We start from the raw sequence: 57,671 nt of genomic DNA on the forward strand, positions 1-57,671 counted from the left end.
TGAGGCCCCAAATAACACAAAATCACTATCTTGCATATAAAACATGTAAGGGCTTGGATTATTGTTTTTTAATACCTGATAAGCCGATAATGGCTCAGGGCAAGGTAATTTAAAACGCCGTGAAGGTACTGCTTGAAAAATTTCCCCCTGCTCAATTGCATCTTGCATTTTTTTGATAATTGTATTGAAATCATCATCACTTTTATTACATGTCACATCGATATTAGTAAGGGACTGAGTATGAATGGCTTTCATTGGGCTATTTAATGTTGCTTGTAAATTAGTTAACCGTTGCGTTAAGCGCTCAGTTTCTTTTGAATCAGAAGTGAAAACCGTCGTTTTTAAAATGGATTTATGATCTTTATGATTTATTTCTAATATTGTTTCAGCTAAATAAAAACAGAAATCTTGACAACGCTGCTCTGTAGGTAAATTAGGTAAGTTTTCAAATCCAGCGACAAGGTCGTAACAAAATAGCCCACCAACAAAAATCGCATCTTGACCACATTGTTCAGGGATATTCACAATAGTCAATAATGTGCGTAATGCATCAAAGACTGATAGCGACTTTAATCTTGAATCTTCATCTTGCATACTATCAATAGTGGGAAATACCAATTTAAGTGTTTGTTCATCCACTTGTACATTATCTAACTTGTCTGTAAAAGCCTGTTGTAATAAAGGTAATAGCTTTTCACCATTTGTGGTCAATGCCTTAAAAGTCACTTCATTATTTATTGCCGAAATACGTAATGCACTATCGACAATCATGACACTTTTAATTCCTTGCTTATTATCAATTTCGGCTGATTCTAGTAACAACGTTGCCGGTTTACTATCGCACAATTGATAAAACACTTGAGTTGGATCTTGATAATAACCGATGGTTTGGGTTATTTGTGTTAATGTCGGCTTATTCATTGTTGGCTCTCTACATTTAAATTTTTATTTAGCTGATTCGTTTAACATCCAAAAACTAAAAAACCCGCATAAAGCGGGTTGTGTAAAAAAGACAATACATCATTACATCACCCGCAAAAGGTAACGCACCACCAACCAAAGCGGGTGAATTGACGAGTAATAAGATGTAAATATTGTGCTTTCATAATTTTTATCGATTAAAAATAAATTTTGTACTATTAAACTAGTTTACTAGCACACTGTCAAGAGATTATTTATTTTTAAAAACAAACTTCTCATTTATAACTAGGCAAAAAATTTAATAATCTATAAAATGGTTGACTCATTTTTATTATAAAAAATTATAAGGATTTTTGAACTATGCCTGTATTTTATATCGTCATTGGTGTTATTGTTTTGCTTGCGTTAATTACTGTCTTAAAGGCAATTACAATTGTTCCCCAAGGTTATCAATATACTATTGAACGTTTTGGTAAATATACCCATACACTTGAACCCGGTTTAAATATCATTATTCCGTTTATGGATGGTGTTGGTCGTAAAATTAATATGATGGAGCAAGTACTCGATATTCCATCACAAGAAGTCATTTCAAAAGATAATGCTAATGTGCAAATTGATGCTGTTTGCTTTATCCAAGTACAAGAAGCGGCAAGGGCTGCATATCAAGTAAATCAATTAGAGCGTGCTGTCATTAATTTAATGATGACTAATATTCGTACTGTTTTAGGCAGCATGGAATTGGATGAAATGTTATCACAACGTGATCATATTAACTCTAAGTTACTAAGTATTGTCGATGAGGCAACAAGTCCATGGGGAATCAAAATTACCCGTATCGAAATTCGAGATGTTCGCCCACCAGCAGAATTGATTGCTGCGATGAATGCGCAAATGAAAGCAGAACGTAATAAACGTGCCGAAATTCTTGAAGCAGAAGGTGTTCGTCAAGCAGCGATTTTACGCTCTGAAGGTGAAAAACAATCTGAAATATTAAAAGCAGAAGGTGAAAAACAATCTGAAATATTAAAAGCAGAAGCGCGTGAACGTGCAGCCGAGGCAGAAGCAAGAGCAACTCAAATGGTATCCGATGCTATTGCTGCAGGTAATATTAATGCTATTAACTACTTTGTTGCCCAAAAATATACTGAAGCATTACAACAAATTGGTTCATCGGATAATAGTAAAGTGATTATGATGCCACTTGATGCGTCAAGTTTAATGGGTAGTATTGGTGGTATTGCTGAATTGATTAAAAACACGAAATAAAAAATCAATTTTTATACTTAAACATAGTGTTTCCTGAAACTTTTCAACAAAATCGTAAACTCTATATTTAGAAATTTCACTGAATGAATCTTAGAGGTGATTGATAATGAATGGTTTTTTGATGGTTTTCTATAATCCGCCTTATTGGGGATTTATTGTTCTAGGTGGTATTTTGCTAGTTATAAAATTACTCAATACTGGCAAATATGGTTTTTGGAGTGGGATCGCTACTTTTATTATTGTTTTAATTGCTTGGATTTTACCGTTTTCTTGGCCAATTTTGTGGATCATGGATAGCATTGGAGGCATTAACGAAATGATTAAAAATACTAAATAAAAATCAAATTTTATACTTAAACATAGTGTTTCCTGAAACTTTTTAACAAAATCTATAAACGCTATGTTTAAGATTTTTACTGAATGTATTATAAAGGTAATCAACAATGACTGATTTTTTTATGGTTTTCTATAGTTCGCCCCATTGGGTATTTATTGCTTTAGGCGGTATTTTGCTGATTATAGAATTACTTGGTACTGGTGGATACGGGCTTTGGAGTGGGATAGCTGCTATTATTGTTGGTTTAATTGCTTGGATTTTACCTCTTTCTTGGCCAATTTTATGGATTTTATTTGCAATTCTAACGCTTGTATCTGCTTATCTTTGGTGGCTTTGGCTCAAAAAGCAAGGTAAAGATAAATCAAGTAAAGGCGAAATCAATCAGCCACAACAAGATTTAATTGGTATTAAAACAGTTGTCACAGATGCTATTGTTAATGGCTCAGGTCGGGTAAAAATCAAAGATGGAACATGGTCGGCAAGATGCGTTGAAGATCTTAATGTTGGGCAGCGTGTTGAAATTATTGCTGTGGATGGTTTAATTTTAGATGTGCTACCTATAAATCAATAGTTTTTTGCTAGTTATAAAAATAAATAGGGCGCATTAACAATGCGTCTTTTTTATTATAAGAGCGAAAAATGAATTACAAAAAAATGATTTTCATTGGGGTATATGTCAGAAATTACTTTTTTCAAATCACTCAAAGTCATATTCTCTTGTTGGGCATGGTTTTCGGTAAGTTGATCAAATGTAATTTGTGTAATGTTAACTATTTTAATTGTACAAAAATACTCATCAGTTTCAAAAGTTCCAACACGAAGCTTATCACCAACTTTAAAATGTGATTCACTCTTATCTCGAATGGTAATGACTTTTAAACCAGCTAAAATATCAGACTTAAAACGTTGATAAAAAGTAATATCATTTTGCACAGCATTATCCTATGTGAAAATTACCCAAATTACTTAACAAGTATTAATCAAGCAAAGTAAATGTTTGCTTGTCCTGAGTTGTCGAATCACTACCGATATACACATTAAATTTTCCTGGTTCGGCAACATATTGCATTTTATTGTTCCAGAATTTCAGCATATCATATTTAATCACAAATTTTACTTGACCCTTAGTGTGCGGTTTTAAAGTAATATTATCAAAACCAATTAACTCTTTCACTGGGCGGCTAACCGACGCTGTCACATCTTGCAAATAAAGCTGGACGGTCTGCATACCTTCTCTATTTCCTGTATTTTCAACATTAACGGTGACAATAATTTCACCATCTCGATTCATTTTAGTACTTGATAACGAAAAGTCCATCGCAAAATTGGTATAACTCAAACCAAATCCGAAGGGGAATAACGGCTCATTAGGACTATCAAAATACGAGGTTGTATATTTGCCCATATTTTCCGTACCACGAGGACGGCCTGTATTCAAATGGCTATAATAGACTGGGATCTGCCCAACATTATAAGGAAAAGACATGGGCAATTTGCCCGAAGGGTTATAGTCACCAAATAGCACATCGGCAATAGCATTACCACCTTCGGTTCCTAAAAACCAAGTTTCAAGCATAGCATCTGCTTGAGCATACTCTTCAGATAATGTTAAAGGACGACCATTCATTAAGACAATGACCAAAGGTTTACCTGTTTTTTTCATTGCTTTAATTAATTGTTTTTGAGTTGCTTGCAAAGATAGATCTGTTCGACTTGATGACTCATGAGCCATACCTTCTGCCTCACCAACAAAGGCAATAACAATATCAGCTTTTTTAGCTATTTTCACCGCTTCTGCAATCATTTTATCGGCTGGTCGATTATCAAATTTAGTTGTTTCTCCGTATAAATTTAAAAACCGATATAAATTTTCATCATCAGAAAGATTGGCACCAAATGCATAGCTAATTGATTCAGGATTTTTAACTGCATTTTTAATACCTTCTAATGGAGTTACCGCTAAATTAGCACGCCCAGCTCCCGACCAACTCCCCAAAATATCACGTTTTGAATCAGCTAATGGACCAATCACCGCAATTTTCTTATTTTTAGCTAGCGGTAATATCTCATTCTCATTTTTTAATAACACAATACTGCGGCGTGCCACATCACGAGCTTCTTCACGATGTAATCGATTATCAGCAAACATTGTATCGATATCTAATTTTGGATCTAAATTACGATTAGGATCACTAAATAACCCCATATCATATTTAAGTTCAAGTACATGACGACAAGCTTGATTTATTTCATCTTCTGTAATGGCACCTTCTTCGACTAATTCAGGTAAAAATTGTAAGAAATATTCATCATTCATACTTATATCAATGCCAGCTTTAATCGCAACACGTACAGCATCTTTCGGATCACTAGCTACGCCATGATTAATAAGTTCACGAATAGCCCCATGATCACTGACAACAACACCATCAAAATGCCACTGATTCCGTAGCACTTCGGTTAACAACCAATGATTCCCCGTTGCTGGAATACCATTAACGCTCACTAACGAAACCATAACTGCCCTGCTACCTGCATCAATTGCTGCTTTATAAGGCACAAGATATTCTTGGAACATTTTGCGTTCGCTCATATCCGTACTGTTATACTCACGCCCTGCTTCAACTGCGCCATAAAGTGCAAAATGTTTTACTGATGTCACCAATGATTTTTTATCGGCAAGCGATTGCTTTTGCATCTTTTCAACAAAAATCCGCCCAGCTTCTGAGGTTAAATAAGGATCTTCTCCAAACCCTTCAGACACACGCCCCCATCTAGGATCACGTGTAATATCAACCATTGGCGCCCAAGTTATATTTAATCCATCCGAGGTAGCTTCGTCAGCTGATACTTCAGCAGCTTTTGCAATTGCACTACGATCCCAAGTGGATGCAATACCTAAATTAATTGGGAAGATAGTTCTATGTCCATGAATTATATCAAAACCAAAAAATAGAGGAATTTTATTGCGAGATTTTAGAGCACGCTCCTGCATTTGAGAAAGGTCAGGTTCGACAACAGTATTAAAAATGCCACCAATTTCACCTGCTTCAATTTTATCAAGTACTTTATCTAACGTTAGATCACCACCAACACTAATTAGGCGCAATTGTCCCGCTTTTTCTTGAAGCGTCATTTTTGATAATAGATTATCAATAAAAACTTTCTTTATTTCCTTTACTTCGCTATTAGGTTCTTGTGCAAACAAATGCCCAGAAAAGATAAGAAAAAATAAATATATAGCTACTTTTTTCATCATAATAAATATTGTTATAATTAAGAGGATAGACAAGCAGACAGCATAACGTATTTACAAAAAATCTCGTTTTTTTATCTACTTACATTCAGGTTTAAAACATCATAATAGTTATTGCATCCCCTTATTCAAACACTGTCTTTTCTGAAATTTTTTACAAAGTTTAAGGGATAATATTGCCGACAATTGTTGGCAATATCAACTCAATAACACATTAATCTCTAAAATTGGTAAATTGAAACGGTTGACCAAATTCGCTATTTTTAACCAATGCCATAGTAGCTTGTAAATCATCACGTGATTTACCTGTAACACGGACTTGTTCACCTTGTACTTGAGCTTGTACTTTAATTTTGCTGTCTTTGATCGCTTTTACAATCTTTTTAGATAGCTCTTTATCAATACCCTGCTTAAGCTTAACCGTAATGCTATAAAGTTTACCGCTGTGCTCCATTTCTTCAGGAATTTCAAGTGCACCACCATCAATACCTCGTTTAGCTAGCTTATCGCGCAGGATATCGAGCAGTTGCTGTACTTGAAAATCAGATTGGCTTGTTGCTTTAATCGTTTCATTTTTTTCATTTAATTCAAACGATGCTTCAACATTTTTAAAGTCCCAACGAGTAGCTAACTCACGAGTGGCATTTTCAACACCATTTTTAACTTCTGGCATTTGAATTTCTGAAACGATATCAAAAGAAGGCATAAATTCTCCTCTTCTAATGGTTATAAAACTAAAATTATCTAGTTAATAAATAGAATAATCGTCGCCTAACAATAATTTAGACGACTTTAAAATATAAGCGTGAATTAATCGATAGTACGAAGCAATTCATTGATACCTACTTTACCTAAAGTTTTAGCATCAACTTTTTTCACAATAACTGCACAATAAAGACTATATTTGCCATCTTTTGTCGGTAAGTTGCCAGAAACAACTACTGAACCAGCTGGTACACGTCCATAGTGAATTTCACCAGTTGCACGGTCATATATTTTAGTACTTTGACCAATAAATACACCCATTGAAATTACGCTACCTTCTTCAACAATAACGCCTTCAACAATTTCGCTACGTGCACCAATAAAACAGTTATCTTCAATAATGGTTGGGTTAGCTTGTAACGGTTCTAAAACACCACCAATACCAACACCACCCGATAAATGAACATTTTTACCAATTTGCGCACAAGAACCAACTGTCACCCATGTATCAACCATCGTACCTTCATCGACATAAGCACCAATATTGACATAAGATGGCATTAATACAGTATTTCGAGCAACATAGGCACCTTTACGAGCAATAGCAGATGGAACAACACGGAAACCTTCTTGTTGGAATCTTGCTTGATCATATTCAGCAAATTTTAATGGCACTTTGTCATAATAGTTAGTCGGACCGCCATCAATCAGTTGGTTTTCGTTAATACGGAAAGAGAGCAAAACCGCTTTTTTTAACCATTGATGAGTTACCCAATCACCATTGATTTTTTCTGCGACACGCATTTTACCACTGTCTAATAAAGCAATGCATTGGTTAATCGCATCACGTGTAACTGTATCAACATTTGACGGTGTAATCTCAGCACGACGTTCAAATGCTGCTTCAATAATAGTTTGTAATTGTTGCATCTCAAGTTTCCTTTAATTTATAGTCCGTTAGCAAATAATAATTAGATGGACAGTATAATATAATCTTTCTTGCTTTTTAAGTGGTTTAATCAAAACACCACAATCAATATCCAAGCAATCAAAAACAATCGAAATCTTAGTAAAGTCATAGGAAATCACAAAAAAACAGAAAAATAAAAGCTTTAATAAAAATCAATACTTTTTCTGATCACTTTTGGGATGTAATTGCACTGCTTTTTAACACAAAACAACTCACAAAAACCACCTAAGGCTATGTTATTTGTCTTATTCTCGCGTCAGACAAATTTGTCTGGAACAAATTTGAACATCTGAGCACAGAGAAGATGGCCTCGAAAAGGCGAGTATCAGGATGATACGAGAAGCGCCGTAGACACATTATGCGCTAAAGCGTGGGATTGCAAAAGGAGTTCACTCTAATTCCCCTTGCTAGGACATATTCAAGATAGCTATTTTATTCCCCAAAGGTCAATACGTCCGAAACCTTGCCGAACTAAAATAGACCACAGCTTTAAACCGCCACAGCGTAATACTGGACTACCTGCCACGCTTTCTGCGTCGGCGGCGGGGGGCGGCGCTATTGTGGCTTTGCCACAACGGCGCAACCCTAAGGGAAACGCCCCAACTTACGCTGGGGCTTTATTCTTTTTTATATTTTCCTCTCTGGCACCATAAACACTTTCCGCGCCCTAAGGATCAAGAACTAAACGCTAAAAACTAAGGTGCGGTGCAAGCAGCAGAGAAGCTGTAACTGTTACCGTTGCCGTCAACGCCGCCACTAGTAGAGAGAACATGGAAATTACGGATACTTGTGGCATCACTCGTCCAGTAGTTGTTGCTGATGAAACCCGTATCAGCATAGCTGTTCATATTACCCCACTCCGTGAAAAAACCTGCTCCTACATGACGTCTATAATAAAAAGTACCTGACGACGGCATCGCACCATCTATGTTATTTATACATGGGAACCTACTACTATTTACATCACACTTCGCATTGGTTAAATCACTTACCCGTGACAAACGATAACCCAAACTATTACACCATGTGGTTTGATTAGAAACGCTAGTTCTTTGAGCCCCCCGATTGACGAACCACTGCTTTAAGACAAAGCCATATCTCACCCCATTACCACTTCTATCACTTCCCACCAACTCAAATGTCTGTGGCAAAGATGGCACGGTAATTTGACTAGGATTAGAATTGCTCCACAAGCTTCTTGCCTCTGGACCATTCAACGTTACCCGTGTTACATTCTTGGATTTATCTCTAATCCAATTATCATATTGTACAGTACTTCCCCATGGGTCTATAAATGAACCTGAACGCGGCCTAACCCAACTCACCGTTGCCGTTATATCACCACGTGTGGTAACTGTCCAACTAAACTGACTTGCATCTATTCCACCTATATCCAAATCAAAATACAATCCATCTGCACCTGTTGTTGGAAAATTTAAACCGTAAGATGATGGATTAGTAGACTGAACTAAAAAGCCCTTAGCTGGATTCCATATGTTAGCAGGACCTGAGAAGCTGTCTGTGCCATAAGTTAGATTCGGCCTGACTGCACAAATAACGGGCTGTGATGGCGTGATATAATACTCCGCTGTTCCTCCACTAAAAGTACTACTATCTGGCAAACCATATTGTGTAGTTAAACTACCTCCTGTACTACTTAAGGTTACCTTATAAGGCGCTTTACATATATCTAATGCATCACTACGATTAATGGTATTGCCATCTTTATCCGTTATTGCTAACGATATACTTCCTAATGCAGTAACTCCACCTGCTCCCTGTCCATCTCCATCATCGTCTCTCCATTTACCTTGTGCCACTAAGTCATTTATATTTATTGAGTTGCTTGATGGCGGGACTATCATTTCAACATCAGCCAAAGTATCCCCTACATTCGGTAACTTGATTGGCGCTGTCGGTGATGAAGAATTATTTTGCGATGTGAATGTTCGACCATCTGATAACTTAATACCTAATAAGTCCTCTGTTTTAGTCACTTTAGTAACACCGCCATCAAAGGTTAAATAAGGTGCAGTACCCTGAATGTAATTAAAAGTAGTAGCCGATAATGCCTGCGATTCTAAGGAGTACGGCAATAACAACAACGGCACTAATGCCAATGGGATTTTTGAAAATAATTTTGTGAATAATTTCGATAACAATTCGAGAGATAATTTCGATGATATAAATGAGTTTCGTGCAAAAACTCTTCGAATAGGATTATTTAATAAATTTAAGGCATAGGTTTGCCAGTGCTGGTGGCTAAAATGATAATGCATCATGGTTCACCTGTCAAGTAATTATTTGTTTTATTATTTGTTTTATTATTTGTTTTATTATTTGTTTTATTTATATTTTTATAATTATTTGCTTATTTAATAAGCTTGTTTTCCTATAGCGATAAAAGTATAACCATTTTAAAAATTGTTGGCTAGTTTTTTGGCGGACTTTTTTGTAAAGAAATGTAAAAATAAAAACGATTTGTCTTTATAGAATAGATGGGTTAATTTTCTAATTAAAATAAGGTGTTAGTTTTGTAAGTTTTTGTATTTTGCGGAATGATTAATATTGCTGATAACATCTAAAACACAAACACGCCCAACAACCTAGTTTAGCGTACTAGCTTTACTTCGTTATCGGCACATTTTGACGCTCTAATAAGGCAAGCATATTAGCCTTGTAGTGCTATAAGTGTGTTTCTTGCTTTAAAAGCGTTCAAATGGACTATTGATTTTATTTAAGTTTTTTGTTAATTTCCTTGATTGCACCATGAAGTGTAATTCGTCTTAACGCTTAGAATAAAAAGCGACAGGGCTTTTAAACTTATGCCGTTTTCTTGTGTGTAAGTTCAATAGATATTGTGTATAGTTATAAATACAAAAATCTAGTATCTTTCCTTCCTAGAAAGGTGATTATAATACATAACAATCTCCAAACTGTGATGGTGCGAAGGTGCTAGTATAAATCACCTTTCTACTTTCTTCACTCCACCGTGTTTAAAATTGCACTTCATGTTTGAATCCAGGAAAAACAAAATAAAAAACTTAGTAAAATCAATATACTTGCCAACCGCTTTTTGACGTAATTTTTAAATAAACTTTTCATCAAAACAAAAAGCAAAGTATTAACGAAAAAAGCACAATTTATTTGAGCAATGTATCACAAATCTAGAATGTCAAATAACCAATTGTTTAATTAAAATGTACTCTGCAACTATCGTGATAGTTACCAAGACAATATTATGCAAAATTGGGGATTTTCATTACTAGAATTGTTAATAACTATTTGTATTAGTGCTATTTTAGTCACAATAGGCGTTGAGCATTGGAAAGAGCAACAGCTGCGTAATGAATTAGCTTATACAACCAAACAGTTAGCTTATTTTTTGTATGAAGTTCAAATAAAAGCGTCGATTAAAAATGAGAATTACATTATTCACCAATTTACTTCACCTTGGTGCATTGCAATCACTAACGATGAAAAACCTACATCATGCAGTGAAGGAGTACTTTATTTTATCAAACCTGATAATTCTGTTGAAATTAGTGAATTATTAAACAATAAAAATGCTTTGATCTTAGGTCGTCGCAACTTAGCACAAACAATGTCTTTCCAATTAAAAAATAAGATAGGTACTAGCAGGATTTTTATTTCTTTATTTGGACGCATTCGATTCTGTGCAGAAAATAGCTATATAACAGGGTTACCTCGATGTTAAAAGCATCTGGATATTCCTTATTTGAAATGCTTATTAGCTTAATATTATCAAGTCTAATTTTTATGGGTATAACCTCGTTTTACATTCAATTACAAACAAGTATTATGCAATATTATCAAAAAATACGTTTACAACAGGCAATTGAACTTGGATTAGCTGGTATGAAAAAAGACATAAGACGAGCTGGTTTTATTGCTAATGACCCCAAAAAAATAACAGCTAAAGCTATTAAAATCGATAAACAAGGAAAATGTATTGTTCTTCGATACGATAGCGAAATTCGCAATTCTTGGGTTTGGGACAAATTTACCCCTATAAAGTCAGATGTTTTTACCTATCGCTATAAAGAAAACAATATAGCCTATAAAACAGGAGCAATAGATTGTTTTGGAACTAAATGGGAAAACTTATTTGATTCAAACGAAATCAAAGTAACCGATTTTACAATAAAACAGCTACCCGATGCCATTAGTCTATCTGTTACTGCTGAATTAAGAAAAAACAAGCAGATTAATTATCACATAACTGAAATAATCAAAAATGAAAACCTATTTTAAACAAATTTATACTTCGTCTGGGTTTAGCACTATTTTAATGGTAGTTATTTTGATGGTTGTGGGATTGGTGCTATTAATTGGTTTTAATGTCCTTATTGCCTCGTGGCAAAAAACTATCTTAATGGAAAGTCAATACTATCAACAATTTAATCAAGCTAGTTCATCTTTAACTTGGGCAATAACCCAAAATTGGCAAACTCCTAAAACAAATTGGTATTGTATGACTGAACCCACTTATCAATTAAAAGCATGTATAAAAAAGTCTTTATTAAAAATTGATAAGTATGTGTTAGTAAGAGGCGAAGCTAAAGATTTTTATTTATATACACTCGCACATTTTGATAACAATCGATTGATTGTTGAAAAAGGTCATTGGCTCGATTATTGCCCAGAAAAAAGAGCTATTTATTGTGAATAACAAAAAGAAAAAAATAGCTGGCTTTAGTTTAATTGAAGTTATGATAGCAACGCTATTATTTTCAATTATTATGTTAGGATTTGTTAATTACCAACAAGCATTGTTTTATAAACATCATTACTTTACAAACTACTTACGTGCCAACAAAATTGCTTTTCAGCTACTTGATAGCTACCCTTATACCACAAACCAAATTATTCCTTCTGGTTGGCACTATAAGCTCACCAGTAAAACTTATAATGCTCAGTGTAAAATGGTTGTTATAACGGTTAATGCACCTAACAAACAAGTTACCAAGCAGCAACGATTATTTTGTAATTCACTCTAAATGTTTGCAAGTTAAATACCATTCATCCCTCTATCCAGTTATGTAGAAGTTGCAAAACTTGTGACGTTTTTTCAGCGTGAACATTATGCCCTGCACCTTCAACTACTTCAATTTTTGCATTAGGAAATTGTTCGAAAATCGCTGGATAAGCTTCATTTGTAATATAAGTAGAGTTACCTCCCCGAATAAATAACGTGGGTTTTAAGCAAGGAGAGATATTTTGCCAATCGCATATATGAGCATATTGTGAATTAATTGCTTCAATATTAAACAACCATTTATCATTCTTAAACGATTTTAGTAAAAAAAGAATGGTTGGCATGTTAATACCTACTTGTTCCATTAAATTGATGATCTGCTTTTTATCGGTAATTTTGTTACTAAGGCAATACATTAACACTCTTAAAATAGTGGCATTGGCCGAACGGTGATATTTTATAGGCGCAATATCGATAGCAACAATTTTTTGGATAGAATCTGAAAGCATTTGCGATAATTGCAAAGCAATCTTCCCCCCCATTGAGTGACCAACTAATATTATATCTTTTAATTGTAAATCATAACAAAGTTCAGCTACATCTTCAGCCATAGTTTGATAAGTTATCTTATTAGACCAAGGGGAATGCCCATGATTCCGCAGATCAACTTGCACGGTTTGATTATGTTGCACAAAATCCTTCGCTAGCATATTTAAATTATCTAAACTCCCAAATACCCCATGTAAAAACACTATCGGCTGTCCATCACCCTGTAATTTATAGTTTAATTTCATACTTTAATTCGACCAATTATTTTAAGTGGCATTATTATACTTCTATTTTCAATACCATCACCGATTAATTCAATAACCACAATTTGCATAAATATGATAGAATTTAATACCAACTTTTTAACTAGTGTTAGGCCATATGTTTCAAAATAACCCTCTACTTGCACAATTAAAACAAGAACTCCATGAGCAAACACCACGCGTTGAAGGCACTATTAGAGCTCATGAAAAAGGATTTGGTTTTTTAGATGTTGATAATAAAAAAAGTTATTTCATCCCTATTGCTAAAATGAAAAGAGTTTGCAATGGTGATAAGGTATTAGGGACAGTAATAAGTAATAACGATAAAGAGTCTTTTGAACCTGAATCATTAATTGAAAGTGCATTGCAAAAATTTATTGGCAAAATAGGCTTTCAAGATCGTGCAATGGTTATTTATCCTGAAAATATGTCAACTAATCTAGCCATTCGTTGCAAAATAAACAAGCAAGTTAGCGAAAAACTAAAAGAAGGCGATTGGGTTGTGGCAACGCTTGTTTCTCACCCTTTGCAAGAAGAACGGAATCAATTTCTTGCCGAAATTGTTCGTTTTGTTGCTGAAAGCAATTCACCTTATCAACTTTGGCTAAAAACGTTAGCGCGCTACGATTTAGAAACTCACGCCCCACAGTTCGATTCATTATCAATTAACGGTACTGAACTTGATAACCGTCAAGATTTAACCGATGTTAACTTTTTCACCATCGATAACGAAGATACAGAAGATATGGATGATGCTATTGCGATATCAAAAGGTGAACAAGGAGATTATCAATTGACGGTTGCCATTGCCGATCCTACCGCTTATGTATTACAAGATAGCGAACTTGATCGTATTGCCAAAATCAGAAATTTTACCACTTATTTACCTGATTTTAATATCCCTATGCTACCCAAAGAGCTTGCCAATGATTTATGTTCATTAAAAGCAAATCAAAAACGTCCAGCAATGATATGTAAAATGGGTATTGACGAAACGGGCAATATTAATAGCGATGAGATCACTTTTATACCAGCTTGGATTGAATCAAAAGCTAAATTAACTTATAACAATGTTTCTAATTTTTTAGAAAATAATGAAGATTTAGAAACTAACAATCCAATTATTAAACAGCAACTTAAACATTTAGCTGACTTAGCAAAAATTCGTATGACATGGCGGCAAAATCATGCATTAGTTTTTAAAGATAATGGAGATTATCGTTTTGAACTTGATGAAAATCGCCAAGTTAAATCAATAATTAAAGAGTCTCGTCGGATTGCAAATCAAATAGTAGAAGAAGTCATGGTTTTAGCAAACCAAGTTTTAACATTGCAATTAAAAAATAAAATTGGTTTTGGAATTTTTAATATTCATTCAGGTTTTGATAATAAATATATTGAACAAGTAGTGACTTTTTTAAATGACAACGGAATCACTGAATTTGATAAAGAATCATTATTATCTTTCGATGGTTACGTAAAGTTGCGTCGTATAATCGACAACACTCCATTTTTGTCCACAAAACTTCGTAAGTTCCAAAGCCCTGCTGATTTTTCAACTGAACCTAAACCACATTTTGGTTTGGGATTTGATGCCTATGCAACATGGACTTCACCAATACGTAAATATGGTGATATGGTCAACCATCGATTAATCAAAGCATTTATCCGATCACAAGAATTAGTCGCACCCGATAAAGATCAATTAAAAAACATGAATGAAAGACGCAAAACATTACGCTATGCAGAACGTGATATGGCTGAAAACCTTTATGCTCAATACTTATCAAATAAAGTAGGTGAAAGTTTTTCTGCTGAAATTATCGATATCAATCGTGGTGGTGCTCGAGTTCGTTTATGTGATATAGGCGCTTTTGCATTTATGCCACTTTCAATGATTCACTCAGTCAAGGAAGAAATTATCTCGTTACCTGAGGAAGGAATCATCAAAATTAAAGATGAGGTTTGCTACAAACTTGCTGATTCTATATCTGTTGTTATTCTCCAGGTTAAAAGCGAAAATCAATCAATCATTACAAAATTAACCAACAATTAAAAAATAAAAGAAAGATTATTCTTGCTTGAATTTACAGCTTTTTTGCTGTTATTTCTTCCCCCGATGTAAATCAGGGGGAATAATTAAAACTTTATTATATTTTTAATATCAAACCTCTTTTTCTTATTAAAAATATCTGTTATCTTTCGGGACTAAAAATAATGAATTAATCATTAAAATGAACAATAATTCAGGGAGGCTATAATGTCAATTCATGGACACGAAGTATTGCATATGATGAATGGAAACAATTATACCGAATCTTCTTTACTTGATGCTATCAAAAGTAAGTTTGGAGAAGATGCCATATTTCATACTTGTTCAAAATCCAACATGAATGCCGAGCAACTAATCGCTTTTTTAAAAGCAAAGGGGAAATTTAAACCCTCAGTTGATCATGAAACTAAATTTACGGTCGATAATAAAAAAATATGCAAACATTAGAGAGAAATGACCGTATATAAAGTACAATTTTTATAAATTTAATTTAATCTGCTAGTGTTTTTTAAATTAATAAGAGTATATAATTTCGCGCTATAACAATAATCGTTATAAGTGGCTGTTGTTACTAATAACGTGACTAAATTAGTGGCAAAGTTGCTCGCTTTAAAATTAACCTAAAGAATATGCTCATGGAATTTGATAAATGAAAGTAAGTAATATCCTTATATGCACCTTTGTCGCTATTCTTGTCACAAGTTGTGCAAAAAAAAATTTACCTTTAAAAAATAATGAACCAATTTCCGAAACAGAGCAACTATCTCTATTAAAACAACAAACTGAAACTAACGACCCTTATGTTGTTGATGCTAAAAATCAGCTAATTCGGTTTGTTGGTGATAAAAACTTCGATAACTACATTATTAAACAAGGTATTCTAAATTGTAAAGGCAATAATAATCTCTCCTCTTGCGTATTGAATTTTTATTTAAATGAACTATATAAATTAAAGTATCATGTGCAACTCAAAAAAGTAGTTGAGGAAAACCAAGCCGAACATAATATGGAACTAAGTAAAATAAAAGCAACTGAAAACAATATAAAAAGTTATTGCCAATATTCAGCTGATTTCGTTGCAGCAATTTATACAAAAGATAATGCAAAAATAACACAATATTTTCGACCACAATTTAGAATGTCAGAACAAGATATCTCATCCTTAAAAGCAAAGATTACTAAAGATGACTATTCTTACTTCCTAATAAACGAAAACCCAAGCATTCTTCAAGAAATGAAAGTGGATTACGTTGAGAAATGCTTAGATGATCCAAAAAACAATATTATCAATTATTTCAATATTTTTAGATAATACTAACGCGAGTCTTTTATGTGCAATTTATTTCCAATTCATAAGTTTAATAAAACTTTAATTTGCAAGGTGCTTTGCTTAGCTTCAGCTACTTGTATTAGTTTTTCTGCATGGGCTTTTTCGCTTGATGATGTAGTTGAAAAAGCTGAAAAACTATCTAAAAAGGCTTATGTTCAACCATCTAAAAATATTCCTAATGAATTAGCATCTTTACAATTTGCTGATTACCAAAAAATTCTATTTAATCATAAAAAAGCTTACTGGGGTGATCAAAAAAGTCGTTTTAAACTTGAGTTTTATCACGAAGGAATGTACTTTGATGTTCCAATAAAGATTAATGAAATTGTTAATAACCAAATAACTCCAATACAATATGATCCTAGCTATTTTGATTTAAGCCAGATTAATCTTGATAAACTAGATACTAAAAATTTGGGTTTTGCTGGTTTTAAAGTCCATTACCCAATTAATAATCCAACAAAAACCGACGATGAAATATTTTCAGCTCTTGGTGGCAGTTATTTTCGTGCGGTAGGTAAAGATCAACGCTATGGTCTTTCGGCAAGAGGGCTTGCCATTAACACTGGAGAAATGTCTGGTGAAGAATTTCCACGTTTCAAAGAGTACTGGATTGAAAGACCAGAACCAAATCAAAAACATTTAGTTATCTATGCATTACTTGACTCACCAAGCGTAACTGGTGCTTATAAAATTACATTGATTCCAAGTATTGATACTACTGTTACAGTTCAAGCTAAGGTCTTTTTCCGCGATTCTGTAAAAAAACTTGGCATTGCCCCACTCACCAGTATGTTTTTATTTGGGCCTAATCAACCATCACCATTGTTAAATTATCGACCTGCAATGCATGACTCTAATGGTCTGTCAATTTTAGCTAATAATAACGAATGGATATGGCGTCCATTAAATAACCCTAAACGTCTATCGTTTTCATCGTATAGTTTAGAAAACCCAAAAGCTTTTGGCTTAATTCAGCGTGATAAAGGTTTTGATGATTATCAAGATCTCGATGATCACTATGAAAAACGACCAAGCGTTTGGACTGAAATTTTAGGCGATTGGCAAAAAGGACGAGTCGAATTAGTTGAAATCCCAACAGCAGACGAAACTAACGATAATATTGTCACTTTTTGGGTGCCAGAAAAACAATATAAAGCTGGCGACGTGCTTGATATAAAATATCGATTACATTATTCATTACATGAATTACAGCGTTATCCTAATAATATCGCAAAAGCTATTAGTACCCGATTATCACTCGGCGATATAAAACAAGCTAATTTAATTCGTAAACTTGATGGCTCTAATGCGTACGTGATTGACTTCGCTGGTCCTTCATTATCAGAAAATGACCCAGTCAAAGTAATTTCAAGTATTACTAACGGCTCTATTGTAAGCTGTGATTCACAGTACAATCCAATAATAAAAGGATGGCGTGTAATTGTTAGATTCAACGTCCAAGATAGTAAAAAGGCAACGGATATTCGTGTACAACTCGCTTCACAAGCAACCAATGAAGTGATTTCTGAAACTTGGAGCGGGCAATACCCAGCACAATAGTAATGTAATAGTCATTATTATTATAAGATAAAAATATGAAAAAAGATTACTTTACAAATCTACCTGATGCTGAAGCTTGGCGTCAAAAATATGAAAATAATACAACATCACCTGATGATGTTGAGTTCTTAAAATATCGCTTAAATCAGATTGGCGATACTAGTTCTTTTATTGATGACCGAAAACAACAACCAAGTTATCCTGAAGTTGAACGCGTTCCAATTCAACCTCAAATCTGGAACCAGCGCTATATTGCCAAGTCAAAACATAACTTTAATATTTTAGCTATAATTCGACGCTTTATTATGTTTGCGCTGATTGTAGTACAAACATATTATGGAACCACTTATCTATCTTCTTTATTACCATACCAAAGTTGGCAAAAAATCAATTTTATGACTAATTGGGATATCAATCCTGAATTAGCCATCTACAGCATAATACCTTATATCATACAAGGGGCGATTATTATCCTGTTTGCTATTTTGTTTTGTTGGATCTCCATTGGATTTTGGACCAGCATTATGGGCCTAATTTTAGCCGTCATGGGTAAAGACCGTTACACTATTCCTATTCCCAAGGACCCAGCATCACATATCGACGCAAAGCATCGAACCGCTCTTGTTATGCCAATTTGTAATGAAGATGTTGCTCGAGTATTTGCTGGGTTACAAGCAACTTATCAATCTTTAGCTGAAACAGGCCACGCAGCTTGTTGTGATTTTTATATATTAAGTGATACTAACGATCCCGATCTATATGTGAACGAACTTAAAGCTTGGGCTGAATTTAATGCAGCAAAACAAAACAATGGTTGCAACGTTTTTTATCGCCATCGCAAACGCCGAGTAAAACGTAAAAGTGGTAATATTGATGATTTTTGCCGTCGTTGGGGGCACCAATATGAATACATGATGATCCTTGATGCCGATAGTATCATGACAGGTGATTGTATTTTAAAAATGATCGCCATGATGGAAATGACCCCTAAAGCCGGTATTTTACAATCACCACCAAAATCAGTAAGAATGACCACGCTTTATGGACGTATTCAACAATTTGCCAATCAGATTTATAGTGATATATTTTGCTCTGGCACACACTTTTGGCAACTAAGCGAAGCACAATATTGGGGTCACAATGCAATGATTCGCTTAAAACCTTTTATTGAGCATTGCATATTATCTCCATTGCAAAAACGTAAGGGTCCAATTCATATCTTATCGCATGATTTAGTTGAGGCGACGCTTATGCGTCGTGCTGGTTATGGCGTCTGGATCGCTTATAATATGAATGGAAGTTATGAAGAGCTTCCTGGTAATATGATTGAAGATTTAAAACGTGATAATCGCTGGTGTATGGGTAACTTAATTAATTTAAGGCTAATCTTCAAAAGCGGTATTAAATTGACCCATCGTTTAATGTTTGCAACTAGTGGCATGGCTTATATTTCTTCATTATTGTGGCTAGTATTTTTAATATTTTCGACACTATTATTATTGGTGTTTAATATTTCTGAGCCTCAATATTTCTTCCAACCTAACCAATTTTATCCGACTTGGCCAAGGTGGGATGAACAATTAGCCATTCAACTATTATCAACCACAATGGTTTTACTGTTTGCACCTAAATTCTTCAGCTACGGTATTATTATAGCCAGAACTGGGGCAAAAGATGTTGGCGGTATATTTAAATTAACTTTATCAATACTGATTGAAATGATTTGGTCAATGATTTTAGCGCCAATACGCATGATCTTTCATAGTAAATTTGTACTTAAAGCATGGATGGGCAGTAAAATTCAATGGAAGTCACCATCCCGAAGTGACGACGCTCTAACATGGGGGGAGTCATTTTATTTTTGTTGGCCACTGTCATTATTAGGTATTATCTGGTTAGGAGTAATTATCTGGTTAAATCCACAATTTACTTATTGGTATATAGCCATATTAATACCTTTAACCATTTCACCTTTAGTAATTAGAGTATCTGGGCTTTCAAGTATCGGCATGAAGGCAAAAAAAGCAGGACTATTTTTAACCCCTGAAGAAACGCATCCTACAAGAGCTGTTACTCTTACAGGCGAATATTTAATTAAAACTGAAACTGCATTTGTTGAGCATGGTTTTGTTATGGCGTTGGTCGATCCTATATATAATGCGCTAACTTGCGCTTTATCGACTTCAAGACATAGAGTTAATAATAAAAACCAACAAAAACGCAATGAGCTTATTGAACAATATCAACACATAGACTTAGAAAAAATGAGTAAAGAAAAGCAGTTAGCGATTTTAGAAGACCCAATTATTCTTTCCGCATTACATCGTCATATTTGGCAACAACAAGAAAAATACGACAATTTGTTCTCAATATGGCAAAATGAACGCCAGCAATAAGAAATAGGGCTTTTGCCCTATTTCACTTCTTTTAGTAACTAATCAAAATCCATGGATATTTTTATGACTTGGCAACCTTCTGCACCTATAAATAATTTACTTAAGCGCGCGAAAATTGTTTCTCTAATTCGTCAATTTTTTGCTGATCGCTGTATTTTAGAGGTCGAAACACCTACCTTAAGCCAATATGCAGTAACAGACGTACATTTAAGCTCTTTTCACACTAAATTTTTAAAGCCTGGTGAAATCGATGAGCAACAAGGGCGAAACATGTCATTAATTACTAGCCCTGAATATCATATGAAACGCTTACTAGCTGCTGGTAGTGGTCCAATTTATCAAATGTGTAAATGTTTTCGTAATCATGAAGAATTCAGCCGTTATCATAACCCTGAGTTTACCATGTTAGAATGGTATCGCATCCAATTTGATATGATGCAAATGATTAATGAAGTCGATGATCTATTACAAACCATTTTAGATTGTGAACCTGCTGAACGTATTTCTTATCAAAAAGCGTTTCAAAGGCATCTTAATATTGATCCTTTGGAAGCCGATCACGCAACCTTAGTCAATGCAGCAAATCAGCTTGATATCGGACTTAACACAGATAATTATGATAAAGATGGATTGTTACAATGCTTATTCACTTTCGGTGTTGAACCACATATTGGTCAAGACAAGCCTATTGCTGTATTTAACTTTCCAGCATCACAAGCTGCATTAGCCGCTATTAGCCCAGAAGATCATCGTGTAGCTAGCCGTTTTGAGTTCTATTACAAAGGTGTTGAACTTGCTAATGGCTTTAAAGAATTGACTAATGCACAAGAACAACGAATGCGTTTTGAACAAAATAATTTAGATCGTACTAATCAAAACTTACCAGCTCAGAATATTGACATTGAATTACTGGCCGCTATGGAAGCTGGGCTACCAGACTGTGCTGGAGTCGCTGTCGGATTAGACCGTTTAATTATGCTTGCCTTAAATTGCAATAGCTTGAATGATGTGATGTCATTTACTTTTGAAAGGGCTTAATTATGTTCAATGCTTTAGGATTAACCGAATGGATTGCCATTATTATTGGGATTGTTGCCTTAATGTTATTTGTATTTGCTATAAAATCTCAATCAACAATTAATAATTTACAGCAACTATTCGATCTACAACTAATTCAAAAAAAGGAAGAAAACCAAACTTTAGTAATTCAAGTAAAACAACTTGAGCATGAATTAGAGCAGTATCGACAACAAAATCTAGCGCAGAATGTTAAAATTAGTGAACTCAAAACGCGTTTAGAAGAAACGTTAAGTGCAACACATGAACGACAAACCATACTAGAACAAAGCGAACAACGGCTTACGACTCAGTTTGAAAACCTAGCCAATCGTATTTTTGAACAGAGTGGTAAAAAGATTGAACAACAAAATAAACAGAGCCTTGATTTTTTACTTTCACCACTTAAAGAACAGTTAGAAGGCTTCAAAAAGCAAGTTCAAGATAGTTTTGGGCAAGAGGCTAAAGAGCGCCACACACTGACGCATGAAATCCGTAACTTGCAACTACTTAATGAACAAATGAGTAAAGAAGCAACCAATCTAACTAATGCGTTAAAAGGTAATAACAAAACCCAAGGAAACTGGGGAGAATTTATCTTAAGTCAAATTTTAGATAATTCAGGATTACGTTCAGGTTATGAGTACGAAACACAAGTTAATCTAACCAACGAAAACAATCAACGATTACAACCCGATGTCATTGTTCACTTACCGCAAGGGGGTGATGTAGTTATTGATTCAAAAGTGACCTTGGTTGCCTACGAACGCCATTTTAATAGTGATGACGAAAACGTTAAAGCAAAAGCAATGGCCGAACATTTAACGGCTGTGCGTAACCATTTAAAACAACTTAGTCAAAAAGATTATCATAAACTTATTGGCATTAATTCATTAGATTATATTTTGATGTTTATTCCTGTCGAGCCAGCATTTTTAAGTGCAATAGATAATGACCCAACATTAATTAACGATGCGCTGAAAAGTAATATTATGATAGTAAGCCCCACTACTTTATTAGTTGCATTACGAACTATCCATAATTTATGGCGATTTGAATATCAAAATCGTAATGCTGAACTTATTGCCGATAGAGCAAGCAAATTATATGACAAAATGCGTGGCTTTGTTGAAGATATGGAAAATCTGGGCAGTTGTTTAGACAAAGCTCAACAAACCTATCAAAATTCCATGAACAAATTATGTAAAGGTCGTGGCAATGTAATTGGACAAATTGAACGATTTCGTGAAATGGGTATCGAAGTTAAAAAACCGATTAATCCAGATATTACCTTATTATCAATGGATGAATTGAATAACGAAAATGAGAGTAAATAAACAAAACCTAGATTCACGATTATGGGAAATAAGTGTATACTCATCGCACGCAAAGAGGAATTGAATATGGCAAAAAAGCAAGACAAAGAAGTAAGTTTCGAAGAGACACTTAAACAGCTCGAAACCATTGTAGCTCAATTAGAAAACGGCGATCTACCATTAGACGAAGCACTAAATGAGTTTGAAAAAGGGATCAAATTAGCAAAAGCAGGACAAAAACAGTTACAGAAAGCTGAGCAACGCATTCAGATTTTATTATCTGAAAATAGTGACGCCGAACTGTCAGAATTCTCAAATGATGATAATGAATAGTTTAAAGCCATTACAAGAACGAATTGATTCGTTTTTAACCACCTATATTTCACAAATTGAACCATCTCAACTTCAACAAGCAATGAGTTATAGTTTGTTGGCTGGTGGAAAACGAATTCGACCTATTTTAGTCTATTTAACTGGACAAATGTTTAATTGCCCCCTTTCTAAGTTAGATGAAGCCGCTGCTGCGATTGAAGCAATTCATACTTATTCATTAATTCATGATGACTTACCTGCAATGGATAATGATGACTTACGCCGAGGAAAACCGACCTGCCATATCCAATTTGGTGAAGCTCAAGCAATACTTGCTGGTGACGCCTTACAAAGTTTAGCCTTTTCAATACTAGCAAAAAGTAAATTAATCGATGCTGAAACTAAAATTAATATGATAACTGAACTTGCCCATGCCAGTGGCGTTAATGGCATGTGCCTTGGTCAATCACTTGATTTACAGGCCACACATCAATCAATTAGTCTTGAACATTTGCAAAAAATACATTGTTATAAAACAGGAGCATTGATCAAAACGGCAATCCGTTTGGGTGCTTTTGCATGCGTTGAAATAGCTAAACCTTATCAGCTAATGCTCGATCGCTATGCTGAGGCTATTGGGCTAGCATTTCAAATTCAAGACGATATTTTAGATATCATTGGCGAGCAATCTATTATGGGTAAACCACAAGGTTCAGACCTTACTCATGAAAAAAGTACATACCCTGCATTAATTGGGCTAGATAGCGCAGTAAAACTAACCCAGCAACTCTATCAGCAAGCTATCGATAGTCTAAAACAAATACCTTATAATAATCAGCCATTACAGGAACTTGCTGGTTATATTATTAATCGCAATAGTTAATAACTAGCTAAAATACAGCATTACATAATGAATTTAGATAATTACCCTTTGTTAAAACAAATAAACTCGCCTGAGGATCTAAGACGTATTCCTCAGTCACAGTTATCGTCTATTTGTCACGAGCTTAGACAATATTTACTCGCATGCGTAAGTCAATCAAGTGGTCATTTAGCATCGGGACTAGGTGTTGTTGAATTAACAACAGCCTTGCATTATGTTTATCACACACCTTTTGATAAAATTATTTGGGATGTTGGTCATCAAGCTTACCCTCACAAAATTTTAACTGGTCGACGAGACCAAATGCTCACTATTCGTCAAAAAGGGGGACTTCATCCATTTCCTCATCGTAATGAGAGTGAATATGATGTGCTAACCACAGGTCATTCTTCAACTTCAATTAGTGCAGCACTTGGTATTGCAATTAGCGAACAAAAAAAACAATCAGGTAAAAAAGTAGCTGCCATTATTGGTGATGGAGCATTAACTGCTGGTATGGCATTTGAAGCAATGAATCACGCTGGTCATGTTAAGCCAGATATGCTAGTGATTGTCAACGATAATGATATGTCAATTTCTGCAAATACTGGAGCACTTAACCAACATCTAACTCAAATATTATCAAGTAAAGCCTATACATCTTTTAGGGAAAATAGCAAACGAATATTAGCTAATATTCCACCATTAAAAGAACTTGTTAAAAAAACTGAAGAACACTTAAAAGGATTAGTCACACCAGCTATCTTATTTGAAGAACTTGGATTTAATTATATAGGTCCTGTTGATGGACATGATATTAATGGATTGGTCGCAACTTTACAAAAAGTTCGCCAATTAAAGGGTCCACAACTGCTTCATGTAATAACACAAAAAGGCAAAGGCTACGCACCAGCTGAAAAAGATCCGACTTTATGGCATGGCGTACCAAAATTTAATCCAAATGATGGTATATTACCTACTACTCAAAAAGTTGCGCCAACATATTCGCAAGTATTCGGCGATTGGTTATGCGAAATGGCGCAAAATGATAAACGTTTAATGGCAATAACCCCAGCAATGGGAGAAGGTTCAGGTATGACAAAATTTGCAAATAATTATCCTGACCAATTTTTTGATGTTGCAATAGCCGAACAACATGCGGTAACCCTTGCTGCTGGGTTTGCAATTAGTGAATTAAAACCTGTTGTAGCTATTTACTCAACTTTTTTGCAACGCGCTTATGATCAAGTAATTCATGATATTGCTATTCAAAACTTACCTGTATTGTTTGCTATCGATCGTGCAGGAATTGTCGGCGCCGACGGTGAAACTCACCAAGGTGCATTTGACTTAAGTTATCTACGCTGCATACCCAATATGGTCATTATGACACCGAGTGACGAAAACGAATGTCGACAAATGCTCTACACAGGCTATTTACATAATGGTCCTGCAGCAGTACGTTACCCCCGTGGTGAAGGCACTGGAACACCATTAATCCCATTAACAGCAATTCCTTTGGGACAATCTAAATTTTGCCGGCAAGGTGAAAATATTGCTTTACTAAATTTTGGCGCTTTACTTACCGAAGTTTTACAAGCTGCAGAACAAATCAATGCTACAGTTATCGATATGCGTTTTGTTAAACCATTAGATGAAAAAGTCCTTTTGCACATTAGCCAAACTCATAATATACTTGTCACCATCGAAGAAAACAGTATCAAAGGCGGAGCAGGTAGCGCCGTCTGTGAATATTTATTATCGAAAAAAATAAAATGTGATATTTTAAATATTGGACTCCCTGATAAGTTTATTTCTCAAGGCTCTCAAAGCGAAATAAGGCAAGAAATAGGACTAGATAAAAAACACATTATCGATAAAATTAATCGTTTTATGAATCAATAGGTTAAATATGGAAACTCAAGCTGTCACTATTCAAATTTTTGGACGAACATTAAAATTTAATTGTCCTGTTGATGAAGTCGACGCACTTAACAATGCCGCAAAAGATTTAGATGCGCGCTTAACAAATTTACGAGAAAAGTCTCCACATGTTGGCAGTGATCAACTTATTATGACTGCCGCTCTAAACATTTCTTACGAACTCTCAAAAGAAAAAGAAAAAAGCAGTGAATTTGGCGATCGGTTAAAAATGTTACAACAATTACTCGATTCTGCCCTAAATCCTAATAATTAACTACTTGAATTGTAAATTTAATACAAATAGTATTGTATGATCCGTCAAATTTTGTATTATAGCATACGACTCTGAGATGATCGCCATATGGGTTAGTCCCCTGAGCCGATATTCTAAACTTAAGAACGGAGTGACTTTTAATTGGTGTGTATGCCTTACTTGTAAGGAAACCTAAAAATTAAAACACAATGTTCACCTTGAACCTTGGGTTCAAGGGTTACGACCCTAACGACATCTTGGAGCGCTCTTTTACTTTTAAACAACAGTGAAAACTGATGAATATAAGGCAAATCATTCGTCAAAAACGGCGACAATTATCTCCCGATGAACGTGAGATTGCACAACACGCTATATATCAAAAAATTGCCTGTCACCAAGCGATTAATAAAGCAAGAAATATCGCCATATTTTTATCATTTGATGGCGAAGTCGAAACCCAACCTATAATTAACTATTTATGGCAACAAAATAAATCCGTCTATTTACCTGTTATCCACCCTTTTGCAACCAAAAACTTACTCTTTTTAAAATATACCAGTCAAACTCAACTCATAAAAAATAACTTTGGTATATTAGAACCAAAGTTAAGTGTATTAAATGTACTTCCTTACCATCAACTCGACATTGTTTTTACGCCACTAGTTGCTTTTGATCAACGAGGTTATCGTATGGGAATGGGAGGAGGATTTTATGACCGATTACTAGCAGATTATCAAAACCAACAAATTTTACCAATTGGGCTTGCTTTTGCTTGCCAAAAAGTCCAACATATTGAGAACAAACCTTGGGATATTCGATTGCCCGAAATTATTTACGCTTGAATTTATTGATAACAATTTAAAAAATTGTCAAAATTTTCATAATTATCAAAAAATAAATGATTTAGTGTATTATTCCATTGAGAACCTTAAATTTAGAAATACACAAATTTATAGATATAAATTAGATGTTGTGAGTTTAAATATATTTTAACGTATTGAAAACCCACAATATCCAGCTTTTTACTATGCACTACCGTCCCATATATATGTTTTAGTAATTTTAAATTCAAAAATTAATTAATTGATTATTTTAATTTACAAAAGCGCTTTAATATACTAGAAAGGAGTGTTGCAATGTCAGACAAAAAAGTACTAACCACTAATAACGGCGCACCAATAGCCGATAACCAAAATTCCCGAACTGCAGGTCCCCAAGGTCCAATATTGATAGATGATTTTCAACTTATCGAAAAACTCGCCCATTTTAACCGTGAAAATATTCCTGAAAGACGAGTCCACGCCAAAGGCTCCGGCGCACACGGCACCTTTACAGTCACCAACGATATCTCCAAATATTCTTACGCTAGCCTATTTGCCAATGTTGGTAAACAAACTCCAATTTTTGCTCGTTTTTCGTTAGTAGGAGGCGAGCGAGGCTCATCAGATACGGCACGTGATCCCCGTGGATTTTCAGTAAAATTTTACACAGACCAAGGCAACTGGGATATAGTAGGCAATAATACACCTGTATTTTTTATTCGTGATCCACTCAAATTTCCTGATTTTATTCACACTCAAAAGCGTGACCCTAAAACTAATTTAAAAGATCCACAAATGATGTGGGATTTTTGGTCTTTATCACCAGAATCACTTCATCAAGTTACTATTTTATTTTCTGATCGCGGAATCCCTGATGGTTACCGCCATATGCACGGCTATGGTAGCCATACTTATAGCTTAATCAATAAAGATGGCGTTCGCACTTGGGTTAAATGGCATTTCAGAACTGAGCAAGGAATAAAAAACATTCATCCTAAAAAAGCAGCAGAAATGGATGGAACTAATCCAGATTCAGCACAAGAAGATTTGTTCAAAGCCATTGAGCGAGGAGATTATCCAAAATGGCGACTTTACATACAAGTAATGACAGAAGAACAAGCTAACAACCATCCTGAAAACCCATTTGATGTTACTAAAGTTTGGTCACAAAAACAGTTCCCATTAATCGAAGTCGGCGTAATGGAACTGAATCGTAATCCAGAAAACTATTTTGCTGAAGTTGAACAAGCAGCATTTGAACCAAGTAATGTAGTGCTAGGAACGGGTTTATCACCAGATAAAATGCTTCAAGGTCGAATTTTTGCTTATGCCGATGCACATCGTTATCGTATAGGAACTAATTATCAACAACTACCGATCAATGCTCCAAAATGCCCTGTTCATAATTATCAACGCGATGGCGCAATGCGCTTTTATAGTCCAGATAATGCTCCTAACTATGAGCCTAATAGCGTCGATAGCGCACCAAAACAACAACCACAATATGCCGAACCGCCAATGCATGTACCAGCTGGCACAATGGACAGGCACGATCATCGTGTTGATGACGACTATTACTCACAACCACGCGCATTATTTAATTTAATGCAGCCTGAGCAAAAACAACTGCTTATTGATAATATCGTTGGCTCTATGAAAAACGTGAATCGAGACATTCAAATCAGACAGCTCAAACACTTCTATAAAGTGCACCCTGACTATGGAACTGGAATTGCCAAAGGATTAGGCATTGATATTGACCTAATAAAAAGCTAGTACTTAAAATAAAATGCCGACAATTTTAGTCGGCATTTTTAATTATTGGCTGTAACTAAATACACAAATATAAATTGATCACGTTATAAAATTTATAAAAACACTTCATTAATTTAGCAAAGTCACATATTATTAGCATAAATTACAGTAAAATCATATAACTTATTGAAGTTAAAAGGATTATCCGATGAAAATCATTAATCTAATTGTTATATTGTTGTTTAATTGTGTCGGAGGATTGCTAAGTTATCAATGGTGTTATCGTTTTATCAAAAAACAATACCATACACCTGAATATTATTATTTAATGTATTATGGATTGTGTTATTTGTGTTATTTCTGTTTTATTCTTATTTCAATCTTCATTTTAAACAAAATAAAAAAACCGTCAGGTTTAGTCTTTTGTGGTTTACTTATTGGCATTTTAATTAGCCTTATTTTTATGATTATCCCTCGGTTAATTCGATATCCTTATTTATATCAGCGTTATTTAATCAATTCGATTGGTATTGATTTGCTGATATCAGCATGGATCACGCTTAATTTTATAATATACCCAGCTATTTTATTGTGCTGTCACTACTCAATTTTTTGGATTGAAAAAATATATAAGAAATGTATTTTCAAGCAATAATAGATGTTTCCCCATAGATAAAATATTAGGCAGTACGCACGAGTATAAATAAAAATAAGATCGCAACTTGTTAAAAAGCATTTAACGATCTAAAAAACAATATTTTTTACTGAAACGTAGGGTTACCTGAAACTTTTTGACAAAATTATACTCACTTGTTTATTTAATTTTTTAAAGACAAATGAAAAATTCATGCTAATAAAAAAGATGTTTGCTAATATATTTTTACGATTGTTTTAATTAACCGTATTGAAGTTCAACTAATCTATTGATTTCGTATGAAACTTAATCAGTTAGGTAACCAATACGGTTATAACCATCTAAATTAGGTTCTGATAGCTGATTTTTGCCGAACAATTTCAAATAAACAAACACCAGTTGCAACCGATACATTTAGTGATGACACAATACCTGCCATTGGAATGCTCACCAATTCATCACAGTGTTCTTTGGTTAAACGACGCATACCTTCACCTTCAGCACCCATTACCAATGCAAGTGCGGTCTGTGTTGATGTTTTATAGAAGTCTGTTTGATAAAGCGTTCTATCAGCTTCTCCAGCGGTGCCCACAATCCAAACTTGGTACTCATCTTGCAGCATTCGCATTGTACGAGCCAAATTGGTCACCCTAACCACAGGCACGCTTTCAGCTGCACCACAAGCAACTTTTTGTGCCGTTGAATTGAGCGGTGCGGAGCGATCCTTTGGTACAATAATAAAATCGACACCAGCAGCATCAGCAGTTCTTATACATGCACCTAAATTATGCGGATCAGTTACACCATCTAAAATTAAAATAACTGGATTTGACTGTTGTTCCATGAGCAAAGGTATATCATTTTCTTGATAACCTCGATTCGGCGTAACCATGGCTAAAATACCTTGGTGCACGCCGTTTTTTGACTTTTCATCTAACCATTGACGATTAGCCATTTTTACAGGCAAGCCAAGTTGTTCTAATTGACGCACAACGGCAAGAAGTCGTTTATCTTCACGCCCTTTAATAATAAATACTTCAATAATTCTTTCTGGCGAACGTGCTAATAATGCTTCAATGGCGTGCAGGCCATAAACTGTTTCACTCATTTATTTGTTACTCTTTTATTTTATTAACTATTTAGTTTTATTGGTTGATTTAGATTTACTACGTTTTTTACTTTTGGCTTTCACTTCAACTTTAGCACTTGCTTTCATGCTTGATTTAGCGTTCGATTTTGCCTTTTTTGGGGTACTTGATTTAGTACTTGGTTTAGTATTTTGCTTAGTATTTGGCTTCGCGCTACTTTTTTTACTGGTTGATTTTTTGCCTTTTCGTTTTATTGGTAAATCGGCAATTTGATCGTTTTTGACTTGTTTGGACTTATCTTTTGCCGTTTTACCCTGACGTTTTGGCTTATTATTACTGCCAACCAATGAAAAATCAATTTTACGTTCTTCTGGATTAACATTATCGACTTTCACTTGCACTTTATCGCCTAAACGATAAGTAAAACGTGTATTTTCACCAACTAGGCGATTGTGCGAGGCATCAAAAAAATAGTAATCATTTTCAAGCGATGACACATGCACTAAACCATCGATAAATAGATCGTCCAACCGCACAAAGAAACCAAAATTAACCACGCTTGAAATAGAGCCGTTAAATACTTCACCTACATGATCTTGCATGTAATCACACTTAAGCCAATCCACCACATCACGTACTGCCTCATCAGCTCGTCGTTCGGTCATTGAACAGTGTTCACCAAAGTAAAGCATTTCATTTGTATCATAACGATACCCCCCTGTTTTACTGGTTTTATGTTTTTCATCAGCTAAAATCCATTTGATAGCACGATGCAAAAGCAAATCAGGATAACGGCGAATTGGCGAAGTAAAATGTGCATACTCCTCAAGTGCCAAACCAAAATGTCCTCGATTTTCTGGATCATAAATAGCTTGTTTCATAGAGCGTAAAATCACGGTTTGCAACATATCATGATCAGGGCGTGTTTCAACCACTTTCATTAATTCAGCAATATCTTTAGGTTTAGGACTTGCACCACCACCAAGTGATAAACCAAGTTCACTTAATACACTGCGCAAGTTACTCATTCGATCTTCATCAGGTCTGTCATGTACACGGAATAATGATGGCACTTGGGCACCAATCACTAATTTTGCCGCTGAAACATTGGCTAAAATCATGCACTCCTCAATGATTTTATGTGCCACGTTACGCTGTGCTAGCTCGACACTTTCAATACGCTTATCAGCATTAAAGATGAATTTAGGCTCTTCTGATTCAAATCCTATTGCACCACGGGTAACCCGTGCTTTATCAAGCACATTATAAAGTCCATAAAGATTTTCAAGATGAGGGACTAATTCATGATAGTGTTCACGAAGTTCTTCATCACCATCTAAAATCTTAGCCACTTTAGTATACGTTAACCGAGCATGCGAGTTCATTACCGCTTCATAAAACTCAAACCCCGTCAACCGCCCACGATTAGACACCGTCATTTCGCAAACTAAACATAAGCGATCAACTTGCGGATTTAACGAACAAAGCCCATTAGATAATGCTTCTGGAAGCATTGGTACAACTCGTGAAGGAAAGTAAACCGATGTACCTCGTAAACAAGCCTCTTTATCTAACGCCTTACCTGGTCTAACATAATAACTCACATCTGCAATAGCCACCCATAACCGATAGCCACCACCACGATTTTTTTGGCAATAAACCGCATCATCAAAATCACGGGCATCTTCACCATCAATTGTTACCAAAGGTAATTGTCGCAAATCTCTTCGCCCTTTTTTAGCGCTTTCTGGCACTTGTTCGGTGAACTTGCTTACCTCTTTTTCAACAGCCTTTGGCAATTCATAAGGGATTTCGTGATTCCGCAGAGCAATATCAATCGCCAAATTAGTCCCCATCATTTCACCGAGCACTTCTTTTATAATGCCAACAGCTTTTTGACGGCGTTCAGGGCGTTGTTGTAACTCAACCACCACCACCGTTCCCATACGAACCGTGCGGCTAGGTTTACCCGCAATTAAAATATCAAAGTTTAAACGGCTATCATCAGGGACAACAAAACCAACACCTTGCTCAATAAAATACCGCCCAACAATTTGATTATTGCGTGGCTCTAAAATTCGCACAACACGAGCTTCCATTTTTCCGCGATATTTAGTTCCCATTGGCTGAGCTAAGATTACATCGCCTTGTAAAACTTTTTTCATTTGCTCCGGTGATAAAAAATAGTCTTCAGGACTTCCTTCAACGCGTAAAAAACCGAATCCATCACGATGCGCAATCACACTGCCTTTAACCATATCAAATTTTTCAGGCAAGGCATAACATTTACGGCGTGTAAAAACTACTTGTCCATCACGCTCCATTGCGCGCAAACGACGATGCAATGCCACTTTTTGCTCTTCATTTTTAATATCAACAGCTTGAGCAATTTTTTCTAAACTAGCAGGCTTTGCTTCTTGTTTAAGGTAATCTAAAATAAGCTCTCGACTGGCAATTGGGGAATCATACTTCTCGGCTTCGCGGTCAAAAAAAGGATCTTTTATCATAAGGAATATCCTGTGACTAATATTAACTGTAGCATAACACAGAGTCGTATAACTTAAAATGAAGATTCAATTTATAACCAAGAATCAAAATCTATAAAATAATTTATAAAAACATAAAAAACATCTAAATCTGCATCAAAATAACGTATTGAGCCTTAATGGCACTGCTAAAGAATCATAATTCAGTAGATAATTGTTTTACAATACTACATAAATCGTATTATGTTGATTTATATTAATGATAATTTTTAAATCAATATTATGAAAATAGTTATAGAGATGTTTGGTTTAGGGCATTTTGTTTTTGCCAAATAAAACGTCCTAAACCTCACTAGGTTAGAATAAGTCATAACTCTCAGTTATTTACACCATAAGCTCCCTTTCGTCTCAAGATCTAAAGATTAAGTACCAAACGCTAAAAACTAAGGTGCGGTGCAAAGGCCATAGCGGAAGTAGCTGGCACTGAGGCTGCCGACGTTGCCGTCGTACGAGTAGACATCGAACCGGTTGCTACCTGTCGCGTCGCTCGTCCAGTAGTAGCCGTCGACGAAGCCCGCATCAGTGTAGTTGTACATGCGGCCCCACTCCGTGAAAAAGCCAGCGCCTATGTGACGCATGTAAGAATTACCTGATGAACTAGGTGTTGCACCTAAATTATTATAGTTTGAATTGGTTAAATCTCTTACCCGTGGCATTCGATAACCCAAACTATTACACCATGTGGTTTGATTAGAATGGTTATCTATCTTACCTCCCCGATTGACGAACCACTGCCTTAATACAAATCCATATTTTACTACCTCACCGCCATATATATCTCTACCCACTAACTCAAACGTCTGCGGTAACTGTGGCTTAGTAATTAGGTTAGGATGAGGATTGTACCATTGATTTCTTGCCTCTGGACCTGTTAGCTTAACGCGTGCTACAACTTGTCCCCTATCTTCATAAGGAATCCAGTGATCATTGGGTACAACATTTATCACGCTTGCAGTAATTCCCTCATGCCTGACAGGTGCCCATGTCAATTCTCTTACATCTATTCCTGTAATGAGTAAATCAAAATATAAATTATCCGCACCTGTAGTTGGAAAATTGAGGTTATATGATCCAGGATTGGTTGATTGAACTAAGAAGCCCTTCTTAGGATTCCATATGTTAGCAGGGCCTGCGTGTTTGCCGTCATCCATTTGTAGATTCGGTCTTGCATACTTGATAACTGGCTCCGCTGGTAATGGTTCGGATAGTAATATTATTGCATCACTACGATTACCCGCTCGATACTTTTTGTCATTCGCCTGTACATTCCATGACAATGACAATAATAACAGTGCTGATACTAGCAGAGCTGTTTTAGGTGATTTAGGTGATTTGAGCGATAATTTCGATAATTCGTTGAGAAATAATTTGGAAGATATAAATAAGTTTTGTGTAAAAACTCGTCGAATAGGATTATTTGATAAATTTAAGACATAGGTTTGCCAGTGCTGGTGTCTGGTGTCTGGTGTCTAAAATGATAATGCATTATGGTTCACCTGTCAAGTAATGATTTGTTTTATTTAAATTTTTATAATTATTCGCTTATTTAATAAGCTTGTTTTCCTATAGCGATAAAAGTATAACCATTTAAAAAATAGTTGGCTAGTTTTTTAGCGGATTTTTTGTAAAGAAATGTAAAGATAAAACAATTCGACTTTATAGATAGGTTAATTTTATAATTAAAATATGGTGTTAGCTTTATAGCTTTTGAATTTTGTCGGAATAACTGATATTGGTGGTAACGTTTAATTTAAGAATTTTGAGCGTAACATCTTACAACTCACATGAGATACAAAATATGAACTACGGTACCCAACGCTCTCGCTCTTAACCATCGGTATGATTTACTCGAATCATTATGATATTCGCCTTTTTTAAGCCTATTTGCTTTGCTAAAAAGTGCCAAGTTGTTCCTGATAAATTGGCATCCCTAACAAAGCACAAACTCACCAAACAGTCCTATTTGGCGTGCTGCCCTCAGTCTATCAGCAAAGCACTCCGACACAGTTAAAAGATAGGTAGATTAACCTTGCCGTGTTGTGTGTTTTCTCTAAAATAGCTCAGGTAGACTATTGATTTTATTGAAGTTTTTTTATTTTACTTAATTTAAGTAATTATTAGCTAATTTCTGTTTTTATTACAATGTTTTTGCTGTGTTTTTGTGCCTTGCACACAACTAATCACTTTCGTTAGTTAACACCGTATGGGATATAAATTTACTTTTATACTAAATAGATATTTTATTGGAGCGGGAAACGAGGTTCGAACTCGCGACCCCGACCTTGGCAAGGTCGTGCTCTACCAACTGAGCTATTCCCGCTTATTGAGGTGCTTCGTAAGAAGTGGTGAGCATTATACAAAAATTTTTGTATCTCGCAACCTCTTTTTATTATTATTTTTTGTCTTTCAAACTATCTTTCCAACTAAGTGATTCAAAAACACCAAATAAAAATAGCCGTAACACTTTAAATTTGTCTTGTTGTTTTTCTTGTTTGGTCATGGTTGAGTTTAACATCCATGCTTGTAAACCATGAGTAACAGTAAAGGCGATTAAGCCAATATTGGCAACAACATTTGCCGGTTTTGGATATGGATGGATTAAGTTAAATAATAAAAATAACCACATTAATGAGTATAAAGTTTTACCAATAAAGATGAACATTAATTATCTTCTCGTATAAATAGATAGCTGTGAACTTGCCCTGCAATTTTTTCACGATGTAGGCGCCAATTAGTTGGAATATAAGTTGTTAGATCATGCTGTATTTCTGTTTCAATATAAATATAAGCCAACGGTTTTAGCCAGTTGTTATTTTCAAGTTCGTTAACCGTTTTTGCGACTAATGATTGATGAAATGGCGGATCGATAAATACAATATCAAACTGTTTTACTGCTGGCCTGTTTAGCCATTGTAAAGTATCAGTATGATAAATGTCGATTGCGTTGCTAGCAATAATCTGTTTATTTTTGCTAAGTAGCTGTGCTACTTGTTTATCTTTTTCGAGCAAAGTAACACTTTGGGCTCCTCTGGATGCTGCTTCAAAACCTAATGAGCCACTACCCGAAAAGCAGTCCAAACAATCACTATCATGTATAACTGACATTAACCAGTTATATAGAGTTTCTTTGATTCGATCGGTGGTTGGGCGTAATCCTTGTTTGTCTAGTACCGACAATTTACGCCCACGCCATTTTCCGCCAATAATTCTTATTGAACCATTCATGCTAAATCCTTTATTAGAATAGTTCTGAAGTATTACCTTCTGAATCTGTTACTTTCGTGCCCACCTCTTGGGTTGCATAAGTCGTTGGTTCGGTACCTTTTATAAAGTACTCTGACATTGTTTTAGATCCAGATTGAGGTAATAAACCTGTTTTTTGATCAATAGTAACAGAAATAACATTTGCAGGTTTTACATCTTCTATTACTGGTACATCTTTTAGGGCAACTTTCATATAATCAACCCATATTGGGTTTGCGGTTACAGCCCCTGCTTCAGCTCGGACAGTTCGCCCCAAGTCACGGCGATGATCATCAAATCCCATCCAAACAGTAGTTACAATATTGCCACCAAATCCAGAAAACCAAACGTCTTTAGATGAGTTAGTTGTCCCAGTTTTACCACCGACATCTTTTCTACCCAATGCTTTTACACGCCATGCAGTACCTTGCCAATCTGAACCACCAAATACGATGGATCGAAGACCATCTTTCATAATAAATGCAATACCACTATTTACCGTATGCGGTGCGTATTTTGGTGTTACATCAGTGACTTTATTTTCAGTATCAATATCAGGTAAAATTATATTATCATCTGCTTTTAGATTTTCTTGCTCTGGCTCTTCATTACCTAATTCGGTTGATTCATTTTCAACATTATCAAGTGATACTGGTGTGGCCCCTACAATGACGTCATCGTCAGTACAATTGTGACAAGCAATTAAAGGTTGATGCTGATAAATTAGACCTTTACCATCATTTTCCTCAATTTTTTCAATTAAATATGGTGATATTAAATAACCGCCATTAGTGATCACCGAATAAGCTCTTGCCACTTGCAATGGCGTAAATGATGCCGAACCTAAAGCTAACGATTCATTATGAGAAATGTTTTCTTTAGGGAATCCAAAACGCTCTAAATAAGTTGCGGCATAATCTATACCAACTGCACGCAATGCTCTTACCATCATTACATTTTTAGACATTCCTAGGCCAATTCTTAAACGTAAAGGTCCTGCATAGGTAGGTGGTGAGTTTTTAGGACGCCATGTAGCACTACCCGCAGAACGAACAATTGGTGCATCATTAAGAAGCGTAGCCATTGTTAAACCTTGCTCTAATGTTGAGGTATAAATAAATGGTTTAATATTCGAGCCTAATTGCCTTAGTGCTTGTGTTGCTCGATTAAATTTACTCAAATTAAAATCATAACCACCAACAATCGCTTTGATTGCACCATTGTCTGAATTAAGTGATACTAGCGCAGCGTTAACAGCTGGAATTTGTGATAATTCCCAATTATCATCAGTTTTTTTGACCCAAATTAACTGTCCTGCCTTGATGGTGTCAGAGACTTTTCTTGGGTAAGCGCCTTGTCTTGTATCGCTAATAAATGGACGCGCCCATTTCATGTTTTGATATGCAATAGTAATATTACTTTTATCAGATAATACCGCTGTTGCTTCTTTATCTGAAGATGTCATGACCACCGCTGGGCATATTCCGCCATAGCACATGTATTTATTAAGAGTTTGCTGGATTTGTTCAGAATTCCATGGTACTTCGTCTGGTTGCCATAATACTTTTTCAGCACCACGATAACCATGTCTGGTATCATACTCAATAATATGCTTTTGCACTGTTTCTGTTGCAGCTATTTGATCGGTTTTTGAGATAGTTGTATAGACTTTATAGCCATCTGTGTAGGCATTTTCGCCAAATTTGTCGTACATAAATTGACGTGCCATTTCGGCAACATAAGGCGCCGAAAACTCAATTTGTGGTGAGTGGTAGCTAGCGCCTAACGGTTTTTTAATCGCTTCGTCATATTCTGCTTGAGTAATATAGGATTGATCTAGCATTCGTCCTAGTACCCAATTGCGTCTAGTCAATGCTCGTTCTGGATGTGAAATTGGGTTGTAAGCTGATGGTGCATTTGGTAAACCAGCTAATAAAGCCGCTTCATCAACAGTTAACTGTTCAGGTGTTTTACCAAAAAAAGTATAAGATGCAGCAGCAACACCATATGCCCTCGATCCGAAGTTAATCATGTTAAGGTATAGTGCCATGATTTCTTCTTTTGATAACTCTTTTTCCATACGGATAGCCAAAATCATTTCTTTGACTTTACGCGCTATACTTTTTTCAGGTGTTAAGAAAAAGTTCTTAGCGACTTGTTGCGTAATTGTACTGCCACCTTGAGAAAATCCTTTCTGCTTTAAACCAATATACATCGCTCGAGCAATACCAACTGGATCGATGCCAAAATGTTCATAAAAACGAGCATCTTCAGTTGCAATGACCGCATTAATAACTATTGGAGGAATTTCATCATATTTCAGAGGGGTTCTACGCCGTTCACCAAAAATGGCAATTAATTCACCATCTTTGCTTAATACTTGCATTGGTGTTTGAAGTCGAACATCTTTTAATGTAGTGACATCAGGAAGATCCTTTGAATAATGAGCATAACCTGCAATACCAATAATTAAGCCACAAAGAAATAAGCCAATGAATAATTTTAGAATAATTTTTAACACTCTAATTAATATCACAAATCTTTCCTATTCTAAATTTTAAGGCAAAAATAATGGCACGAGAGTTCTCTCTGCGCCAAATTTAGTAACACTATCTTCAGTTCTGGATCTTCACATTGACATTAAAAAAAATGTCTATGGTTGATCGCTCGTTTATTAAAACACACAAAAATTATGCGCATTATCTCCCATATTTGTCTTTATTTTAAGTAATTTTTTGCAAAAGAATGAAATAATCCTAATTTAACTAAAGTAAAAAATGAATTATGTGGAGCATAAAACTTAGCATATCAAAGATACAATTACTGATTTCAACTCTTTTTTACTCAGTGTTAATCGCACTTTGTTTAGTTATGTTTGCTAACACATACTTAAATTGTTATACCTTTGTTATTATTCTATTATTAATAATAGAATGGTGGCACAGTCTGTGTTACTTCAAAACTATTAAAGACGAATTTGCGCTATTTCACTGTATCAATCAAATATACTGGCACAAACAACGTTGGTACTTAATGCATAGACCGTTGATATTTCGTTATATCATTATTTTAAACTTAAAATCACGACATAATGGCAAACGCTGTACGCTATTATTAATGGTTGATAATCTTCAACCTAATGATTGGCGTACATTACGTTTTTACTTAAAGCAAATCGAATTAAATTGACACAAACACCTACTTTCCTGAAACTTTTTGCCATAAAAATCGTTACACTAATGGGATTTTTTGATCCAATACTGATAAGGTTGAGATTCTATTTGCAATGACAGTAATTGATGATCCATATGGCGGCAAAAGCTAGGTACATCACGAGTAGTTGCAAAATCATCAGCGATCACATAAAGAACTTGTCCTATAGATAGTTCTCGGATCGCTTTTCTAATTAACATAATAGGTTCAGGACAACGCAATCCAAGCGTGTTGAGTTCTTTGTCAATAGTTATATTCATATTTAATAATTATAAAAACAGTTTACTTAGATAATGTGGTACAGCATCTTGAGCGTTAGAGCCAATAACCTCTAACTCAGGCAATAATGATTTTAATTCCGAGCTTCCGTTTTGCATTATACAACCTTTACCTGCGGCTTTTAACATTTCGTAGTCATTCATGCCATCACCAAAAGCGATACTATCTTTTAAACTGTAACCTAATTTTTCTACCACTTTTTTTAGTGCACTACCCTTAGACACATTTTCGGCCATCACTTCAAGGCAATTTAGGGTTGAAAAAGCAATGCTAAGTTTGTCACCAAATTTTGCATCAAGTCGATTCTTTAATTGGACTAAATGCGGGTAAAGTGCATTATCCGTTGTCGTAAAATAAATTTTAGCAACATCGCTAGTGTCAAAATTAAGTGGATTAAATAATTGATAAGTAAAATCTGTGTCTCGAAAGAATTCTAATGAATATGTATCTTCCTTATTAATTAACCAATGATCACCACGATATACATGAGTATAAATTAAAGGATCATCCATACTCATTTTAGCTATTTCACTAGCAAGCGATGGGGAAATACTTTGGCTAAAAACTAGATTACCTTCGCTATCATGCACCCTAGCACCATTTGCTGTTATCATAAAGGCGTCAATTTCCATGTTTTCACGCATTTGAGCGACATCAATGTGGTGTCTGCCAGTTGCAAAAACAAAGTGAATGCCTTTTTTACGTAACGCTTGAAGGACTTGCTTGGTATAAGGTGATAAGCTATGTTCAGGAGTTAATAAAGTACCGTCTAAATCAGAAGCAACAACATGCATAATATTCTCTACTTTTATAATTAATGGTAATAATAATATACTTTAAAACAATATTTACTTATCAAAGCAACTGCTAAAACAAGTTAAAGTATGATACAACTCCGTTAACATTTACTCAACCAATTGCGGTGTAATAAAAATAACCAACTCTCGTTTTTGCTGTTTTTTTCTATTATATTTAAATATATTTCCAATAATGGGCACATCGCCCGCACCAGGTACTTTTTGTTGCCCATTGGTGTTAAGCTGTTGAAAAATACCACCTAAAACTACTGTTTCGCCATTTTTTATTTGAACTTGTGTTTTGATCTCTTGTGTATCAATAGCTATTGCCTCACCACCATCACTACGTTTTATTGAGCGACCAGCCGTATTTTGCGTAATGTATAAGTCTAAAATCATCCTATCATCTGTTATTACTTTCGGTGTGACCTCTAGCCCTAACACCGCAGGCTTAAATTCAATAGATGTTGCACCATTACTACCACTAGAAACCTCGTAAGGAATTTCAGTACCTTGTTTTATCGACGCCATATTTTGATTGGCTGTTAACAAATTTGGGCTGGCTATAATTTCAAGTTGATTTTCAGATTCGAGCGCTGATAACTCTAAATTAAGTAAATGACCAGATATTTTAGCCAAATTAAAACCTACAGTTGTGGAGGGATAACTAGCTCCAAGCCCCACATCGAACTTATCTAATAATTGCGATGATTTTCCTGAATATCCCCATTTTATACCCAGCTCTGACATGCTCTCCTCATTCATAGTAACAATATGCGCTGAAATATGAACTTGAGGCATTGGTTTATCCAGTGTTTTAACTAATTTTTGGATATTAGCAAATTGTTTAGCTAAATCGGTAATGATAAGCGAATTTGTCCGCTTATCGAGCGTAATCTTGCCCCGTTCTGATAATAATCCTTGTTGTTGAATTGTTTCAATTAAGGTGGCTGGGTCTGCATGATTAACAGCTATAGGCAAAGAATTAAGTGGTTGGTTTAATTCTTTTTCTCTTTGTTCAGATTGCTGTTTTTTCAATAAAACTTCTGGTTCTATCGCTTTAGATACGAACAAAATATTATCGTCAATTTCGGCTTGTAAATTTGCCGAATCTAATATGATCTTTAGCGCTTTGTGCCAATCAACGTTGTTGAGTTTAATGGTTTGCTTAATTGGTATATCTTCGGTCATGACTAAATTCATCTGCTGATTATCGGCTAAAGCTTGTAAGATAATTGCAATGTCGGTTTGGTAGAATGTCATTGAGATATTTTGTTGCGAATCGACATTTACTGATTGCTTCATATTTGCGTAAGTTGTATTTATGATCATTGTTACAAATATAAAAATTATTACAGCTAACAAACTTATTATTGCTTTAATCAATCTGCAAATACATTGTTCTAGCCATTGATGCTTTTGATTCTTACTATTGTTATTATTCATTTAGCGACATTGTCCATGATACAGTACTATGGCAATAATCAGGTAAATCGGCCTGCCACGTTATTTTATCGTTTAATAAAGATTGCAAACGCCAAGGAAACAAAACGTTAGGCACCACATCATCGGTTATTGCTAGCCATTGATTTTCAGATGTTAACCAAATTTGCTGATAATTCTGATCAATTTGATTCATGCTTCCCCTAAAATGCCAAACTTGAATTTGTTCAAGCAGTAACGCCGTTTGCTCACTACAAGAAACTGAGTAATTTTGTTGAAAAGGATCTCGTCCTAAAGACACATCGGCCTTTAGTTCAAAACAGATAACAATTAATAAACTAATAAATTGATAGATATAACGTTTCACTTTATGACTTTTTAAATAAGAGCGTAAACATGATCTGTAACTGCTGTTCTTGCTTGCTGATTTTTAGATTCTGAAAATCAAGATAATAAAAATCATCCGTTAATGATGAAATTAAAGCCATAAAATCAAAAAATTGCCCTTCTAATTCAATATCCCAATTAACCGTATTGTCAGTTTGATAATGTTTAAAGGAACTTAGTGTTAGATGATTTTGTTCAATAGCCAACGCTAATTCTTTTTCAGATATCAAACTATATAAACTATTTTTACTTGCCTGATAACGCCTTACTTTTGCCTGTAACAATTCAATTTCAGTAATCTTTTGCTGATATAACTCGGCCTTTAGCTCAGCTTGTTGCTGGCCTTCTTTAATAAAAAGTTGATAAACAATAACAAAAAATGCTAAACAACATAAAATACACAATGCGTACTGTTGCCAAACTGGGCGATAGAAAAAATCACTGTTCATTAAGTTCCATTTCCATTTCAAAAAATAAATTATTCTTATTGGTCGATACGGTCTTTATTTGACTTTTAGCGATATTTTTTAGCATTAACAAATTTTGGTTAAAATGAGTAAGTTCGACATAACTAAAGCTTTGCCCTTCTATTGCTACTTTTTTAGGTTCATAATAGAAAGAATCAAGCCAAATTACTGAAGGTAACTGCGCTGAAAGCAATAATAAGGATTGCTGAATTTGTTTTTGGCTTAATGATGGATTAGGCAAATAATTAACTAATTCTTCAGTTAATTTTTGTACTATCTTTTGCTGGTGTAGTAATTTTTCATCATAAGTTTGTAAATCATTTTTAGCGTGTACCCACAAATAACAGAGCAAACAACTTATTATGCCCATAAATCCAACAACCACGCCTGTCAATTGTCGTTGATGTTTTGTTTGTTTCTCTTGCCGCCAAGGTAAAAAATTAACTTTATTATTTTCAAATCGACAACCTACAAAAGTTAATAGTCGTTGATGCTTTTTAAAAAGATTGATCCAATTTTCAATATAATGACGTTCAACTATCATCACTGTAATTTGTTTTGTATGTTCAGTTGAATAAACAAAATCAAAAAATACACTTTTAGCCGACACTTGGAATAATTTATAAATGTTAGCTTCAACATATAAACTCAATTCATTTAAATTTAGCTTTACATCAGGTAAGGTTAATTGTTGTATTTGAATTAAATTGATATCCAAATTAAGTTCAAATACCGCACGCTCAGAAATTTTTTTTAGTAACTCATCAATAAAAATATCTATATCATTTTCATTTTGATAATTAAATACAATCAGATCTTCGCTAGTGGCTGTTGTAGCATTTCGCTTAACTGAATTTTCAATCCTATAGCGTAAAATTGTAGGTTCGACATAAATAATGACGCTACTTTTATTAAAAATCATGATGGATTATCTTCTTGTTTCTGATAATAGCATCACTTAATCATAATCATCTTTTCCTAAATAAAAACTGACAAAAGCGATTTTTGCGAACTATCACCCAAAAAATGTTTAAAATTAAATCGAACGAAGTAGATTTTAGAGAATTTTAAAAAAAAAGGTTGACTGAAATAAGTCGTGCCTTATAATGCACATCCACACGGTAAGGGTGATTAGCTCAGTTGGGAGAGCACCTCCCTTACAAGGAGGGGGTCACTGGTTCGAACCCGGTATCACCCACCAATCTTTACCGTGATGTTTCAGTAATGAAACACTTGGGGTGATTAGCTCAGTTGGGAGAGCACCTCCCTTACAAGGAGGGGGTCACTGGTTCGAACCCGGTATCACCCACCATCTTTAAGATGGGTCGTTAGCTCAGTCGGTAGAGCAGCGGACTTTTAATCCGTTGGTCGAGCGTTCGAATCGCTCACGACCCACCATTTTATTGAATAATTCCTAAATCCAATCAATCTAATTAAGTAAAAAAAAGCGATGAGAACGATAGCGTTCGACAAACTTGTCTGGAACAAATTTGAACAACACGCAGTGTTGGCCCCGAAGGGGTGAGGCACACGATGTGCCGAATAATCGCTCACGACCCACCATTTTATTAAACAATTTCTGAATAAGTCCAATCAATCTAATTAAGTAAAAAAAGCGATGAGAACGATAGCGTTCGACAAATTTTTCTGGAACAAATTTGAACAACACGCAGTGTTGGCCCCGAAGGGGTGAGGCACACGATGTGCCGAATAATTGCTCACGACCCACCATTTCATGACATCAATATTTAATTAATAAACAACTTATTTAATTACGCTATACTAAACAGATAAATACGATAGAATAATTAAGTTATTTAATTTATAAGGAAGTTGTATGCTAAAGTTTTTTGCAAAACTATCATTAGTTTTATGTTTTAGTATTGCTGTTAATGCTGATCAACAAACATTATTTGATTTTAATGAAGAATATCAAAAAGCAACAGAACAAAAAGATGCAGAGGCGCAATACCATGTAGGTCTTATGTACGCTGATGGCTCATATACTAAAAAACGGCAATTTAAAGGTTTCGAATATGGTTTTGATGAGCAATTAAAAGCACAACCTGATTATATTAAAGCAAAAGAGTGGTTTGAAAAGGCTGCCAATCAAGGTCATATCGCAGCTCAACACAGTTTAGCCTTATTGTATTATAATGGACAAGGAACAAAACAAAACTATTCTAAGGGAATTGAGTGGGATACAAAAGCAGCTAAAAAAGGAGATGCCGTTGCTCAATATACATTAGCAACACTCTATTACAATGGTACAGGGGTTAAAAAGAACTATTTTAAAGCTAAACAATGGTTTGCTAAGGCCGCTGAACAAAACTATTCCGATGCTAAAGATCACTTAAATGTTGTAACAAAAAAGGTTAATGCCATTGTAGCCAAACAACAGGCCAAGAAAAAGCAAGCTAGTAATAACGATTGCGGTTGTTAATAATTAATCTGTTACACCAAAATGGAAAAATATCAAAAGATATCTATACATTAAATCATTGCTTTCAATAGACTTATCAAAATAAGCACAAATAGTTTTGCAAACAAGTTAAAAACATTCTTTAATAAGAAATTTGGGCCCAAAATAAAGAGGCAGTTAAATGAAAAAAATACTATTAATAATATACTTATTTGTAAATACGCCTATTTTTGCAACACAAAATATAGAATATAACTTTGATGTTGAATATAAAAAAGCAACAGAACAAAATAGTGCCGAAGCACAAAACCGGTTAGGTTATATGTACCAGTACGGTCTTAACGTTAAACAAGATTATGCTAAAGCTATTGAATGGTACCAAAAATCGGCTAATCAAAATTACGCCGATGCACAAGTAAGTTTAGGCTACATGTACAATTATGGTCTCGGCGTGAAGAAAAATTTGCTTAAAGCAAAGCAGTTTTATGCAAAAGCAGCCTCAAGCGGTTATGCTTTAGGTCTATTTAATCTAGGGGCACTTTACGAATTTGCAGAAAAAAAACATTATCTAAAAGGAATTGAACAAAATTCAGATAATAATACTATTAGCCAAGACTATGTTAAGGCAAAATATTTTTACGAAAAAGCTGTACAACTAGGCAATAAAGAGGCTCAAAACAATCTGGGTAGATTTTATTATATTGGAATTGTTGTCAAAAAAAACTATACCAAAGCTAGAGAACTATATGAACAAGCAGCTAAGCAAGGCAATATATATGCTCTGCATAATTTAGCAAATATGTATTACAATGGATTAGGTGGATTAAAAAAAGATTTTGCCAAAGGTGTAGAATTAGACACTCAATCTGCACAAAGAGGAAATCCTGAAGCACAATATAGCTTAGGTTGGTTATATTATAATGGCTCATGGTTTGAAAAAAATTATACAGAAGCTAGAAGATGGTTTCAGTTTGCCGCTGAACAAAATCATGCCGATGCACAATACAATTTAGGTATTATCTATCAACAAGGATTGGGAGTGGCAATAAATACCTATACTGCAAAATATTACTTTCAACAAGCTTGCCAAAACAACCATCAAGAAGCATGTAAACATGTCAAGAAACTTCTTTAATAAAAATATAATATTGGCAATGGGAAATAACTAAATGGCACTATAAAAGGTATTCAAACTGCTAAGCATTACTTTTAAACAATATTGTAAAAATAATATATATCAAGCTTGTCAAGAATAACCTAACACAATTCCCAAATAATAATTATTAGTTCAACGTTTTGGTTATGTATGTGCTTAATGCATATCAAATACATACATAACTAAACAATAGGCAATATAGAACATTACAGCACCAACTATACAGTCCAATATTACCCACATTCTTTTCTTTCTAAATAGCGGTATGAGTAATTTTGCTCCGTAACCAAGACTAAAAAACCATATGAATGAAACACTGACGGCACCAACCAAAAATGCAAATTTTTGTTCATTAGTTAACGTGCCAGCAATTCCACCCACAATAACAACAGTATCCAAATAGACATGAGGATTAAGTAAAGTAACAGCCAAAGTTGCCAATACAACTTTTAATGAGTTGTTATTGTTAAGAGATTGAGATTCTATTTGTATGCTACTTGTGCCTTTAATTGCACTTTTAAACGCACAAAAACCATACCAAATTAAAAAAATCGCCCCAGAGATTGCTAAAATATTAGTAATTAAAGAATTGCTACGAATAAAAGTACCTAGCCCAAAAATCCCTATTGACATTAAAGCAAAATCACAAATAAAACAAATTGCCGACACATAAAAGATATGATTTTTTAATAATCCTTGCTTGAGTACAAATAAATTTTGAGCACCAATAGCAATAATTAAACTAGCCGAAATGAAAGCACCACGTAATATTTCCAATAGCATTTAGTTATAACACCAGAATAAAGATAAGAAAATTTATTATATAATCTAAATGCTATAAGTTTATAACAAACGTATTGAATTTGTTATTTGTTATTTTTCTCTAACCACAATAGTTTGGTTTTATTTTTGTTTAAATAGAGAATGATCATTCCAATAGCTAACCAAATAATACCGACCATTTTTGCATCGTTATCAATATGTAATAATACAGGTAATAGCACTACAATACCTATAATAGGCATAAAGACGTCTAGAAACCACGAAAACCATCCTTTTGAGCCTTTTTTAAACTTAAAATAGCCAATTACAGATAAATGTAACATGATAAATGCAGTTAATGCTCCAATATCAACAAATGAAACTAAAGTTGGCAACCCTTTAGCATTATTAGCAGCAATAACAACTAAACATAAATTAAATAGCGCTGCAAATATAATAGCCATTGTCGGTACACCACTTTTTTTTCCTACTTTTGCAAAAAATGAAGGTAAACGTTTGTCACGCCCCATACTGAATAAAAGACGACTTGCTGCGGCTTGTCCAACCATTGCTGCAAATGATGCACCAATAGCTTTCATTAAACCTAGTGCCCACCCTAACCACAGATTAATTTCTTGATTAACAATATGATAGTAAACTTTACCTTGTAGTTCTGGATGACTACGCAAATATTCAGGGGTATAAGGGTTAAGTAAGCTACCGACATAAATTTGTAGCACAAATAAACACCCAGCTAAAATTAAACAACATATAATCGCTTTACTAACTAAATTATGAGGTCCGCCATTTTCTTCTGAAAAAGTAGCAATAGCGTCAAATCCCAAATAAGATAGTACAGCAATAGACACTGCATTAAATAGATTACTCCAACTGAATAAATCACCACCAATAAAAGGTTGTAACCAATCTCTGTTACTACCATTAGTGGCTATTATCCAAATACCAACAGATAACACAGCAAGTAATATAATAATTTCAAATATCAAGATGATTAACGTAATTTTAGTCGATTTTCTAACACCAACTAAATTCAGCGTAGTAGTTAACATAACAGCTAAACATGTCCATACCCATATTGGTACTTCGGGAATCAATGCATTGAACGATATACCGCTAAATAAGTACGCAACCGCAGGGATAAACATATAATCAAGTAACAGCAACCAGCCTACTAAAAACCCAGCACTAGGATGAATACCAATAGAACAATAAGCATAAACAGCTCCCGCATGCGGTAAAGCGTTTGCCATTCTGGCATAAGAAAGCGCGGTAAATGCCATTACAAAAGTTGCTATGATATAAACCAAAGCAACTGCACCATCACTTATCGCATCTAAAACACCAAATAATCCTACAGGTGCTGCTGGACCAATAAAAAGCAATCCCAGAATAACCAAATCCCGGAATCGCATATTTTTATTTAACTGTTGCATAATCATTCTCTAGCGCAATTATCAGTAATGATGAAATATTAAATGATTAATCCGCAACGTGCTAAGATCAGCTTGTTATTAGGTTATAATTATTTGTTATAAGAACATACTTTAGTGATATTCTTTAACCTCATAGGTATAAGACATTTTCGCTGTTTTACCAAGCATGATAGAGGCACTGCAATATTTTTCTGATGCAAGTTTTACTGCCGTTTCGACTGCTTCGTTATCAATATTAATACCCGTAATGACAATATGAAAATTAATTGACGTATACACTTTAGGGGAGGATTCTGCTTGAGTTTTATCAATATCTATCCAAAGATCACGAACATCTTTTTTTTTATTTTTTAAAATTGCAATAATATCATAAGCCATACAACCAGCTGCACCATGCAACAAAAGCTCCATAGGACGAGCTCCACGATTACGCCCGCCATGTTCAATACCGCCATCCATCACTAGCGAATGCCCACTTGCAGTTTCACCTAAAAAACCAAATTCATCAATCCACTTTAAACGATCTTTCATAATTATCTCCTTTAAATTTATCTTTAACCTTCTTATTAGTTACAAATTTATTAAATAACATAATCGTTTTTAACCACGCTGTCATCATTTTGATTATTACTTTATTGATCAAATATGACAATGTTAGTGAACTTTTTACTAAGAGAATCATTAAGATCTTTTAAATTATTCAGGTAAAATCACTGTATTATTTGCAATAAAATATTAGCAATATGTAATTAAAATCAATGTTTTCATTTTAATTTTTGCTTAACAAATAATTATATAGATTGGGTTACCCTACTCTAAGGATTGAATATGATTTTTAAGTTTATTATCTTCCTTTTGATAAGATCCTTGGCTAGATTATTAGCTAGTATTTTGGTGGTGACGTATTAGTTATTATGCTAGCAAGCATCTCGATGGCTAAAGTAGGTGCACAACTTGCACAAAAATTATCGATTAAAAAATTAATTAAATTCTTTGGTATATTTTATTATTGCTTGCAACGAAATTAATCATTTTTTAAACATCATTAATAAATAAAAAGGCCGCAAAAGCGACCTTATCAGTTTTGATGCAATACCATTAAATGACTATCTTGCTTCTTTAACTGCAAGTCCTAATTGCCAAACGGCCATTGCATAATGAGTGCTGTGGTTATAACGGGTGATAGTATAAAAGTTTGGTAATCCATACCAGTATTGGTAACGATCGCCCATATCAAGACGCAATAAACTTACCTGCGTATGTCCTTCTAATGAGCTTTGTGGTTTTAACCCTGCTTTTGCTAATGTTTCAATGGAGTATTTAGTACTAAAACCAGTATCAAGTGATAGTGCTTGGCCATCAGCCATTACAGCCACTTTTTTACCACGTTGCCAACCGTATGATTTAAAATAGCTTGCCACACTACCAATAGCATCAACAGGATCCCATAAATCAATATGCCCATCATGATTAAAATCAACAGCGTGACGTCTAAATGCTGATGGCATAAATTGACCATATCCCATAGCACCAGCAAATGATCCACTCAAATCAAAGGGATCAACCCCCTCATCTCGGCACATAACTAAAAAATCTTCTAATTCGTCAGAAAAATATTTCGCACGTCTTGGATAGTAAAAGGCAAGAGTTGACAAGGCATCAATGATTTTAGTTTTTCCCATCACTCTACCCCAACCTGTTTCGACGCCAATAATGCCAACAATAATTTCGGGTGGCACACCATATTCATTATAAGCACGCTGTAATTCTTTTTGGTATTGATTCCAAAATTCAACACCACGAGGAAGGTTACTTGGTGTAATAAATTTATTTTTATATCGAATCCAAGCACCATTTGGTGCCGTTGGCGAGGTTGCTTTTGGTGCTTGTTTATCCATTAAATTAATTACCCAATCGAGCTTATTAGCTTGAGCAAGCACATTACGGAGTTGTTGACGATTAAAACCATGCTTACTAACCATTCTATCAATAAATTTTTCTTTATCTATGTCTAGTGACGCACTAGCGGTTTTAGATTGATTGTGCTCTTTTTCGAGATAGACACCGCCTTTAACATTTGCATGTCCACGGTGTTCTTTCATGGGAGATGTTGAAGATTTATTACTACTACAAGCTACAAGCAATAAAATTGTACTAATAAAAATGGCAATACGCTGCATAAAAAATCCATATTTTAAGTAATTAAAAATCGACAACATCATAAAATATTTATTGTTATTTAACAATATTTGGGCATGATTCTCCTGCCGAAACTTGTTTAATATTGTTTAACGTCGTATCAGAAATATTTAACAATGCTTCTTGTGTTAAAAAGGCTTGGTGCCCCGTAAAAATAACATTATGGCAGGAAGATAAACGACGGAACACATCATCTAAAATAACATCATTAGATTTGTCTTCAAAAAAGAGATCACGTTCGTTTTCATAAACATCCATGCCTAAAGCACCAATTTTTGTTTTCTTTAATGCATCAATAGCTGCGGTTGCATCAAGTAATGCGCCACGACTAGTATTGATAATCATCACGCCGTCTTTCATTTTTTGGAAAGAATCTTTATTCAATAAATGATAATTTTCAGGGGTCATAGGGCAATGTAACGTAATCACATCAGATTTTGCATATAACTCATCTAACTCAACATATTGCGCTCCTAATTCAACTGCAACATCATTAGGATAAGGATCATAGGCAAGAATATGCATACCAAAACCTTTCAAAATGCGGATAATCGCTTGACCAATTTTGCCCGTACCAATAACACCAGCAGTACGATTGTGCATATTAAATCCAGTTAATCCATCTAACGAAAAGTTAGCATCACGAGTACGCTGATAGGCTTTATGCGTTCTTCTATTTAACGTCATCATTAAAGCCACTGCATGTTCTGCAACTGCTTCTGGTGAATAAGCTGGCACACGAACCACCGTGATACCTAACTTTTCAGCTTCAGTTAAATCAACATTATCAAACCCAGCGCAACGAAGCGCTAAAATCTTAATGCCATAACTTGCTAATTTTTTTAGTACTTTTCTATCTACTTCGTCATTAACAAATGCACAAACTGCGTCATAACCTTGGGCGGTAACCACTGTTTTACAGCTAAGTTTATGTTCATAATATTCGATATCAAAGCCATATTTTTTATTAGCGATTTCTAAATGTTCTTTATCATAATGTTTACTACTAAAAACAGCCACTTTAATTGAACTTTTCATATTACTACACCCCTTTTAAATGGTAGTTTGTTAATCTCTTAATTAATTATTGACATTAATTTTATACTGAAACACATAGTTACCTGAAACTTTTTAACAAAAAATAGCTAAAATAATGAATCTCTAACTTTCAAAAAGTCATTGCGCATAACTTTCTTATATTGAAAACATGACTTTGGATAAAACGGTCAATCTTGGCTTGCTGAATTATTTTTTATATGTTGTGTGCTATGATAACACTTTGCCAAAAACTAACAATAAAGTTAAATAATGAATAGCTCGCAGAATTCACTTTTAAAAACCATTTTTACGACCAAGATGCTAATCTGCATTTTTACAGGTTTTGCTTCTGGTCTTCCTTTTTATTTATTATTACAACTGTTACCTGCATGGTTAGAAAGTGATGGTATTAATATCAAAACAATTGGAGCCTTTTCATTAACGCAAATTCCCTATATTTTTAAATTTATCTGGTCACCATTGATGGATAACATTTCGCTCTTTAATTTAGGGAGACGACGTGGTTGGATGCTTGGGTCCCAAATAACACTTATATTTTCTATCGCAATATTAGGATTTTTTTCACCTTCATTGAATATTTGGTTAATAGCAACCATTTGCTTTATTATTGCACTATTTTCAGCTACACAAGATATTGCTCTTGATGCCTTTAGACGAGAGTTATTGCTTGATAAAGAATTAGGACTTGGTAATAGTATTCATACCAATGCTTATCGCATTGCAGGTTTAGTGCCAGGTTCATTATCACTAATATTATCAAATACCTTGCCTTGGAATAGTGTTTTTATCATCACTGCATTATTTATGCTGCCTGCTATCATTATGACGTTACTAGTAAAAGAACCAATTAACCAATCGCCCCAAAATCATACTTTTGAAGATATCATCATTAAGCCATTTAGTGAATTTATTACTCGAAATGGACTTAAAACAGCCATATGGGTTTTAACATTTATCTTTTTATATAAATTAGGTGATAGCATGGCTACATCCTTAGCCACGCCTTTCTACTTACAAATGGGCTATAGTCGCCCCGACATTGGTTGGATTGCCAAAAATGCTTCTTTATGGCCAAGTGTGTTTGGAGCATTAATGGGTGGCATTTTGATGATCAAAATAGGCATAAACCGAGCATTATGGTCTTTTGGTGTTGTCCAAGTTATATCAATTTTAGGATTTATTTGGCTTTCGATAGAAGGACCTTTTACTACAATAGGAATATTTCAAAAAACGTTATTAGCCATAGTGATAGGGATTGAATCACTTGGTGTCGGTCTTGGTTCGGCTGCTTTTGTAGCGTTTATTGCTAAAACAACTAATCCACTTTATACCGCTACACAATTTGCTTTATTTACCAGCATTGCTTCAGTGCCAAGAACTCTAATTAATGCATCTACCGGTTTTATGGTTGAACACTTAGGATGGACAAACTTTTTTTGGTTATGTTTTATTCTTGCCTTTCCCGGTATGTTATTATTGTTAAAAGTTGCCCCGTGGAATAGCCAATCTTAGGAGAAAATATGGACAAACTAACCCAAGCATTCGACTTTAGACATGCATGTAAAAAATTTGATAATACCAAAAAAATTAGTGATGATGATATTAAATATATTTTAGAAGCGGGTCGTCAATCTCCTTCATCATTTGGCATGGAGCCATGGCATTTTGTGGTTGTTGATAGTCACAAGATAAAAGTTGAATTACGTAATGTTTGCTATAACCAAGAACAAGTTACCAGCTGTTCACATTTTGTCATTGTACTTTACCGCAAAGCCAATAATTTTACGTTACAGAGCGATTATTTACGACAAACAATTGCACGCACCTTACCTGATCCCAATAACCAAACCGATATTGATATTGCCTGTCAAGGATTTATCAATTTTTGCGAACAAGGCTTAGCCGACGGTTTAACCATCAACCACTGGTCAGAAATGCAAGACTATATCGCTAGTGCCAATATGATGACTGCAGCGGCATTTCGTGGTATTGATTCATGTGCTATTGGTGGATTCGATCATGATAAAGTCATAAAGATCCTAGAAAAATATATTCCACAATTTGGTGGCGACTCATTCGGGATAGGACTTTGCTTAGCTTTTGGTTATCGAATTAATGAACCAACAGCGCATATTCGTTGGCCACTTTCAGACTTAACTACATATCTAACTGATAGCAGCGAAACGAATTAAACAATAGTCACCTTCAATCACAAAATGGTAATTGAAGGTGTTGATAAAAATAGATAACTTATTATTATTCAATTGATTGATAAAGCGCTTCGGCTTCAGATGAAGCTGAATCCATAATAAAGGCAATTCCAGATAAAATATTACCAATCTGAGGATCGGTAATATTTTGTTGTACTGAATTTAAAATCTCTTGAGCCCAATTAATTTTTGTAAGTACAGCTTCGACACTTTCTTTTGAAGGATTACTCATCTTCTCTCCTACTGTTAGGATGTTAACTAAACCAATAATCAAAAATATCTTATTAAATAATAAAAAATTTGAGATAACGGATATAAGAATAAGAAAATCGCATATTCTAAACAGTAAAAACAAAAACAAAAATTAATGTAGTTTAAATAAAGAATAAATGTATTTAAAATAATTGAAAATAAAAAGATAAACTTTTAGTTTAATAAAAATTGGCGCAATACAAAAAAGCCTATTATGATTACCTATTGCTATAATAAACAATTCTTTTACATTATAACGATTGATAATGTTAGACTTATTGGCAATAAATTGCGTTAATTTTGCCTAAAATTGTCAAAATTTTAAAATAAGTAAGGATTTAAAATGAAAACCAAACATGCTCGTTTATTAATACTTGGCTCTGGTCCTGCCGGTTACACTGCTGCTGTTTATGCCGCACGAGCTAACCTTTCCCCCGTGTTAATTACAGGAATGCAAGAAGGTGGGCAACTAACTACCACAACCGATCTTGAAAACTGGCCAGCCGGTGCTCCTGATTTAACAGGACCAGAATTAATGCTTAAGATGAAAGAACATGCAGAAAGATTTAATACTGAAATTATTTTAGATCAAATTGATCGCGTTGATTTTAGCACAAAGCCATTTAAGCTTTATGGTAGCGAAACGCAATACAGTTGTGATGCGCTTATTATTGCAACTGGCGCATCAGCGCAATACCTTGGTTTACCGTCAGAAGAAGCATTCAAAAGTAAAGGTGTGTCGGCTTGTGCTACCTGTGATGGATTTTTCTATCGCAACCAAAAAGTTGCTGTAGTGGGTGGTGGCAATACCGCGGTTGAAGAAACGCTTTATTTAGCCAATATCGCAAGTGAAGTACATTTAATTCACCGTCGAGATACCTTTAGAGCAGAAAAAATCTTAATGGATCGCTTAGAGCAAAAAATTAAAGAAGGCAAAGTTATCCTACATACTCATCGTGTAGTTGATGAAGTTTTAGGGGATAACATGGGAGTAACTGGAGTTAGAATCCGTAGCTCACAAGATCCTAATATTACCGAAGAGTTATCGGTTTTAGGCGTGTTTATCGCTATTGGCCACAAACCAAACACCGCTATATTTGAAGGTCAACTTGAACTAAATGGCGGTTATATCAAAGTACAATCAGGCACGCAAGGCAACGCTACTCAAACCAGTGTCGAAGGGATTTTTGCTGCTGGTGATGTAATGGATCATGTCTATCGTCAAGCAATCACTTCAGCAGGTACAGGCTGTATGGCTGCTTTAGATGCAGAACATTATTTGGATAATTTAAAATAAGCAGTAAAGATCTTTATGTCATTAGATAAAAAACGCCAGACCTATCTACTTGGCTGGTTAAAACAGCAAGCAAAAATGCATAAAACTAATTTGCGTGCTTCAATTTTAACCGGCTTGGTTTTAACTATATTAGTTATTATTCAATCTGCATTACTCGCTGTAATTTTGCAAAAAATTATTATTGAACAACACTATTTTGTGGATATTCTGCCTTTTTTTGGCGCACTAATTGCAGTGTTACTTGGTCGAGCAGGCTTAATTTATCTACGCGAAAAGATCAACTTTGCCATAGGCAAAAAAGTTCGTCAGCAAATTCGACAGCAATTAATTGATCAACTTGAGTTGCATGGACCTGCTTATTTAAATCAAAGCACGAGCGGCGCATGGAGTACATTGCTTATTGAACAAGTTGATAAATTGCATGACTTTTTTGCCCGTTATCTTCCTCAAATGCGATTGGCAGGCATGGCACCGATTTTAATCTGTATTGCTATCTTCCCATTTAACTGGGCTGCTGCTACAATTTTGCTTTGCACCGCCCCCCTGATTCCTATTTTTATGATTTTAGTGGGAATGGGAGCCGCTGATATTAATCGTCGTCATTTTAAAGCGCTCGCATATTTAAGCGGTCATTTTTTAGATCGTTTAAAAGGACTCAATACCATTCGATTATTCAACCAAGGCGAAAAACAAACTAACGAAATAGCCATTGCCTCTGAAGATTTTCGTATTAAAACTATGCAAGTGCTCAAAATAGCCTTTTTATCTTCAGCCGTATTGGAGTTTTTTACTTCTATTTCAATCGCCATTGTGGCGGTTTATTTTGGATTTTCGTATTTAGGCGAATTCGATTTTGGTGCATATAATGGAACTGTTACTTTATTTGCTGGTTTTTTTGCGCTAATGTTAGCCCCTGAATACTTTCAACCTTTACGTGATTTGGGCACTTACTATCATGCCAAAGCTGAAGCAATCGCAGCAGCAGATAATATCGAAAGTTTTTTAAGTAAAAAAATCGCACCAAAACAAGCCAATGATAATATAACAAACATAAAATTGACTGAACCATTAAAAACAATTGAAGCAGATAATTTAATTGTATTATCTAACGAACAACAACCTATCGTTGGTCCATTATCGTTTAGTTTGCAAGCACCATTTAAATTAGCTCTAATAGGAACTAGCGGCGAGGGAAAAACTTCGTTAATGCAAGTACTACTCGGTTTTTTACCTTATCAAGGCTCACTAAAGATTAATGGTATTGAATTTAATCAATTAGATATTAATGATTGGCAACTGCAAGTAAGCTGGATTGGTCAAAATCCTTACTTGATTAATGGTACTATCCGTGAAAATATTTTATTGGGTAAACAAAATGCAACCAACCATGAACTGGATAACGTGATAGCCAAAACCCAATTGACCGAAGTTATTGCTAAATTACCACAAGGCATTAAAACCCAAGTTGGCGAAGATGCGGTACGTTTATCAGTTGGACAAGCACAGCGGATCGCCTTAGCCAGAGCAATGCTAAAACCCTGTCAATTATTGATTCTTGATGAACCAACTGCTAGTTTAGATAAACAAACCATCCAAAATTTGGATCAGCAGCACATTGCCCCGAATAGCATTACAATTACTCATCAAACAGATGACATGGAAGATTTTAAACAAATCTGGCAATTGGCTAATGGTAAGCTACACTGTGATATCAAGGGGTATTTATGCTAGCTATATTACGCCCTTATATCGCACTATATAAACACTATTTTAGGCAAATTTTATTGGGATTATTTTTGTCAATTCTTACCCTATTTGCCAGCGTATTTTTGCTGTCATTATCAGGGTGGTTTT

Annotated in this window: 54 protein-coding genes, 4 tRNA genes, 1 other RNA gene and 1 other annotated feature (2 of these 60 cut by a window edge); of the genes, 32 read left to right on the top strand and 27 right to left on the bottom strand. The window is 34.7% G+C overall.

Features of this window, described 5'->3' with window-relative positions:
- A protein-coding gene (locus ACGH6S_RS00255) for an anthranilate synthase component 1 (protein ID WP_411578137.1) crosses the window boundary here: on the bottom strand, positions 1–921 show its 5' portion. It extends 642 nt beyond the left edge of the window; 921 of the gene's 1,563 nt are visible here — the first part of the coding sequence; its start codon is at positions 919–921; its stop codon lies beyond the left edge, outside the window.
- A 54-nt stretch (positions 922–975) separates the two neighbouring features.
- Positions 976–1,061, bottom strand: a sequence feature (Trp leader region).
- A 220-nt stretch (positions 1,062–1,281) separates the two neighbouring features.
- Between ACGH6S_RS00255 and ACGH6S_RS00260 the strand changes: the two genes are divergently transcribed.
- From ACGH6S_RS00260 to ACGH6S_RS00270, 3 genes are all read left to right on the top strand, one after another.
- On the top strand, positions 1,282–2,190 hold the full coding sequence (locus tag ACGH6S_RS00260) for an SPFH domain-containing protein (protein WP_085164139.1): 909 nt from the start codon (positions 1,282–1,284) through the stop codon (positions 2,188–2,190).
- Between the two features lie 106 nt (positions 2,191–2,296).
- A complete protein-coding gene (locus tag ACGH6S_RS00265) occupies positions 2,297–2,527 on the top strand; it encodes a hypothetical protein (RefSeq protein WP_065610987.1) in 231 nt (76 codons plus the stop codon).
- Positions 2,528–2,633: 106 nt separating this feature from the next.
- Positions 2,634–3,098: an NfeD family protein gene (locus ACGH6S_RS00270; protein WP_065560179.1), complete on the top strand. Its 465-nt coding sequence runs from the start codon at positions 2,634–2,636 to the stop codon at positions 3,096–3,098.
- A 53-nt stretch (positions 3,099–3,151) separates the two neighbouring features.
- Here ACGH6S_RS00270 and yqfB read toward each other — a convergent pair whose 3' ends face one another.
- From yqfB to ACGH6S_RS00300, 6 genes are all read right to left on the bottom strand, one after another.
- A complete protein-coding gene (yqfB, locus tag ACGH6S_RS00275; RefSeq protein WP_034910676.1) occupies positions 3,152–3,460 on the bottom strand; it encodes a N(4)-acetylcytidine aminohydrolase in 309 nt (102 codons plus the stop codon).
- Positions 3,461–3,503: 43 nt separating this feature from the next.
- On the bottom strand, positions 3,504–5,786 hold the full coding sequence (gene bglX, locus ACGH6S_RS00280; RefSeq protein ID WP_296318335.1) for a beta-glucosidase BglX: 2,283 nt from the start codon (positions 5,784–5,786) through the stop codon (positions 3,504–3,506).
- A gap of 211 nt (positions 5,787–5,997) precedes the next feature.
- Positions 5,998–6,489: a YajQ family cyclic di-GMP-binding protein gene (locus ACGH6S_RS00285; RefSeq protein ID WP_065560184.1), complete on the bottom strand. Its 492-nt coding sequence runs from the start codon at positions 6,487–6,489 to the stop codon at positions 5,998–6,000.
- A 104-nt stretch (positions 6,490–6,593) separates the two neighbouring features.
- Positions 6,594–7,418, bottom strand: coding sequence for a 2,3,4,5-tetrahydropyridine-2,6-dicarboxylate N-succinyltransferase (dapD, locus tag ACGH6S_RS00290; protein ID WP_034910674.1), 825 nt, complete (start codon positions 7,416–7,418; stop codon positions 6,594–6,596).
- Positions 7,419–7,885: 467 nt separating this feature from the next.
- On the bottom strand, positions 7,886–8,041 hold the full coding sequence (locus tag ACGH6S_RS00295) for a hypothetical protein (protein WP_296301775.1): 156 nt from the start codon (positions 8,039–8,041) through the stop codon (positions 7,886–7,888).
- A 112-nt stretch (positions 8,042–8,153) separates the two neighbouring features.
- Positions 8,154–9,740, bottom strand: coding sequence for a hypothetical protein (locus tag ACGH6S_RS00300; protein ID WP_411578138.1), 1,587 nt, complete (start codon positions 9,738–9,740; stop codon positions 8,154–8,156).
- A gap of 959 nt (positions 9,741–10,699) precedes the next feature.
- Between ACGH6S_RS00300 and ACGH6S_RS00305 the strand changes: the two genes are divergently transcribed.
- The 4 genes from ACGH6S_RS00305 to ACGH6S_RS00320 are packed head-to-tail and all read left to right on the top strand — an operon-like array spanning position 10,700 to position 12,479.
- A complete protein-coding gene (locus ACGH6S_RS00305) occupies positions 10,700–11,176 on the top strand; it encodes a prepilin-type N-terminal cleavage/methylation domain-containing protein (protein WP_085164125.1) in 477 nt (158 codons plus the stop codon).
- Positions 11,170–11,733 carry a prepilin peptidase-dependent protein gene (locus tag ACGH6S_RS00310; RefSeq protein ID WP_085164123.1) on the top strand — a complete coding sequence of 188 codons (564 nt, stop codon included), beginning with the start codon at positions 11,170–11,172 and terminating at the stop codon, positions 11,731–11,733. Before ACGH6S_RS00305 ends, ACGH6S_RS00310 begins: the two co-directional genes overlap by 7 nt.
- Positions 11,717–12,151, top strand: coding sequence for a DUF2509 family protein (locus tag ACGH6S_RS00315; protein WP_174798019.1), 435 nt, complete (start codon positions 11,717–11,719; stop codon positions 12,149–12,151). Before ACGH6S_RS00310 ends, ACGH6S_RS00315 begins: the two co-directional genes overlap by 17 nt.
- Positions 12,144–12,479: a prepilin-type N-terminal cleavage/methylation domain-containing protein gene (locus ACGH6S_RS00320; RefSeq protein ID WP_411578139.1), complete on the top strand. Its 336-nt coding sequence runs from the start codon at positions 12,144–12,146 to the stop codon at positions 12,477–12,479. Before ACGH6S_RS00315 ends, ACGH6S_RS00320 begins: the two co-directional genes overlap by 8 nt.
- Before the next feature lie 22 nt (positions 12,480–12,501).
- Here ACGH6S_RS00320 and ACGH6S_RS00325 read toward each other — a convergent pair whose 3' ends face one another.
- Positions 12,502–13,251 (bottom strand): alpha/beta fold hydrolase, encoded by a 750-nt coding sequence (locus ACGH6S_RS00325; RefSeq protein ID WP_174798018.1) that lies wholly within the window; start codon positions 13,249–13,251, stop codon positions 12,502–12,504.
- Between the two features lie 136 nt (positions 13,252–13,387).
- Between ACGH6S_RS00325 and ACGH6S_RS00330 the strand changes: the two genes are divergently transcribed.
- From ACGH6S_RS00330 to ACGH6S_RS00395, 14 genes are all read left to right on the top strand, one after another.
- Positions 13,388–15,325 carry an exoribonuclease II gene (locus tag ACGH6S_RS00330; RefSeq protein ID WP_411578140.1) on the top strand — a complete coding sequence of 646 codons (1,938 nt, stop codon included), beginning with the start codon at positions 13,388–13,390 and terminating at the stop codon, positions 15,323–15,325.
- Positions 15,326–15,529: 204 nt separating this feature from the next.
- Positions 15,530–15,769 carry a YecH family metal-binding protein gene (locus ACGH6S_RS00335; RefSeq protein WP_034910662.1) on the top strand — a complete coding sequence of 80 codons (240 nt, stop codon included), beginning with the start codon at positions 15,530–15,532 and terminating at the stop codon, positions 15,767–15,769.
- 202 nt (positions 15,770–15,971) lie between these two features.
- A complete protein-coding gene (locus tag ACGH6S_RS00340; RefSeq protein ID WP_065589216.1) occupies positions 15,972–16,634 on the top strand; it encodes a hypothetical protein in 663 nt (220 codons plus the stop codon).
- Between the two features lie 18 nt (positions 16,635–16,652).
- Positions 16,653–18,215, top strand: coding sequence for a glucan biosynthesis protein G (locus tag ACGH6S_RS00345; RefSeq protein WP_174798016.1), 1,563 nt, complete (start codon positions 16,653–16,655; stop codon positions 18,213–18,215).
- Positions 18,216–18,250: 35 nt separating this feature from the next.
- Complete coding sequence (gene mdoH, locus ACGH6S_RS00350) at positions 18,251–20,611, top strand: glucans biosynthesis glucosyltransferase MdoH (RefSeq protein ID WP_411578141.1); 2,361 nt, start codon at positions 18,251–18,253, stop codon at positions 20,609–20,611.
- 63 nt (positions 20,612–20,674) lie between these two features.
- Positions 20,675–21,649 (top strand): elongation factor P--(R)-beta-lysine ligase, encoded by a 975-nt coding sequence (gene epmA, locus ACGH6S_RS00355; protein ID WP_411578142.1) that lies wholly within the window; start codon positions 20,675–20,677, stop codon positions 21,647–21,649.
- Between the two features lie 62 nt (positions 21,650–21,711).
- Entirely contained in the window at positions 21,712–23,004 is a 1,293-nt protein-coding gene (gene rmuC / locus ACGH6S_RS00360) for a DNA recombination protein RmuC (RefSeq protein ID WP_411578199.1), read from the top strand.
- Positions 23,005–23,070: 66 nt separating this feature from the next.
- On the top strand, positions 23,071–23,316 hold the full coding sequence (gene xseB / locus ACGH6S_RS00365; RefSeq protein WP_411578143.1) for an exodeoxyribonuclease VII small subunit: 246 nt from the start codon (positions 23,071–23,073) through the stop codon (positions 23,314–23,316).
- Positions 23,300–24,178: a (2E,6E)-farnesyl diphosphate synthase gene (gene ispA / locus ACGH6S_RS00370; RefSeq protein WP_411578144.1), complete on the top strand. Its 879-nt coding sequence runs from the start codon at positions 23,300–23,302 to the stop codon at positions 24,176–24,178. The genes xseB and ispA overlap by 17 nt, the downstream gene beginning before the upstream one ends.
- Before the next feature lie 27 nt (positions 24,179–24,205).
- Entirely contained in the window at positions 24,206–26,062 is a 1,857-nt protein-coding gene (gene dxs, locus ACGH6S_RS00375) for a 1-deoxy-D-xylulose-5-phosphate synthase (protein WP_411578145.1), read from the top strand.
- Positions 26,063–26,069: 7 nt separating this feature from the next.
- Positions 26,070–26,354 (top strand): cell division protein ZapA, encoded by a 285-nt coding sequence (gene zapA / locus ACGH6S_RS00380; RefSeq protein WP_065589209.1) that lies wholly within the window; start codon positions 26,070–26,072, stop codon positions 26,352–26,354.
- Positions 26,355–26,419: 65 nt separating this feature from the next.
- Positions 26,420–26,600, top strand: a non-coding RNA gene (gene ssrS, locus ACGH6S_RS00385) — 6S RNA.
- A gap of 29 nt (positions 26,601–26,629) precedes the next feature.
- Positions 26,630–27,175, top strand: coding sequence for a 5-formyltetrahydrofolate cyclo-ligase (locus ACGH6S_RS00390; RefSeq protein ID WP_411578146.1), 546 nt, complete (start codon positions 26,630–26,632; stop codon positions 27,173–27,175).
- Positions 27,176–27,469: 294 nt separating this feature from the next.
- The gene (locus ACGH6S_RS00395; RefSeq protein WP_411578147.1) at positions 27,470–28,930 is read left to right on the top strand and encodes a catalase; all 1,461 of its coding nucleotides are present in this window, start codon (positions 27,470–27,472) and stop codon (positions 28,928–28,930) included.
- A gap of 959 nt (positions 28,931–29,889) precedes the next feature.
- Here the strand turns inward: ACGH6S_RS00395 and rlmB are convergent.
- The 7 genes from rlmB to ACGH6S_RS00430 form a co-directional block, all read right to left on the bottom strand.
- Positions 29,890–30,651 (bottom strand): 23S rRNA (guanosine(2251)-2'-O)-methyltransferase RlmB, encoded by a 762-nt coding sequence (rlmB, locus tag ACGH6S_RS00400; protein ID WP_411578148.1) that lies wholly within the window; start codon positions 30,649–30,651, stop codon positions 29,890–29,892.
- 27 nt (positions 30,652–30,678) lie between these two features.
- Positions 30,679–33,138 (bottom strand): ribonuclease R, encoded by a 2,460-nt coding sequence (rnr, locus tag ACGH6S_RS00405; RefSeq protein WP_411578149.1) that lies wholly within the window; start codon positions 33,136–33,138, stop codon positions 30,679–30,681.
- A gap of 422 nt (positions 33,139–33,560) precedes the next feature.
- A complete protein-coding gene (locus tag ACGH6S_RS00410; RefSeq protein WP_411578150.1) occupies positions 33,561–34,460 on the bottom strand; it encodes a hypothetical protein in 900 nt (299 codons plus the stop codon).
- A 961-nt stretch (positions 34,461–35,421) separates the two neighbouring features.
- Positions 35,422–35,497: transfer RNA gene (locus tag ACGH6S_RS00415), tRNA-Gly, on the bottom strand.
- 72 nt (positions 35,498–35,569) lie between these two features.
- Positions 35,570–35,839, bottom strand: coding sequence for a DUF1145 domain-containing protein (locus ACGH6S_RS00420; RefSeq protein ID WP_085164689.1), 270 nt, complete (start codon positions 35,837–35,839; stop codon positions 35,570–35,572).
- Entirely contained in the window at positions 35,839–36,402 is a 564-nt protein-coding gene (gene rsmD / locus ACGH6S_RS00425; protein ID WP_411578151.1) for a 16S rRNA (guanine(966)-N(2))-methyltransferase RsmD, read from the bottom strand. Before rsmD ends, ACGH6S_RS00420 begins: the two co-directional genes overlap by 1 nt.
- A gap of 13 nt (positions 36,403–36,415) precedes the next feature.
- Positions 36,416–38,947 (bottom strand): penicillin-binding protein 1A, encoded by a 2,532-nt coding sequence (locus ACGH6S_RS00430; RefSeq protein ID WP_411578200.1) that lies wholly within the window; start codon positions 38,945–38,947, stop codon positions 36,416–36,418.
- Positions 38,948–39,204: 257 nt separating this feature from the next.
- Here ACGH6S_RS00430 and ACGH6S_RS00435 point away from each other — a divergent pair, with 257 nt between their 5' ends.
- Positions 39,205–39,609, top strand: a complete 405-nt coding sequence (locus ACGH6S_RS00435) for a protein YgfX (RefSeq protein WP_366940510.1) — start codon at positions 39,205–39,207, stop codon at positions 39,607–39,609.
- A gap of 47 nt (positions 39,610–39,656) precedes the next feature.
- Here ACGH6S_RS00435 and tusA read toward each other — a convergent pair whose 3' ends face one another.
- The 6 genes from tusA to ACGH6S_RS00465 form a co-directional block, all read right to left on the bottom strand.
- Positions 39,657–39,893: a sulfurtransferase TusA gene (gene tusA, locus ACGH6S_RS00440; RefSeq protein ID WP_065589573.1), complete on the bottom strand. Its 237-nt coding sequence runs from the start codon at positions 39,891–39,893 to the stop codon at positions 39,657–39,659.
- A gap of 9 nt (positions 39,894–39,902) precedes the next feature.
- The gene (locus tag ACGH6S_RS00445) at positions 39,903–40,709 is read right to left on the bottom strand and encodes a Cof-type HAD-IIB family hydrolase (RefSeq protein ID WP_065589572.1); all 807 of its coding nucleotides are present in this window, start codon (positions 40,707–40,709) and stop codon (positions 39,903–39,905) included.
- 108 nt (positions 40,710–40,817) lie between these two features.
- Positions 40,818–42,014, bottom strand: a complete 1,197-nt coding sequence (locus ACGH6S_RS00450; RefSeq protein ID WP_411578152.1) for a secretin N-terminal domain-containing protein — start codon at positions 42,012–42,014, stop codon at positions 40,818–40,820.
- Between the two features lie 133 nt (positions 42,015–42,147).
- A complete protein-coding gene (locus ACGH6S_RS00455; protein WP_296301415.1) occupies positions 42,148–42,519 on the bottom strand; it encodes a hypothetical protein in 372 nt (123 codons plus the stop codon).
- A 1-nt stretch (position 42,520) separates the two neighbouring features.
- Entirely contained in the window at positions 42,521–42,988 is a 468-nt protein-coding gene (locus ACGH6S_RS00460) for a hypothetical protein (protein WP_085164679.1), read from the bottom strand.
- On the bottom strand, positions 42,978–43,928 hold the full coding sequence (locus tag ACGH6S_RS00465) for a PilN domain-containing protein (protein WP_065589569.1): 951 nt from the start codon (positions 43,926–43,928) through the stop codon (positions 42,978–42,980). Before ACGH6S_RS00465 ends, ACGH6S_RS00460 begins: the two co-directional genes overlap by 11 nt.
- 203 nt (positions 43,929–44,131) lie before the next feature.
- Between ACGH6S_RS00465 and ACGH6S_RS00470 the strand changes: the two genes are divergently transcribed.
- From ACGH6S_RS00470 to ACGH6S_RS00490, 5 genes are all read left to right on the top strand, one after another.
- A tRNA-Val gene (locus tag ACGH6S_RS00470) sits at positions 44,132–44,207 on the top strand.
- Positions 44,208–44,242: 35 nt separating this feature from the next.
- Positions 44,243–44,318, top strand: a tRNA-Val gene (locus ACGH6S_RS00475).
- A 10-nt stretch (positions 44,319–44,328) separates the two neighbouring features.
- Positions 44,329–44,404, top strand: a tRNA-Lys gene (locus ACGH6S_RS00480).
- Positions 44,405–44,843: 439 nt separating this feature from the next.
- The gene (locus tag ACGH6S_RS00485; RefSeq protein ID WP_065589568.1) at positions 44,844–45,449 is read left to right on the top strand and encodes a tetratricopeptide repeat protein; all 606 of its coding nucleotides are present in this window, start codon (positions 44,844–44,846) and stop codon (positions 45,447–45,449) included.
- Positions 45,450–45,609: 160 nt separating this feature from the next.
- Entirely contained in the window at positions 45,610–46,563 is a 954-nt protein-coding gene (locus ACGH6S_RS00490; protein WP_085164673.1) for a tetratricopeptide repeat protein, read from the top strand.
- Between the two features lie 177 nt (positions 46,564–46,740).
- Here ACGH6S_RS00490 and ACGH6S_RS00495 read toward each other — a convergent pair whose 3' ends face one another.
- From ACGH6S_RS00495 to ACGH6S_RS00515, 5 genes are all read right to left on the bottom strand, one after another.
- On the bottom strand, positions 46,741–47,367 hold the full coding sequence (locus tag ACGH6S_RS00495) for a LysE/ArgO family amino acid transporter (RefSeq protein WP_174799474.1): 627 nt from the start codon (positions 47,365–47,367) through the stop codon (positions 46,741–46,743).
- A gap of 83 nt (positions 47,368–47,450) precedes the next feature.
- A complete protein-coding gene (locus ACGH6S_RS00500; RefSeq protein ID WP_238786483.1) occupies positions 47,451–48,800 on the bottom strand; it encodes an APC family permease in 1,350 nt (449 codons plus the stop codon).
- Positions 48,801–48,911: 111 nt separating this feature from the next.
- A complete protein-coding gene (locus ACGH6S_RS00505) occupies positions 48,912–49,331 on the bottom strand; it encodes an OsmC family protein (protein ID WP_065589564.1) in 420 nt (139 codons plus the stop codon).
- A gap of 575 nt (positions 49,332–49,906) precedes the next feature.
- Positions 49,907–50,980, bottom strand: coding sequence for a lytic murein transglycosylase B (gene mltB / locus ACGH6S_RS00510; protein WP_065589563.1), 1,074 nt, complete (start codon positions 50,978–50,980; stop codon positions 49,907–49,909).
- A gap of 55 nt (positions 50,981–51,035) precedes the next feature.
- Positions 51,036–52,025, bottom strand: a complete 990-nt coding sequence (locus tag ACGH6S_RS00515) for a 2-hydroxyacid dehydrogenase (RefSeq protein ID WP_065589583.1) — start codon at positions 52,023–52,025, stop codon at positions 51,036–51,038.
- A 282-nt stretch (positions 52,026–52,307) separates the two neighbouring features.
- Here ACGH6S_RS00515 and ACGH6S_RS00520 point away from each other — a divergent pair, with 282 nt between their 5' ends.
- The gene (locus ACGH6S_RS00520; RefSeq protein WP_174799476.1) at positions 52,308–53,570 is read left to right on the top strand and encodes an AmpG family muropeptide MFS transporter; all 1,263 of its coding nucleotides are present in this window, start codon (positions 52,308–52,310) and stop codon (positions 53,568–53,570) included.
- A gap of 8 nt (positions 53,571–53,578) precedes the next feature.
- Positions 53,579–54,250, top strand: coding sequence for an NAD(P)H-dependent oxidoreductase (locus ACGH6S_RS00525; RefSeq protein WP_411578154.1), 672 nt, complete (start codon positions 53,579–53,581; stop codon positions 54,248–54,250).
- A 64-nt stretch (positions 54,251–54,314) separates the two neighbouring features.
- On the opposite strand, the gene ACGH6S_RS00530 is transcribed toward ACGH6S_RS00525, so the two are convergent.
- Positions 54,315–54,500: a hypothetical protein gene (locus tag ACGH6S_RS00530; RefSeq protein ID WP_034909658.1), complete on the bottom strand. Its 186-nt coding sequence runs from the start codon at positions 54,498–54,500 to the stop codon at positions 54,315–54,317.
- 363 nt (positions 54,501–54,863) lie between these two features.
- Here ACGH6S_RS00530 and trxB point away from each other — a divergent pair, with 363 nt between their 5' ends.
- The 3 genes in view from trxB to cydC are tightly spaced (at most 15 nt apart) and all read left to right on the top strand, a layout consistent with a single transcriptional unit that may run on beyond the window.
- The gene (gene trxB / locus ACGH6S_RS00535) at positions 54,864–55,817 is read left to right on the top strand and encodes a thioredoxin-disulfide reductase (RefSeq protein WP_411578155.1); all 954 of its coding nucleotides are present in this window, start codon (positions 54,864–54,866) and stop codon (positions 55,815–55,817) included.
- 15 nt (positions 55,818–55,832) lie between these two features.
- The gene (gene cydD, locus ACGH6S_RS00540) at positions 55,833–57,548 is read left to right on the top strand and encodes a heme ABC transporter permease/ATP-binding protein CydD (protein ID WP_411578156.1); all 1,716 of its coding nucleotides are present in this window, start codon (positions 55,833–55,835) and stop codon (positions 57,546–57,548) included.
- A protein-coding gene (gene cydC, locus ACGH6S_RS00545) for a heme ABC transporter ATP-binding protein/permease CydC (protein ID WP_411578157.1) crosses the window boundary here: on the top strand, positions 57,542–57,671 show its beginning. The gene runs 1,502 nt beyond the window's last position; only the first 130 of its 1,632 coding nucleotides appear in the window; its start codon is at positions 57,542–57,544; the stop codon falls past the right edge of the window. Before cydD ends, cydC begins: the two co-directional genes overlap by 7 nt.

Source organism: Gilliamella sp. BG3, from assembly GCF_046635605.1.
GTDB classification, from domain to species: Bacteria; Pseudomonadota; Gammaproteobacteria; order Enterobacterales; family Orbaceae; genus Gilliamella; species Gilliamella bombi.

Bases quoted from the DNA above. Each gene is read 5' to 3' on its own strand.
- ACGH6S_RS00260 (WP_085164139.1), top strand. From the start codon at position 1,282: ATGCCTGTATTTTATATCGTCATTGGTGTTATTGTTTTGCTTGCGTTA.
- ACGH6S_RS00265 (WP_065610987.1), top strand. From the start codon at position 2,297: ATGAATGGTTTTTTGATGGTTTTCTATAATCCGCCTTATTGGGGATTT.
- ACGH6S_RS00270 (WP_065560179.1), top strand. From the start codon at position 2,634: ATGACTGATTTTTTTATGGTTTTCTATAGTTCGCCCCATTGGGTATTT.
- bglX (WP_296318335.1), bottom strand. From the start codon at position 5,786: ATGATGAAAAAAGTAGCTATATATTTATTTTTTCTTATCTTTTCTGGG.
- ACGH6S_RS00285 (WP_065560184.1), bottom strand. From the start codon at position 6,489: ATGCCTTCTTTTGATATCGTTTCAGAAATTCAAATGCCAGAAGTTAAA.
- dapD (WP_034910674.1), bottom strand. From the start codon at position 7,418: ATGCAACAATTACAAACTATTATTGAAGCAGCATTTGAACGTCGTGCT.
- ACGH6S_RS00300 (WP_411578138.1), bottom strand. From the start codon at position 9,740: ATGATGCATTATCATTTTAGCCACCAGCACTGGCAAACCTATGCCTTA.
- ACGH6S_RS00305 (WP_085164125.1), top strand. From the start codon at position 10,700: ATGCAAAATTGGGGATTTTCATTACTAGAATTGTTAATAACTATTTGT.
- ACGH6S_RS00310 (WP_085164123.1), top strand. From the start codon at position 11,170: ATGTTAAAAGCATCTGGATATTCCTTATTTGAAATGCTTATTAGCTTA.
- ACGH6S_RS00315 (WP_174798019.1), top strand. From the start codon at position 11,717: ATGAAAACCTATTTTAAACAAATTTATACTTCGTCTGGGTTTAGCACT.
- ACGH6S_RS00325 (WP_174798018.1), bottom strand. From the start codon at position 13,251: ATGAAATTAAACTATAAATTACAGGGTGATGGACAGCCGATAGTGTTT.
- ACGH6S_RS00330 (WP_411578140.1), top strand. From the start codon at position 13,388: ATGTTTCAAAATAACCCTCTACTTGCACAATTAAAACAAGAACTCCAT.
- ACGH6S_RS00335 (WP_034910662.1), top strand. From the start codon at position 15,530: ATGTCAATTCATGGACACGAAGTATTGCATATGATGAATGGAAACAAT.
- ACGH6S_RS00340 (WP_065589216.1), top strand. From the start codon at position 15,972: ATGAAAGTAAGTAATATCCTTATATGCACCTTTGTCGCTATTCTTGTC.
- ACGH6S_RS00345 (WP_174798016.1), top strand. From the start codon at position 16,653: ATGTGCAATTTATTTCCAATTCATAAGTTTAATAAAACTTTAATTTGC.
- mdoH (WP_411578141.1), top strand. From the start codon at position 18,251: ATGAAAAAAGATTACTTTACAAATCTACCTGATGCTGAAGCTTGGCGT.
- epmA (WP_411578142.1), top strand. From the start codon at position 20,675: ATGACTTGGCAACCTTCTGCACCTATAAATAATTTACTTAAGCGCGCG.
- rmuC (WP_411578199.1), top strand. From the start codon at position 21,712: ATGTTATTTGTATTTGCTATAAAATCTCAATCAACAATTAATAATTTA.
- xseB (WP_411578143.1), top strand. From the start codon at position 23,071: ATGGCAAAAAAGCAAGACAAAGAAGTAAGTTTCGAAGAGACACTTAAA.
- ispA (WP_411578144.1), top strand. From the start codon at position 23,300: ATGATGATAATGAATAGTTTAAAGCCATTACAAGAACGAATTGATTCG.
- dxs (WP_411578145.1), top strand. From the start codon at position 24,206: ATGAATTTAGATAATTACCCTTTGTTAAAACAAATAAACTCGCCTGAG.
- zapA (WP_065589209.1), top strand. From the start codon at position 26,070: ATGGAAACTCAAGCTGTCACTATTCAAATTTTTGGACGAACATTAAAA.
- ACGH6S_RS00390 (WP_411578146.1), top strand. From the start codon at position 26,630: ATGAATATAAGGCAAATCATTCGTCAAAAACGGCGACAATTATCTCCC.
- ACGH6S_RS00395 (WP_411578147.1), top strand. From the start codon at position 27,470: ATGTCAGACAAAAAAGTACTAACCACTAATAACGGCGCACCAATAGCC.
- rlmB (WP_411578148.1), bottom strand. From the start codon at position 30,651: ATGAGTGAAACAGTTTATGGCCTGCACGCCATTGAAGCATTATTAGCA.
- rnr (WP_411578149.1), bottom strand. From the start codon at position 33,138: ATGATAAAAGATCCTTTTTTTGACCGCGAAGCCGAGAAGTATGATTCC.
- ACGH6S_RS00420 (WP_085164689.1), bottom strand. From the start codon at position 35,839: ATGTTCATCTTTATTGGTAAAACTTTATACTCATTAATGTGGTTATTT.
- rsmD (WP_411578151.1), bottom strand. From the start codon at position 36,402: ATGAATGGTTCAATAAGAATTATTGGCGGAAAATGGCGTGGGCGTAAA.
- ACGH6S_RS00435 (WP_366940510.1), top strand. From the start codon at position 39,205: ATGTGGAGCATAAAACTTAGCATATCAAAGATACAATTACTGATTTCA.
- tusA (WP_065589573.1), bottom strand. From the start codon at position 39,893: ATGAATATAACTATTGACAAAGAACTCAACACGCTTGGATTGCGTTGT.
- ACGH6S_RS00450 (WP_411578152.1), bottom strand. From the start codon at position 42,014: ATGAAGCAATCAGTAAATGTCGATTCGCAACAAAATATCTCAATGACA.
- ACGH6S_RS00460 (WP_085164679.1), bottom strand. From the start codon at position 42,988: ATGAACAGTGATTTTTTCTATCGCCCAGTTTGGCAACAGTACGCATTG.
- ACGH6S_RS00465 (WP_065589569.1), bottom strand. From the start codon at position 43,928: ATGATTTTTAATAAAAGTAGCGTCATTATTTATGTCGAACCTACAATT.
- ACGH6S_RS00485 (WP_065589568.1), top strand. From the start codon at position 44,844: ATGCTAAAGTTTTTTGCAAAACTATCATTAGTTTTATGTTTTAGTATT.
- ACGH6S_RS00490 (WP_085164673.1), top strand. From the start codon at position 45,610: ATGAAAAAAATACTATTAATAATATACTTATTTGTAAATACGCCTATT.
- ACGH6S_RS00495 (WP_174799474.1), bottom strand. From the start codon at position 47,367: ATGCTATTGGAAATATTACGTGGTGCTTTCATTTCGGCTAGTTTAATT.
- ACGH6S_RS00500 (WP_238786483.1), bottom strand. From the start codon at position 48,800: ATGCAACAGTTAAATAAAAATATGCGATTCCGGGATTTGGTTATTCTG.
- ACGH6S_RS00505 (WP_065589564.1), bottom strand. From the start codon at position 49,331: ATGAAAGATCGTTTAAAGTGGATTGATGAATTTGGTTTTTTAGGTGAA.
- mltB (WP_065589563.1), bottom strand. From the start codon at position 50,980: ATGCAGCGTATTGCCATTTTTATTAGTACAATTTTATTGCTTGTAGCT.
- ACGH6S_RS00520 (WP_174799476.1), top strand. From the start codon at position 52,308: ATGAATAGCTCGCAGAATTCACTTTTAAAAACCATTTTTACGACCAAG.
- ACGH6S_RS00525 (WP_411578154.1), top strand. From the start codon at position 53,579: ATGGACAAACTAACCCAAGCATTCGACTTTAGACATGCATGTAAAAAA.
- ACGH6S_RS00530 (WP_034909658.1), bottom strand. From the start codon at position 54,500: ATGAGTAATCCTTCAAAAGAAAGTGTCGAAGCTGTACTTACAAAAATT.
- trxB (WP_411578155.1), top strand. From the start codon at position 54,864: ATGAAAACCAAACATGCTCGTTTATTAATACTTGGCTCTGGTCCTGCC.
- cydD (WP_411578156.1), top strand. From the start codon at position 55,833: ATGTCATTAGATAAAAAACGCCAGACCTATCTACTTGGCTGGTTAAAA.